The sequence below is a fragment of the Arthrobacter sp. SO3 genome (genome assembly GCF_020532825.1).
Lineage (GTDB): Bacteria > Actinomycetota > Actinomycetes > Actinomycetales > Micrococcaceae > Arthrobacter.
Window position 1 is genome coordinate 1 of the sequence record NZ_MQTS01000021.1, and the last position, 56156, is coordinate 56156.

A 56156-nucleotide genomic window follows, 5' to 3' on the forward strand; every position below is an offset into this window, starting at 1 on the left:
TGACCCACCTCCGCGTGGCCCACCCTGCCCTGACCACAAATCTGCCTTGTCAATTTCGCCAACTACATTGGCAAGCCACATTGCACTCCGGAGTCCTGCGGGTTTTTCCCTCGCCTCTACCCATGGGCTCGAGCCTGGCGGCCCAGCGCCCGGTTCACGGCCGGGATGTCCAGGAAGGCGGGGTCGAAAGGTTCATCCGAACCCGTTATCTCGGCCACGCACAGGGAGTATTCGGCGTGCTCCGGATGCGACGAGTCCGCCAACGCGTCCATGATCTCCTCGTAGCCGGGAAATCCTCCGGAGTCTTCCAGCGGGCCGCGCCGGGCACCGTCGACCAGCCACGCCGGCGGAGGATCTTCGTCCGCAGGACGCCGGGAAACCAGTTCGAGCCGGTGGAGCCAGCTGTCGCCAAAGTCGTATTCATAGAACGCTGCGCCTAAACCCAGCGCGAGCAGCTGCTCCAGCGAGCAATCCTCCTCAGGCCTGTCCGCGGGCTCTTCGCAGTCCCGCCGTGGAAGCCACTGCGGGACTTCCGGGATTTCGCCACAGATTGGCCGCAGCGGTACGAAGGGATCATCCGTTGTGAACCTGTGCAGGTGCGCGTCCTCCCAGCCGAAAGCCTCCTGCACGACCAGGTGCACCTGGTTCAGTGCCAGTGATCCAGGGATTTCGAACCGGCGCCAGATTTCAGGCTCGCTGTCGACCAAGCCCACGCGGACCTCCAGCATCGGCTCTGATTCGCCGCTCATCCCGGCCCCGAGCTTATCCATGCAAGCCATTCTTTCAGCCCCACCGCCTGCCAGCGGTCGTGACCTTCTCCCCGGACTACAACGCCTCTTGACGAAATCACAATTACCGGCGTTCAAGTAGGACGAGTAGAAGCAGCAGCCTACTCGGGCAGACAGCCGCAAAAGGAACTCAACCGTTAAAATCTTGACTTGACCACAACAGGAATTAGGAGCAGGGACAACTAAATGGGGGCTTACCGGCCGGCGGTTGCGCGCCGCAGCGTTCCATTCCGCGACAGCGGAAGCAGGCAGTTTTCTCCTAGGAAGGTCGTCGCGATCCATCGCGGCAGCTTCGAGGGCGCACCGTGCTCATGCCCGCCTGCGGAAACAGTTCTAGCGCGCTCGTTCCTTTTCTGACGTGGTGGGCTCAACTTTTCGCCTTGTCGACAGATCGCGCCTCGCTGTTCCGTTGGAAAGTATGCTCAGCAAAGCTTTGGAAGCTGTGCCAAGTCAGATTCATGCGACTCTCACCAATACTGCCTGGTCACACTGCTAAGCCGTGCAGTCGGAGATGGCAAAATAGTCAAAGTCCATTTCTGGCGCGCACTTTAAGCAGTCCTTTTGTCGTCGCGCGTATTCGGCTGCTGCGCGATCTCCCTGCGCGCTGACAACGGCACCCCCTGACCCATCCATGGTGGTCCCAGCAGCGCCCGGAGCGGGACCTGTTTTGCGAGCATTTCCCCAATGAGGCACGCACGCCATTTCGCGGGCACGATTCGTGAGTCGCATCGGCCTGTTGTGGAACCGGGCGCGAGCGTCCAAAATGACCTCATGCCTGCCGATTCCTCCTCCGCACCGGTTCGCGAAGAGTTGCCGTTGAGCCGTGCCGATGCGTATGCCCGCGGCCGCCAACTGCGCGGGGCCACGCCGCGTAGTGCACTGGCCGAGCGGAGCACGGCACAGCGTGACGCCGTCGCGCATATCCACGAACAGAACGAAGACCGTGACCAGGACCTGGTGCCCCTGCGCATGGAGCGCATGCTCGAGAACCCCTTCGCGTTCTACCGGGGGACGGCCGGACTGATGGCCATGGACCTCGCCCGCGACCCGCACTCGGGGATCGTGGTCGCGGCATGCGGCGACGCGCACATCAGCAACTTCGGCTTCTATGCCTCCCCGGAACGCAAACTCGTCTTCGACCTCAACGACTTCGACGAGGCCGGCGCAGCCCCGTGGGACTGGGACCTCAAACGGCTCGTCACGAGCGTGGTGGTCGGCGGCATTCACGCCGAGTACACCGAACGCGAGGTGCGCAAGGCAGCACGACGCGCCGTCAGGGCGTACCGCAGCGCACTGACCACGATGCTGGAACGAAACCCGTACGAGCGCTACTACATGCATAGCAACATCAAATTTGCCCGCAGCCTCCTGAGCGCGGACGCCCAGAAGGTGCTGCACCACGCGATCAGAGATGCCAGGAAGCGCACCGGCCAGCGGGCCGTGCGTCGCACCACGCAGATGGACCACGACGGTCGCCTGCGTTTCGTTGAACAGCCTCCGGCAATGACGACTGCGCCCGTGCAGAACACGGACGTGGTACCGCGCCTGTTCGCCGAATATCGCCGCACGGTCAGTCTCGACGTCCGCACCGTTCTGGCCCAGTACACCCCCACCGATCTGGCCCGCCGTGTGGTCGGCGTCGGGAGCGTCGGGACCCGTTGCTTCCTGCAGTTGCTGCAGTCCCCCGATGGGGATGCGCTGCTGCTCCAGGTGAAGGAGGCCGGGCAGTCAGTGCTGGAACGCTACGGCGGCATCACGCAGCCGAGGAGCAGCGCACAGGATGTGGCAGAGCATGGTCAGGGCACCCGCGTGGTCCAGCTCCAACGGGTGCTGCAGGCAGTATCGGATCCGTTCCTGGGCCATCTGCAGAACAACGATCGCGACTACTACGTACGCCAGTTCCATGACATGAAAGGATCGATCGACCTGGCGGGACTCGACTATGTCCCGTTCTTCGACTACGTCCGCACGTGCGCACTCCTGCTCGCACGCGCCCACGCGCAAAGCCCCGCGGCAGGCCAGATCCTCGGTTACCTGGGTAAATCGGAGGCCGGCACCGAAGCTGTTGTCGACTGGTCGTTCAGCTACGCCCGGCAATCGCTGCTCGACTATGAGGCCCTTCGCGCAGCGCCATGACCGTCAGGTGCGAACACTGACCTGCCGGCCGGTCTCGATTTTTCCCTCAGCAAAAGCAAACTCGGGTGGGCAGCGTCGTCGCTGCGGAAGTTAGTGGTCCAGCGGGGATTTCTCCCGGGAGAAATAGACGGCGGAGGATCCCTGCTTCAGGGTCAGCATGGAGAGCTCCCGTATGTCCTGGGCGTGGGTGACCCCGGCGGGTGCGGCGTCCTCGTCCGTGAGGATGAAGTCGTGGCTCATCGTGCTGCCCCCTGACGTGAACTGCTCCCCGGACGTCGGAACTGAATTTCCCAGTCCAACATCCGGGGAGCAGTTCACCGGTTCACACCGGCCGGGCCCCTTCTCCGTGGCTGGGACTAGGCCAGCGTGGAGGTGTCGACCACGAAGCGGTACCGCACGTCGGAGGCGAGCACGCGCTCGTAGGCGTCGTTGATCTTCTCGGCCGGGATGACCTCGATCTCGGCGCCGAGCTTGTGCTCGGCACAGAAATCCAGCATTTCCTGGGTCTCCCGGATGCCGCCGATCATGGATCCGGCGAAGGACCGGCGTCCCGCGATCAGGGCGAACGCGTTCACGGGCAGCGGTTCCGCCGGGGCGCCCACGTTCACCATGGCGCCGTCGAGGCTCAGCAACTGCAGGTAGGAGCTGATGTCGATCTTCGCGCTGACGGTGTTGATGATCAGGTCGAAAGAGCCTGCCAGATCCGTGAAGGTGTTTTCATCGCTGGTGGCGAAGTAGTGGTCCGCGCCCAGCTTCAGCCCGTCCTCCTGCTTCTTCAGCGACTGTGAAAGCACGGTCACCTCGGCGCCCATGGCGTGGGCAAGCTTGACGGCCATGTGTCCGAGGCCGCCGAGTCCCACGACCGCCACCTTTTTGCCGGGTCCGGCACCCCAGTGACGCAGCGGGGAGTAGGTAGTGACGCCGGCGCAGAGCAGCGGCGCGGCGACGTCGAGTTCGATGCCCTCCGGGATCCGCACGACGAAGTCCTCGGTCACCACCACATGGGTGGAGTAGCCGCCCTGGGTGATCGTGCCGTCGCGGTCCACGGCACCGTAGGTGCCCGTGTTCCCGGCGAGGCAGTACTGTTCCTCGCCGGCCCGGCAGTTGACGCACTCGCGGCAGGAGTTGACCATGCAGCCGACGCCGACCCGGTCGCCCACGTTGTGCTTGGTGACGGCCGAGCCGACCTCGGTGACGATGCCGGCAATTTCGTGGCCCGGTGCCAGCGGGAACTGCTGCGGGCCCCAGTCACCGCGGACGGTGTGGATGTCGGAGTGGCAGATGCCGGCGAACTTGATGTCGATCAGGACGTCGTGCGGTCCAACGTCCCGGCGCTCGATGGTGGTCGGCGCGAGGGGTTCGGTCGCCGAGGGGGCGGCGTAAGCGTTAACGGTAAGCATGGATCTCCTGCTTGTGGAAGGTTTTGGGGGGGTGCCCCGGCGTCCCGCACCGGATAGGCGCGGCATTTCGGCCCGGACGTCATCGGGGGCACTCTCTATCAAACACCACTGAGCTGCCGGTGAGGGAGGCCCTGCTGTGAGGGGTCCTGGCAGGGACTCCCTTACGGCGCCGCACCCTCTAACGTTGAAGGTATGGACAACCAGAGCGAGACCCGGGACTTCCTGGCCACCCGGCGGGCGAAAATCACCCCGGAACAGGCGGGTCTACCCGTCTCCGGCGGCAACCGCCGGGTCCCCGGACTGCGCCGCGGCGAGGTTGCCCTCCTGGCCGGGGTCAGTGTCGAGTATTACACCCGGCTGGAACGCGGAAACCTCTCCGGAGTCTCCGAGGGAGTCCTGGAAGCCTTGGCGCGGGCTCTGCAGCTGGATGAGGCCGAGCAGGCGCACCTGTTCGACCTGGCCCGGGCGGCGAGCACCAGCCGCAAACCGCAGCGCCGCCGACCCACCACCCAGCCGGTCCGTGCGAGCGTGCAACTCATGCTCGACGCGATCAGCAACGCCCCGGCGTTCGTGCGCAACGGGCGCCTGGACATCCTCGCTGCCAACCAGCTCGGCTACGCGCTGTATTCCGAGATGTACGCCAGCCCGGTCCGGCCGGCCAACCATGCCCGGTTCATTTTCCTGGACAACCGTTCCTACGGTTTCTACCCGGACTGGGACCGCGCCGCGAATGACACGGTGGCAATCCTGCGCACCGAGGCCGGCCGTAACCCCTACGACCGCGGCCTGACCGACCTGGTGGGGGAACTCTCCACGCGCAGTGAGGAGTTCCGCACCCGGTGGGCGGCCCACAATGTCCGCCTGCACCACTCCGGGATCAAGCACCTCCGCCACCCCGTAGTCGGCGACCTCCACCTCCTGTACGAGTCCCTGGATCTGTCCGCCGACGCCGGGCTGTCGCTGCTCGCCTACACGGCTGAGCCCCGTTCAACCACCGGGGACGCCTTGCGGCTGCTCGCCAGCTGGGCCGCGACGCAGAAGTCGGAGGCGCTGCAGGCCGAGACGCCGCCGGACCCGGCGCAGCAATCCGCCGCTACCCAATCAGGGCAAGCACCGCTCCAGCAGTAACGACGCCGCCGGCCTCCGCGCGGACGCCCGTGACGGTCCCGCCGCGGTGGGCGGCGACCTGGGTTTCCATCTTCATCGCTTCCAGCACCACCACGGGATCCCCTGCCGAGACTTCGGCGCCCGGTGCGACGAGCCACTTCACCACGGTGCCGGCCATGTCGGCGCGCAGCTCCCCGGGATCAGCGCCGACAGCTCCGGCGTCGGACGCTCCGTCCACGGAAACTCCCGCAGGAAGTGGGCCGCCCGAGCGGGCCCAGCCGTCCAGCAGGTCCGCCGGCAGCCCGACGGCCATCCGGCGGCCGTCCACCTCGACTGTGATGGTGCGGCGTTCGCCGTCGGGCGCTGTGGTGCTGAAGCCTGAATCGGCGGGAATGGAGCTACTGTCTGCGAAGTCGGTTTCGATCCAGCGGGTGTGGATGCCGAGGCCGGTCTCGGACGTGAAGTCCGGGGATTCGAGCACGGCGCGGTGGAACGGCAGCACGGTGGCCACCCCGGTGATGCTGATTTCGGCGAGGGCCCGGCGGGCGCGGCGCAGTGCCTGCTGCCGGTCGACGCCGGTGACGATCAGTTTCGCCAGCAGCGAGTCGAACTGCGGCGGCACGAACGAGCCGGAGCGGACGCCGGTGTCGAGCCGGATGCCGGGGCCGGTGGGGCCGTGGAACTCCTCGACGGTGCCGGGTGAGGGCAGGAAGCCGCGCCCGACGTCCTCGGCGTTGAGCCGGAATTCGAAGGAGTGCCCGCGCGGTGCCGGGTCCTCGGTGATGCGCAGCGGTTCCCCGGCGGCGATGCGGAACTGCTCCTGGACGAGGTCGATGCCGGTAGTTTCCTCGGTGATGGGGTGCTCCACCTGGAGCCTGGTGTTCACCTCAAGGAACGCAACGGTGCCGTCGGCTGCGACCAGGAATTCCACGGTGCCGGCGCCGGAGTAGCCGGCTTCGCGGCAGACGGCCTTGGCGGCGTCGTAGATCTGGCGGGTCTGCTCGTCGCTCAGGAATGGCGCGGGGGCCTCCTCGACGAGCTTCTGGTGCCGGCGCTGGAGCGAGCAGTCGCGGGTTCCGACGACGACGACGTTGCCGTGGGTGTCCGCGAGGACCTGCGCCTCGACGTGCCGCGGACGGTCGAGGTAGCGCTCCACGAAGCATTCGCCGCGGCCGAAGGCGGCGACGGCCTCGCGGACGGCGGAGTCGAAGGCTTCCTCGACCTCGTCGAGGGAGCGGACCACCTTCATGCCGCGGCCTCCGCCGCCGAAGGCCGCCTTGATAGCCATCGGCAGGCCGTGCTGTTCGGCGAAGGCGCGGGCCTCCGCGGCGGTTTCCACCGGGCCGTCGCTGCCGGCGACGAGCGGTGCGCCGGCGCGGACGGCGGCTTCGCGGGCGGTGATCTTGTTGCCGAGCAGGCGGATGGCGTCCGGGGTGGGGCCGATCCAGGTGAGGCCGGCGTCGAGGACGGCCTGGGCGAATTCGGCGTTCTCAGACAGGAAGCCATAGCCGGGGTGGAGGGCGTCGGCGCCGGATTCGGCCGCGGCTGCGAGCAGCTTGGGGATGTTGAGGTAGGTGTCCGCGGGCGAATTGCCACCCAGGGCGTAGGCCTCGTCCGCGGCCGAGACGTGCAGGGCGTCGGCGTCGATGTCCGCATAGACAGCAACGGAGGCCAGCTGGGCGTCGTCGCAGGCCCGGGCGATCCGGACGGCGATTTCACCGCGGTTGGCGATCAGGACCTTGCGCATCAGTTACTCGCTTCTTGTTCGGGGGTGGCGTTCTCGGTAATGGGGTTTTCGGCCCAGCGGAAGCGGATCTTGCCGCCGATCGGGACCTGGGCGGCGCGGTCCAGCTGGGAGTCGACCACCACGGCGATCACGGGGTAGCCGCCGGTCATCGGGTGGTCGGCCAGGAAGAGTACGGGCAGCCCTTCCGGCGGGACCTGCAGGGCTCCGGCGACGGTGCCCTCGCTGGCGAGTTCACCCTGCCGGGCGCGCTGCAGCGGAGTTCCCTGCAGGCGCATGCCCACCCGGTTGGACTGCGGTTTCACCTCCCAGTCCTGCCCGCAGAAGGACGCCAGCGCGGGGGCGTCGAACCAGTCGGCGCGGGGGCCGGGGACGACGTCAAGCACGGTGACACCGCTGCCCGGGAATTCCGGCTGCAGTTCGGGGTGCCCGACGACGCCGGATTCGGCCTCCCCGCCGGAGGCGAGGAGCTGGCCGGCGGCCAGCGGGGCCGGGCCGATCCCGGACATGGTGTCGGTCGAGCGGCTGCCGAGCACCGGGGCGGTGTCCGCGCCGCCGCGGACGGCGAGGTAGCTGCGGAAGCCGGTCTGCAGGGCGCCGATGGTCAGGGTTTCGCCGTCGAGAAGTGCGAAAGGGGTGGCCATCGGGACGGTCCGCCAGAAGGGCCCGGCGTCGTCAGAATCGATGTCGGACGGCGTCCCGACGGTCAGCTCCGCGGGCGCTCCGGTGACGGCGAGGACCTGGTCCCCGACGGCCTGCACCGACAGTCCGCTGGCGACGGTCTCGACCGCAGCGGCCGACGGCGCGTTCCCGACCAGGCGGTTGGCCCGGCGCAGGGAGGCCCGGTCCAGCGCGCCGGCCGCGGAGACGCCCAGGCCAGAGTGGCCGTAGCGGCCGAGGTCCTGGATCAGGCTCTGCAGGCCCGGTGAGACGATCCGCAGGCCGGACGTCACCTGCGGGGCGGTTGCCGTGGCCGGGTGTTCCGGCGCCAGCGTCACGACCTCCCGGACCGCGCGGAACTGGACGCGGTGGCCGGGGACGGCCAGGGCGGGCTGCTCCCGGTCCAGGTCCCACATCCTGGCGCCGGTCCGGCCGATCAGCTGCCAGCCGCCGGGCGAGCGGCGCGGATACACGGCCGAATAGTTCCCGGCCAGCGCCACCGAGCCGGCCGGGACGGCGGTGCGCGGGGAGCTGCGCCGCGGCACTTCGAGCACCTGGTTCTCCCCCACCATGTAGCCGAAGCCGGGGGCGAAGCCGGCGAAAGCCACGGTCCAGATCTGCCCGGTGTGGGCTGCGATCACGCCGTCGGCCCCGAGGCCGGTCAGTTCCCCGGCTTCGGCGAGGTCCTCGCCGTCGTACACGGTGTCGATGAGCACCAGTTCGCCGTCCCGCTGCACGGGCGCGGTGAGGTCAAGCTGGAGCAGCCGCGCGGCGATCCGCCGGGCCGCAACCGGTGAGTCGGCCGTGACCAGGACCGTCTCGGCCGCAGCCAGGACGTCCAGCTGGCCCGGCAGCGGCTTCTCGAGGAGCAGCGCCTGCAGGGCCAGCACGTCCTGGGTTCCGGAGAGCTCGGCAAGTACCGCGCGGGTTCCCACCGCCCGCACGGAGCGGACCTTTTGTACTGCCGCCTTTTGTACTGCCAGGGTTTCCATAGCTGCCTTCATCGTTGCCGGTGCCTTGATCTGGATCCGCGCCGCTTAGGCGTGCACGAATGCGGCCGTGCTGATACCGGCGGCGGTCAGGGCCGCACGGACTGCGGCGGCCATGGTGACGGCTCCCGGGGAGTCGCCGTGCACGCAGATGCTCTCCGCGCGGATCTTCAGGATGGAGCCGTCAATGGTGCGGACGGCGGAATCGGAGGCCATCCGGAGGACATGCTCAGTGACCTCCGCGTGGTCGTGCAGGACGGCTCCGGGCAGCGTGCGGGACACAAGGGTGCCGTCCGGGTTGTAGGCCCGGTCCGCGAAGGCTTCGGTCACGGCACGGAGGCCGGCGGCCTCGGCCAAGCGGAGCACTTCGGAGCCCGGAAGGCCCAGGATGGGCAGGTTCGGGTCGACGGATTTGACGGCGTCGACGACGGCTTTCGCCTGCGCGGTGTGTGCCACGATCGCGTTGTACAGGCCGCCGTGCGGCTTGACGTAGGTGACTCTGCCGCCTTCCGCGGCGGCCAGTGCCTGCAGCGCGCCGATCTGGTAGACGACGTCGTCCGCAAGTTCGATCGGGTCGATGTCCAGGAAACGCCGGCCGAAACCTGCGAGGTCGCGGTAGCCGACGTGGGCGCCGATCACGACGCCGGCGGCCACCGCCTCGCGGCAGGTCTTCCGGATCACGCTGGGGTCCCCGGCATGGAACCCGCAGGCCACGTTCGCGCTGGAAACCGAACGGAACATCGCCGTATCGTCACCCAGGCTCCAGCGTCCGTAGGATTCGCCGACGTCGCTGTTCAGGTCAATGGTTGCCATCTGTGATCCTCGTCTCATGGGGTTCCTTTATCTAGGATGCACTACATCCCCGAATTGTTCAACAATTCTTCGATTCTACGATGTGGCGATCGTGTAGATTCGCATCTATGACGAGCGCCGAATCAGGACTCCCGGGCAGTTCCGGCCCCACCGCCGCGGGAAGCAATCCGGCCTCCGGCCTGGCGGCCGCGGCGCCGGGGTCGGCGGCCCGCCTGCGGCTGGCCGTCCCCTCCGTGGCAGACCGGGTGGCGGCCGAGCTGCGGTTGCAGCTGGCGGAGGGGCTGCTGCTGCCGGGCCAGCGACTGACCGAGTCGACCATTTCGGCCGAGCTGGGCGTTTCCCGCAACACCATCCGAGAGGCCTTTGCCGAGCTCGCGGCCGAACGGCTGGTGGTCCGGCACCCGAACCGGGGCGTGTTCGTCGCGACCCTGGGGCCGGGCGAGATCCATGACGTCTACACCGTGCGCCGGTTCATCGAAGTGAGCGCGATCCGCGGCGGAGGAAGCCCGGAGAGGGTGGCCGCGGTCCGCGCGGCAGTGGAGGAAGGCAGAGCCGCGGCCGCGGCCGATGACGAGGAGGCCCTCGGCAGCGCGAACCAGCATTTCCACGGCGCCATCGTGGCGCTGGCCGGGAGCCGGCGCCTCAATACGATCATGGCCCAGATTCTGGCCGAAATGCGGCTGTTCTTTCACAAGGCCACCGTGGACGCGCACTTCTACCGCAGCTACCTCGACGACAACGAGAAAATCTGCCAGGCACTGGAGGCCGGCCGACTGGACCGTGCCGGTGACCTGCTGCTGGCCTACCTGAATATCTCGGAGGAGAAGCAGCGCGCGGTCCACGGCGACTGAGCGACTACTGACCCACCGGGGCCCCGGCGGTCCACCGGGATCGGACCATCGAGCTAAAAATTGTTGAACAATTCCTTGCGCGGATTGTTCAACAGTCTGTAGAGTTGCGGGAGACATTCGTTGTGACGCCAGTCACCTAACTGTTTGGGACCCCCATGGAAACCACCACCGTTAAGGCCGCCCTCAAGCCGGCCGCCCGGCGTTCCGCCCTGCTGGGCGCCATGTTCCTCATGGCCACCAGTGCCATCGGCCCGGGGTTCATCACCCAGACCACAGCCTTCACCGTCCAACTCGGCGCCGCCTTCGCCTTCGCGATCCTGGTCTCCATCCTGGTCGACATCGCCGTGCAGGCCAACGTCTGGCGGATCATCGGCGTCTCCGGCCTGCGGGCCCAGGAGCTCGGCAACAAGGTCCTCCCCGGCGTCGGCTGGTTCCTCGCTGCACTTGTCTTCCTGGGTGGCATAGTCTTCAACATCGGCAATATCGCCGGAACCGGACTCGGCACCAACGCCATGATGGGGCTGGACCCCAAAATCGGCGGGGCGGTGTCAGCCGTCCTGGCCATCCTGATCTTCCTCAGCAAGCGGGCCGGGGTGGCCCTCGACCGGATCGTGGTGATCCTCGGTGCCCTGATGATCCTGATGACCCTGTACGTGGCAGTGGTTTCCGCCCCGCCGCTGGGTGAGGCCCTCAAGAACACTGTGATGCCCGAGAAGATCGACTTCCTGGTCATCACCACCCTCATTGGCGGAACGATCGGCGGCTACATCACCTACGCGGGTGCCCACCGCATGCTGGACACCGGCGTCACCGGCGTTGAAAACGTCAAGCAGATCACGCAGAGCTCGATCGTAGGGATCCTGGTCACCTGCGTCATGCGCATCCTGCTCTTCCTGGCCATCTTTGGTGTAGTCGCCGGCGGCGTGGCCCTGACCGGCAGCAACCTGGCCGCCTCCGCTTTCCAGGCCGCAGCAGGAGATATCGGCATGCGCGTCTTCGGTGTCATCCTGTGGGCAGCCTCCGTCACCTCCGTAATCGGTGCGGCATACACCTCGGTCTCCTTCGTGACGAAGTCCAGCACCAAGGACCGCACCCGCAACCTGATCACGGTCGGCTTCATCGGTTTCTGCACCGTGGCCTACCTGCTGATTGGCCAGGCCCCGCAGCAGCTTCTGATCTTCGCCGGTGCCTTCAACGGCCTCATTCTCCCCGTCGGGTTCGGAGTCCTGCTCTGGGTGGCCTGGCGCCGCCGGGACCTCATGCAGGGCTACGTCTACCCCAAGGGCCTGCTCGTCATCGGCGTGGTCGCCTGGCTGCTGACCCTGTTCCTCGGCTACAGCTCACTTTACAGCCTGGCCAAACTGTGGGCCTAGAACCAATGTCTCTTCCGGAGGTGACCGTGCCGTCCCCCATCGCGCATCCCAAGAACCCGGCAGGGCTGCACCCGGCCGAGGCCAGGTCCCTGTTCCGCGCCGGTCTCGTGACGCCCACCTCCGGCTGGAGCAGCGGCTACGCGCAGGCCAACCTGATCATCGTGCCCAAGGCGCAGGCCTTCGACGTTCTGCTGTTCGCGCAGCGCAACCCCAAGCCTTGCCCTATCCTGGGCGTGCTGGACGCCGGCGCGACCTCCAGTGTGCTGCTGGCCGGAGGGGATATCCGCACCGACGTGCCCAAGTACGTGGTGTACCGGGACGGCCGGAAGGTCGACGAACCAGCCGACATCACAGAGCACTGGCGCGATGACCTCGTGACGTTCATTGTGGGCTGCAGCTTCACCTTCGAATCCGCCCTCCAGGACAACGGCATCCGGGTTGCCCATATCGACCAGGGAGTGAACGTGCCCATGTACCGCACGTCCGTCCGCTGCGAACCGGCCGGACAAATGGCCGGACCTATGGTGGTCTCCATGCGTCCTATTCCGGCCTCCCAGGTGGCCGACGCCGTCCGCATCACTTCCCGCTATCCGGCCGTGCACGGCGCCCCGGTCCATGTGGGAAACCCCGCCGAACTGGGCATCACGGATCTGGGCCGGCCGGACTTCGGTGATCCGGTCCGGATCCCGGACGGGCACATCCCGGTCTTCTGGGCGTGCGGGGTGACTCCGCAGGCGGCCGTCATGGAGTCAAGGCCGGCACTGGCCATCGGCCACGCCCCGGGGCACATGCTCATTACGGACGCTCGCGACACCTCCTACCAGGTCCCTTAGGCGAGGCGCCCGGAACGCCCTGTCCCGGTCACAGCAGCCCGCCGGACCTGACTGGTCCGGCGGGCTGCTGGTGTCCGCGGTCAACATTACGAATCACCCGCACCGGGGCTCAAATCCTGCGGAAGGGCTCCAATATGCGCCAGGAGCTCGTGCTCGGCCGCGTCCAAGTACCGGCGCAACTCGGCCGCGGCCTCTTGCCGGCGACCGGTCCGCAGCAGCGCCACCAGGGCGGCGTTGCGTTCCACGTAGTGGCTGTGGAAGTCTGCCGTGGTAGCCATGGCGTGGAAGACCAGCCGCATCTGGGCCAGGACCTTGTCCATGAGCTCAGCCACTGACGCACTCCCGGAGAGCGCTACCAAAGCTTTGTGCAGGTCCTGGTTGGCATCGGCCATATCCGTCACGGCCCCCGCCCGGAGGGCGTCGCGGGCCCGGTCGATGATGGCGTCCAGCGCATCCAGGGTCTCTGCCCGGTAGTCCCCCCACAGCACGGCCGCCGGCTCGATCAGCCGGCGGACCCGGTAGATTTCACGGACATCCTCTGCCTGGGGCGCGGACACGAACACGCCTCGATTGGGTATGCGCCGCACCACGGACTCACCGGCGAGGACAGTGAAAGCCTCCCGCAGCGTGTTCCGTGAGACGCCCAGGACCTCGGAAAGTTTCTGCTCGGACAGTTTCGTCCCAGGGGCGAGCTGGCCTGCCGAGATGCGCGAACGAAGCACAGCGGCCACCCACGATCCGGTGTGGGCGTGGGTGGCCTGGACCTCGTCGGAGATCCCTTCTAGCGCTGCAGTCATCGGCATAGACCCAATCTACCGAAGTTGCGGTGCACTCCCCGCGCCGCGTCCGCCGCGTCCCGGTGGCAAATAGGGGACTTGGTGGATGAGCTGGCAGCCACTCTCATCGGACGACGCGTGGGCGTCGGCAGAACCAAGAACGCGGCGAGCCCAGCTCGCACCTCCGACGCGCTTTCTGGACTGCGTGGCGGCGAATTCCTGGCGCTACCGAATTCCGGTGGCGGCAGCGTTTCCGTGCGTCGAGGAGAACTCTCCGCGTCGTGGTCGCGGACCGGCCAGCGTGAGTGCGGCCCGACCATTTCGGACCAGTAGGCATCCCAGCATTCCGTTCACCAGCAGTGCGGGCCAGCATTCAGTTCAGGCCAGTGCGGGACGGCCCGGATCAGGTCAGTCCTTGGACCGGCGTGTCGGCCGGAATTCCCCGGGCCAGTCGGCCGTCCGGATCCGCTTGAGCTCGCTGACCGGACCCGTGGCACCCCATTCATCGAGGCCCAGCCGCGAGAGTGGGTCCAGTTTGTTGATCGTGGGATGGGATCCCTGCAGAGCCTCTGAGGCGACCGCGGCGTGCGTCACCTCGCCGAAGACCAGGACGCAGTCGCCCATCTCCAGCGTGCTGTGGAGCTTGCACTCCAGCGCCACCGGCGATTCCGCGACCCGGGGGACCTGCACTGTGCGGCCTGCTTCACGGGTCAGGCCGGCGGCATCGAACTCGCTCACCTCGGGCGGGAAATTCGTGCCGGTGGCGTTGACCTCGGCGATGAGGTCCGCCGGAGCCAGGTTCACGATGAACTCCCCCGTTGCGACGATGTTGCGCAGGGAGTCCTTCTTACCGACCGAGGTGAACTGAATGATGGGCGGTGTCACCGAGGCCACCGTGAAGAACGAATGCGGGGCAAGGTTGTCCACCCCGTCGGCGGACGTACTCGAAACCCAAGCGATGGGCCGGGGAACGATCACCGCCGTCAGCAGGCGGTAGAAGTCCCCGGAGGGAAGTTCGTCAGGGCTGAAGTCCGTGCGCATGGCTCCACCTTACGACCATGCTCCCGGGCTCCGGGCCGGCTGGCCGCCCGGATGTGAGGCAAGCAGCCGCCCGCCGCAGGATGCGGCGCCCCAGACCGTCAGCAGGCCCGCGACCAGCAGCAGCCCCGCGTCGCCCAGATCGATCTCCCCCAGCCAGGTGGTCACCGGATCCTCCAGCCCGAATGCGGCGTGGAAGAACCCGCCCAGGGTGATGGCTGAAATGACCAGGGCCGATACGGCGGATATGCCAGTGATCAGCGCGTTGAAGCCGAGTTTCCGTTGCGGGCGGTGGATGGCGGAGCGGTACATGCGCATCATGGCCACCCCGTTGGTGGTGTCGCATAGCGTCATGGCCGCGGTGAAGGCCAGCGGAAGCGCCAGAAGCGCCAGCGGGGACGCTCCGGCCAGGGACGCCGCCGTCGCCATCACCAGCAGGCCGATCGTGGTGGCGGTGTCGAAACCCAGCCCGAAAAGGAAGCCGATGACGTAGATGCTCCGCGGCCGCTGGACCCCGGAGAGAGGTTTCGCCAGCAGCCGGGCCACCAAGCCCGTGGCCGCAAGATCCTCGTCCCGCACCGTCCTACATGAGCTCCCCCACCATCGCGGCACCGCCCACGACGAGCACCCCGGCCAAAATCACCACCGAGCTGTGGCCCAGGCTGAACGCGAACCCGACGCTCACCGGATCCTTCCGCTGGGCCACGAACCTGCGGGTTGAATTGTCGATGGCGGCAAGGTGGTCCCAGTCGAAGCTGTGTTTGATGCCTGCGTCGTAGGCGGTCAGCACCAGGCCAAGTGCCAGCGGCTCTCCAGCCGTCGCCGAACCTGCAAGGACAAGCCCGACGGCGGCGGCGTGCAGGGCCACCACGGCTCCGAAGGTGACACCAAGCCGGGTCCCGAATGGGAGCTGGTCGCGGTGTCGATACATGGCAACGAATTCGGTCAGCGTGGCCATCAATATTTCCTGAGGTTCAGCGGCGCCGTGCCATGCCACCGCTGACGCAGGAGGGCGCTGCAGGTGCCCAGCAGCCTGTTGAGTTCCCCGGTGCTGTTTGAGAGCGACCGGAGCACAAGTCCGCTGATGCCATCCACCGTGGCAGTCAACGAGACCCCTGTGTAGGCATCATGGCCACCAGCCAGAGCGTGCAGTTCGTCCGCGAGTTCCTGGTCAACGCGCCCATCGACCGCGATCAGGGACCCCACGTGACTGAAGCCGTCCATGAACCCCATCCCGGTGACGTAGTGCTGCGGCGGCCGGATCAGCAGGTTGTCGAGGGCCAGCAGTCCACTGTTGCCCCCGGATTCAACATGGATTTCGGTCCGGAGCCGCAGTTCCTCGTACCGGAACGAGGCGCCGTCCGGCGACCAGCCCGGCGTGATGACCTCGGACATGACCAGGCTCGACGTTGGGTGCACGGTGATGTGCGTGTTCTGCCGGTAACTGGCCTCCCGGTAGGCGATCACCTGGTCCGGGGCCAGCTCCAGCTGCGACCGCTCCCCCAGCCGCAGCCGCATCCGCTGCTCGGCAAACGACCCCGGCGTCCGGTAGATTTTCGTGGCCGACTGGGTGGTCAGCAGCAGCTTCGCTCCGTCCGCCACCTCCACGTCCATGACATAGAGATCAGCCCCCAAATAGGCCCCGCCAGGATTCACCACGACATAACAAACCTGCCCGGAGTCATCCAGGTAATGCGGCCGCAATATTCTCAAAGCGCCCTGATGAAACTGATGCACGGCCACGGACCGTCCACCCCTGTCGGCGACCAGAAGTTCAAGGCGGCCCCTCACGGGCCCCCCAGCGGACGCGGGTGAAGGGGGCCGCGGCGTGGCGGGCACCGCGGAGCGGGCACGGCCCCCTTCACCCGCGGGCGCCGGCCCGGGTAAGGCAACCACGGGAGGATCAAGAGCCGCCGGCGTGCTCATGGTGCGAGGTCGAGCATCAGGACATCGCGCCGCATCCATTCGATGACGCGCTCCAGTCCTTCGTCGGTCTTGAGGTTGGTGAAGCAGAACGGCTTCTCGCCGCGGAACTCCTTGGAGTCGCGTTCCATCACGGCCAGGTCGGCCCCGACGTGCGGTGCGAGGTCGGTCTTGTTGATGATGAAGAGGTCTGACTTGATCATGCCCTGGCCGGCTTTGCGGGGGATCTTCTCGCCTTGGGCCACGTCGATGATGTAGATGGAGAAGTCCACCAGCTCGGGGCTGAACGTCGCGGAGAGGTTGTCCCCGCCGGACTCCACAAAGATCACCTGCAGATCCGGGTGCCGCTTCTTGAGCTCCTCGATGGCGGCCGTGTTCATGGAGGTGTCTTCGCGGATGGCGGTGTGCGGGCAGCCGCCGGTCTCGACGCCAATGATCCTGTCGATCGGGAGGATGCCGTTGGCCGCCAGGATCTTGGCATCCTCGATCGTGTAGATGTCGTTGGTGATGGCAGCCATGGAGATGTCCCGGCTCATGTGGCGGGTGAGGCGCTCCACGAGCTGGGTCTTGCCGGCACCGACCGGGCCGCCGATGCCGATTTTGATGGGCTCAGACATATTCTTCTCCAGACATATTTCTCATGCGGTTCGGTTAGCTCATGAACATTCGGGCACGCTGTCGCTCGTGCCGCATCTGCGAAATTTCGAGTCCCGGACTGACGGCCCCAAAGTCGGACCGGTCCAGCTGGCCGGCGCGGCAGGCTGCGGCAGCGACGTCGTCGGCCGCTTTCCGGAGCAGCCGCTGGCCGGCGTTCTGCCCCAGCGGGATGGCCCGGACGGCGTTCTGCGTCAAGGATGTGACCGCCGCGAACAGGTAGGCGGCTAGAGTCTCGGCCAGGGGGACGCCCAGGGAGCGCGCAACGACGGCGAACGCCAGCGGCTGGTGGCCGGCGGCGCGGCCGGAACTCACCAGCTCCCGGTACGCCGCCAGGTCTGGGGACGGAAAGATCTCGGCAGCGATCTCAAGGAGCCGGCCGCCCATCTTGATGCTGGCCTCGCGCAGCTGCCGTGGCAGGAGCTGGGCGCTCAGCAGCGAGTCCAGCTCGGGCAGCGCGTCGCCCTCGTAGAGGAACCGGATGGCCAGGGCGTCCGAATACGTCAGCTGCTGCCCCACAAAGGCGGACAGCCACACGCCGAAGGACTGCTCGTCGCGCACCAGCCCGCGGTCGATGTAGCTCTCGAACCCCAGCGAGTGCGCGAAGGCACCGGTGGGCAGCGCGGAATCGCACAGCTGCTGCAGGGCGAGCTGGTAGGGCGCGGGGCTAGTGGGAGTGTTCGGCATGGCGGAAGGGAACGGGCATCACGCGCTCCTGGCGGACGTAGGGCGCTCCGACGTGTTTGAGGTAATCCTCCACCGTGTGGTCGTACTGGCAGACCATGACCTCGGACCGGTACTCCGAGGAGGCATCGAAGAACTGTGCCTGCAGGTGCCGGTTGCCGAGGGAATGCGCCACCACCCCCATCTCGTGGATGGAGCGCGGCGCAATGACGAGGACATCGGTGGGCAGCACCGACACCACGATCATGTTGGTCTCTGCAACGTGCAAGATGTCGCCGTCGCGCAGGTCCCCGGAACCGGTGGGGAGGCGGATGCCGAGTTCCTTGCCGTGGTCGGTGGTGACGCGCTGGACGCGTTTGACCAGCTGGGCGCTGGGGAGCACCACCTTTTCCCGGTGCAGCCCGGCATAGGGGTCCGGTCCGGGAGGAAGGTCGTGCGTGTTGCCGAGGACCTTTTCGATGATCATGCCTGTCTCCTCCGGAAGCCTAGAAAAGGAAGTAGCGCTGCGCCATCGGCAGCACGTCGGACGGTTCGCACGTGACGTCCTCCCCGTCGACCGTCACCTGGTACGTTTCCGGGTCCACTTCGATGTCCGGAGTGGCGCCGTTGTACTTGAGGTCCGCCTTCGTGAGGCTGCGGATGCCGGACACGGCCCGGATGACCTTCTCCAGCCCCAGCTCCGCCGGCACCCCGGCATCGATGGCGGCCTGGGACAGGAAGGTGATGGACGACTGCTGCAGGGCCCTGCCGTAGGTGGCGAACATCGGCCGCATGGTGCGCGGCTGCGGCGTGGGGATGGAGGCGTTGGCGTCCCCCATGAGGGCGTAGGCGATCTGGCCGCCTTTGATCACGAGCTCCGGTTTGACTCCGAAGAACGCCGGGTCCCAGAGCACCAGGTCCGCGAACTTTCCGACCTCCACGGAGCCGATGGAGTCCGCCATGCCCTGCGCGATGGCCGGGTTGATGGTGTATTTCGCCACGTAGCGTTTCAGCCGGAAGTTGTCGCTCTCCGCGCCCCGGCCGATGGCAGCACCGTGTGTGCCGCCGTCAGGGTCCTTCAGCACGCCGCGCTGTTTCTTCATCTTGTCGGCGACCTGCCAGGTGCGGATGACCACCTCACCCACCCGGCCCATGGCTTGGGAGTCCGAGGAGGTGATCGCGAAGATGCCCATGTCCTGCAGCACGTCCTCGGCGGCGATGGTCTCGGCGCGGATGCGGGAGTCCGCGAACGCCACGTCCTCCGGAATGTCCGGGTTGAGGTGGTGGCAGACCATAAGCATATCGAGGTGTTCTTCGATGGTGTTGCGGGTGTACGGCAGCGTGGGGTTGGTGGACGCCGGCAGCACATTGGGCAGTCCGGCGATCTTGATGATGTCCGGAGCGTGCCCGCCGCCGGCGCCCTCGGTGTGGAACGTGTGGATCACGCGCCCGTCGATGGCCCGGATGGTGTCCTCCACAAAACCGCACTCATTCAGGGTGTCGGTGTGGATGGCCACCTGGACGTCGAAGCAGTCCGCGACCTTCAGCGAGGTGTCGATCGAGGACGTCGTGGAGCCCCAGTCCTCATGGACTTTCAGGCCGATGGCGCCGGCACGGATCTGCTCTGCCAGGGGTTCGACGGCGGACGCGTGGCCCTTGCCGAAAAGACCGATATTGATCGGGAGCCCCTCGGCCGCCTGCAGCATCCGCTGGATGTGCCATTTGCCGGGGGTGACGGTGGTGGCCTTAGTGCCTTCGGCCGGGCCGGTGCCGCCGCCGATCATCGTGGTCACCCCGCTGCACAGGGCGGCGGGGACCTGGTCCGGGGAGATGAAATGGATGTGGGAGTCCACGCCGCCGGCGGTCAGGATCTTCCGCTCGCCCGCGATGATCTCGGTACTCGCGCCGATCACAATGTCCACGCCGTCGGTGATCTGGGGGTTGCCGGCTTTGCCGATCCGGAAGATGTGGCCGTCCCGGAGCGCAACGTCGGCTTTGTAAATCCCGGTGTAGTCCAGAACCACGACGTTGGTGATCACGGTGTCGGGGACGGCTCCCCCGTGGACGTCCCCGTCCCGCGTCACCTGGCCGTTCTGGCCCATGCCGTCGCGGATCACCTTGCCGCCGCCGAACACCACTTCCTCGCCGTAGACGGTGAGGTCCTTCTCGATCTCGAGGAAGAGATCGGTGTCGGCGAGGCGGATGGAGTCGCCCGTCGTCGGGCCGTACAGGTCCGCATATTGCCTGCGGGGCAACTCGAAGCTCATTTCCGTCCCTCCAGACTGCCGTTGACTGCGTTGCTGAGGCCGTAGACCTCACGCCGGCCGGCGAGTTCGATCAGCCGGACGGTCTTGCTGTCCCCCGGTTCGAAGCGTGCCGCCGTGCCCGCCGGAATGTCCAGGCGCCGTCCGTATGCGGCCCGCCGGTTGAACGCCAGGGCGGCGTTTGCTTCGGCAAAGTGGAAGTGCGAGCCCACCTGCACGGGACGGTCGCCGGTGTTGGTCACCACGACGTCGATCGCCTCGCGGCCGGCGTTGACCAGCACAGGATCGGGGCTGAGAACGTATTCTCCGGGAATCATCGCAGCTCCCTAACGGATCGGATCGTGGACGGTGACGAGCTTGGTGCCGTCGGGGAAGGTCGCTTCGACCTGGACGTCGTGGATCATTTCCGGCACGCCCTCCATGACGTCCTCGCGGCGGAGCAGGGTGGTGCCGTAGCTCATCAGGTCCGCCACGCTCCTGCCGTCCCGGGCGCCCTCGATCAGCTCGTAGCTGATGATGGCGACGGCCTCCGGAAAGTTCAGCTTCAGTCCGCGCGCCTGGCGGCGCCGGGCGAGGTCGGCCGCGACCACGATCATGAGCTTTTCCTGCTCACGGGGCAGAAGATGCATGACGGAATCCCTTCGTCACCGGCGGTCACGGGCCTGGCGGCGCCACGGTGTTGCCAGCGTAGACGGAAAACGTTTCGTTTAGGTTTCCGGCGACACAAAACGGGAGGCAGCGGACACCGACGGGTCGCCGGACCTCCTGGCCGCCGGACGGCCGGGAAGCCTGCGGCGGCCCTACCGCGGCCAGCCTCCGGTCAGCCCGCTTGTTAGGGTGGATGAATGAAACTTCGCCTCGCCGCCCTTGCCGCTGCAACCCTCACGATCGCGCTGACGGGGTGCGGCCAGGTGCAGGACGCCGCGAACAAGGCCGTCAGCGACGGCGCATCCCAGGTCGCGACGGCGGCCGGCAGTGAAGTGAAGAAGCAGGCCTGCACGCTCGTGAAGGACGGCCTGGTCAGTGTCAAGGACAAGGAAGCGCTCGGCGGCCTGGTCGCCGGAGCCGAAACCGCAGGGGTTCCCGCCGAGATCACCACCCCGCTGCGCCAGATCGCCGACTCCGGCGACCAGGCTCCGGCCGAATCCGTCAAGGCCCTGCAGGACGCCTGCGCCAAGTAGCGCCCGGTCAGTTCCGGCAGCGCCTAGCGCTTCCCTTTCTTCCGTGACCCCTTGCCCCGTCCCTTGTCAGGGTTCGGCGCGTAGCGCTGCGCCACCTTGGGCTTCTTGACGGCCGGTCCCCGCCGGTCCGGCTTCGGTTCCTTCTTGGGCCTTTCCTGCTGGGCGGAGGGCTGGCGGGAGCTCGCGGCAGTGCGGCCGCGGACGATCCCGATGAACTCCTCGATGACCTCGTCCGTGGTGCCGCTGGGCCATGCCAGGGCGATCTCGGTGGTGGGCGCCCCGGTGAGTTTCCGCGCCACGGTGTCCTTGACGTTGAAGTGGCGGGCCACGGACATCGGCAGGATGACCAGGCCGGCCCCGGTGGCCACGACCTGCAGTGCCATCTCCGGTCCGCCAAGTCCGGCCACGTCCAGGAACGTCTCCCGGGCGAGGTCGGCCAGGGCCACCTCCTCGAACAGCGAGATCTCGTGTCCCTTGGGCGCCACCACCACGGGCTGTTCCTCGTACAGCGGGATGACGTTCAGGCCCTCGCGCTCCACGGGCAGCCGGACGAAGCTCAGCTCCGCGGACCCGTCGCGCAGAACCGTGAGCTGCGCGCCGTCGTCGGACATAAAGGAGTGCAGCGGAACATCAGGCATCCGCTCTTCCCAGCGCCTGGTCCACTTTCCCGGCGTCACGCCGGCGACGTAGGCAAAACGCAACTCCCGCACAACTGGCACAGGGGTTTCGTCGGGGGACTGGGATGCTTCTTCTGCTGCGGACACATGTTCACAGTACCGCCCGGGCTGGCGTAGGCTTCCGCCCGGCCGGCCGTTTGGTGCTGGTTTGGTGCCCCGCCGGATACCCTTGAAGCATGACCTCTGCAAACTCCCAGTCCATGAAGCCGGCCACCGTAGCCAAGAAGCTTGGCATCTACCTGCCCGCAACACCCCAGGAGTTCCAGGATTCGGTCATCAGCCGCGCCGATTTCGCCGAGCTCCAGGCCAACCCGCCGGAGTGGCTCGCGGAACTGCGGCGCAACGGCCCGCACCCCCGCCCGGTGGTCGCGCAGAAGCTGAACGTCTCCATCAGCGGGCTGGCCCGCGGCGGGGTTGAGGAAGCGCTGACGACGGCGGAAATCACCGCGCTGCTGCAGGCTCCCCCGGCATGGCTGGTCGCCGAGCGCTCCACCCACGCTGCCGTGCGCGCCGAGGCCCAGCGGGTCAAGGACGAGGCTGCGAAGAAGGACGCCAGGAAGGAACGCACCGCCGCCGAGTAGCTGCTCTGGCCGGCGGGCCCGCCGGTCCCGGCTCAGTCCTGATGGAGCTGCACGAAGTTCCCGCACCCGTCGTCGAACACCGCCGTCGTCCCCCCGGGACCGACGGAGGGCTCACCCTGGAACATCACGTCCTTGGCGGTGAGCCGCTTGAACTCGGCCCGGACATCGGTCACCCCGAAGACGATCGCGGGCAGCCCCGCGTCGTGGCATCCGTTCATGTAGGCCGCCCCGATCGGGTTATCGCTGGGCTCCAGCAGGAGCCCGACCGATCCGCCGCCGGACCCGGCCGGATCCTTCACGATGTACAGGTTGTGCTCCGGGATGGCCATGAGGCTCTCGAAGCCCAGGATTCCGGTGTAGAACTCGAATGCCGCGGCGGGGTCCTTGACGTGGATACTGCACATTTTCAGTCGCATGCGGCCTAGGCTACGCCGGGACGGGCCCGGGTGGGAACCGGACCCCCGGCAACGGCCGAAGGACCATTGACGGCCCGCCCTCGATGGATTCCAATGGAATCAGGGAACCGCGCCCGCCCCGGACCGGATCCCTGGAGGTATTGGAATGCCGTCTCTGTTCGAGCCCGCCCCCTTTGCGCTCTGGCAACTACTCGCCCTGGCCTGCCTTGTCGTGTGCGCTGCGGGAGCCTCGGTCTATTTGCTCCGGAAGCATCTGGCCGACGACGACGGCCTGCCGGATGCCGTCTTCTGGGACGGTTTCGCCGGACTCGCCATCGTTGCGCCGGCCGTGATCCTCCCCGCCCTGGTGGCGCCGTGGTCCGGCCTGCTGCTCGGAGTCATCGCCGCGGCCGCGGCAGCCGCCGCCTACCTCTGGACTCCCAGGATCTTCAGCCGGCAGGCGGAGCGGCGCTCCGCCCGGGACACGGCAGCCAGCAACGAGGCGGCCGCGGCCCGGCACCGCAGCGCCCTGGCCAGATGGCAGCGCTACGAACTGGACCCCGCGCACAGCATCGACTACCCCGCCATGTGTGACCCGCGGCAGCCGGAGACGGCCGCCCTGATCCGTGCGATGAAGGCCGCGGATCAGCTCCGCAGCGGGACGGACGCCGGCTATGCCCGGGCGGTCGAGCGGCTGGAGGAAGCCCTCGCCGAGGCCGAAAGGGCCGCAGGCGTCGGACGCGACGCACCGACCCGCCACGCCGGATCCCCGGCAGCGGATCCGGCGCTCGGCTGACATGTCTTACAGCTCACCTGCCTAGCTTTGTCCCTGCGTTCCAGCGTCATCCTTGGAAGGAAGCACCATGACAGACATCACCATCATCGGCAGCGGCAACATGGCACGGGCGATCGGCACCCGCGCCGTGGCAGCCGGACGCTCACTCCAAATCCTGGACCGCGCCCCGGAGCACGCGGCCAAACTGGCTGCCGAGCTGGGCGGCGGTACGACGTCCGGTGGACTGGGCGATATCCCGGAAGGCGACATCGTGGTGCTGGCCCTGTACTTCGGACCGGCCAAGGAAGTGGCAACGCACTACGGTGACACCCTCAGCGGAAAGACCGTGGTGGAGATCAGCAACCCGATCAACGTGGACACCTTCGATTCCCTGACGGTGGACCCGGGGTCCTCAGCCGCCGAGGAAATCGCCGCCCTGCTGCCGGGGGCAGCAGTCGTCAAGGCGTTCAACACCACGTTCGCCGGCCCGCTGACGGCCGGCGCGACGGGCGGGATGCCCCTGGATGTCTTCATCGCCACAGACTCGGAGGAAGCCGGCAACCAAGTCGCCTCGTTCGCCGCAGCAGCCGGTCTCCGGCCACTGCGGGTCGGCGGGCTGCGGCATGCCCGGGAACTGGAAGCATTCCAGCTGCTCGTGATGGCGCTGCAGGCTAACCCCGCCTACGCGGCCTTCAACTGGGGCACAGGGCTGAAGATCATCGACTAGGCAGTCGCCGGCGCGCGCGGCGGGTCCGTTGACCCGCCGCGGCGCAGGACAGCGCTGGTCGACGCAGGACGGCGCTGGTCTTAGAGTTCCACCGTGCCGCTGTCGCCCACACTCATCCGGCTGTGCATGACCTTGGATTTGACCCACTGGAGCACCGACGCGGCGGTGCCGCCCGGGCTGGTCCAGTACTCGGCGGAGTCGGAGTCGACGTGCAGCAGCACCACTTCCGGGGTGTCCGGGCCGTCCGGGAACCAGGCTTCGACCATCTGGTTCCAGAGCTCGTGGATCTTCTGGCGGTCGGTGACAACTTCTGCCGTCCCGGCCACCGATACCCATTCCGTTCCTTTGCCGAAGGAGACGTTGACGCCCGGGTGCGCCCGGACGTGGGCTACCTGGGAGGTGGTGGCGGACGTGAAAAACCACATGTCGCCGTCGTCCAACACGTCCTGGACGGCCAGCGGGCGGCTGACCAGCGCGCCCTCTTCATTGACGGTGGTGAACATCCCGATCCGCGAATCGTTGATGATGTCCGTAACTTTGCTGATGTTTGCTGCGTCCGACATGCTGTCACCTCGTTCTGGTTCCACACAGGGGAAGGTCCCCCTCCCGCCAGCCTATTGGTAAGTGTGCTTACTTTCCAATGGCTGCCGGAAGAAGGACCTTCCCGGAACTCCCGCGGGCCGGCGACTCAGTTTCCGCGGGCCAGCACCTCGCCCTTGAAGAACTCGGGCCGGAGCTTCGCCATGATCAGCATGAGCACCACCCCCAGCAGGATGACTCCCGTGCCGAGGATGAAGACCAGGCCCAGACCACCGATCGAGGAGCCCGAACCGTACGCCGGATCCATGGAGTCATAGGCGGTCTTGAAGAACATGACCAGCAGGATGACCCCGCCCAGGAGGGGTGAGAGGAACTTGAAGAAGAACGCCTGCGCTCCGCTGAACGCCTCGGCCCGGAAAAACCAGACACAGGCCAGCGCCGTGATGCCGTAATAGAAGCAGATCATCATGCCCAGAGCAGTGATGGTGTCCCACAGCGCATTCTCCGACGTGGTGCGGGTGATGACGTAGAACGCAGCGGCAGCCACCGCCGAGGCGATCGTGGCGTAGCTCGGTGACTTGTGTGTGGGGCTGATCCTGCTGAACTTCTTCGGCAGGGCTTTGTAGTGGCCCATCGACAGCAGCGTCCGCGCCGGCGAGACGAACGTGGACTGCAGCGACGCCGCCGAGCTGCTCAGGATGGCCAGGGACATCAGGATAGCGAAGGGTCCCATCACCGGACCGGCGAGCACGGCGAAGATGCTGGCCTGGTTCTCCGGGTTTCCGGCACCCAGACCTTCCGTACCGATTCCGGCGAAGGACAACGTGGCCAGGGCAACGGTCATGTAGATGATCACGATGACCAGTACGGTGACGGTGGCGGCACGGCCCGGGGTCTTTTCCGGGTTCTTGGTCTCCTCATTCATGGTCAGCGTGACGTCCCACCCCCAGTAAATGAAGATGGACAGCGAAACACCGGCGGCAAAGGCGGTGAAAGATTCCACCGCGAAGGGATTGAACCAGTCCGGTGAAATGGCTGTGGCGTCAAAGGCGGTGCCGTTGGCGACGTGGCTGAACGCGGCCACCGCGAACCAGCCGAGCACCAGTAGCTGGAATCCCACGAGCACATACTGGACCGTCTTGGTGGTTTCCATGCCGCGGTAGGAGATCCAGCACGCGAGGGCGATGAACACCAATGTGGTGGCAATGTTCAGCGGCAGGTTTTTGGTGAGATCAGCGAGGTCGGGGTTACCGAAAATTTGCGACAGCATCAGGTAGAAGAAATCCACCGCGACAGCGGCCAGATTCGAGAGCACGATGATTGTCGCCGCAATGAGCCCCCAGCCTCCCATCCACCCGAGCCACGGGCCAAAGGCTTTCGAGGCCCAGGTGAAGGACGTGCCGGCGTCGGGCATGGCGTTGTTCAGCTCGCGGTAGCCGAACGCCACCAGCAACATCGGGACAAAGCCGACCAGGAAAATCGCAGGCAGGTGTACGCCGACTTCAGCCACGGTGGGGCCCAGTGCCGCAGTCAAAGTGTAGGCCGGGGCGATACAGGAAACGCCGATGACGACAGCGCCAATCAGCCCCACAGACCCTGCCTTCAGGCCCTTCTCGCTCAGTCCGTGCTGGTCTTCGGTGTACTGTCCGGTGTGCGAGGCCTTGGCCATCGCGTGTTCCGCGCTCATTTTTGTGCCTCTCGGGTGAAGTCATGCGACGCTGGCTGGTTGGGGTTTTTGAGCTCATAGTCACTCGGGACCACAATCATCGGCACCGGCAGGGCACGCAGAATGCGGTTGGCCGTGCTGCCCAGGAAGATGGACCGGCTCGTGGCAAGCCTGCTCGATCCGATCAGCAGGACCTCGCCGTCTTCCCAATCCAGACGGTCCACCGCTTCCTCGACGGTGCGGCCCTGTGCGATGACAACTTCCGCCTTCGCCTCCTCCCGTACCCCCTGCCCGCCGCCCGGCAGGGCTGCGGCAAGATGCTTCGCCGCGTACGCCCGAGCCGCTTCGGCGGCTTCCGCGGCAGCGGCCGCGTCGCCGCCGTCGATCGCCAGAAGCGACACCACGCGCAGCGGCACTTCGCGGCTGGCCGCCATCCCAAGGGCGAAATCGAGCAGCTTCTCAGCGCCCGTCCGGTTTCCGAGCCCGCAACTGATCCGGGTCACGGCCTCCTGGCGATGGTAGCCATGCGGTGCCAATGCCACGGGAACGGTCGAAGCGTGGAGCAGTGCGCTGGCCACCGACCCGATAGTGAACCGCTTGAAGATCCCGTTGCTTGTTGCGCCGATGATGAGCATGTCCGCCCCGAACTCCTCAGCGGCCTGGATCAGTGCGTGGGCGTCGGAATCACCGCTGCGGACGTGGGCCCGGGCCGGGACACCGGGCGGAATCAACGCCAGCGCCTGGTCAAGCCACTCCTGTGCCTGCTCATTGAGCAGGTGCTCGAAGCCGGCCCTGGGTGCGTGGGCGGCCCCGAACTGCTGCACTTCGGGGACCACCAGCACAAGGTCCAGGCTGGCTCCGCGCCCGAGCGCCAGTGATACGGCCAGGTTTACGGCATCGTGCCCTCTGGCATTGGCTGAATACCCCACTACGTAACGCATCTGGCCGATCCTTTCTGAACTGTTGGGCGGGTTACGTGGCAGGGACGGATTAGTTGGTGGCGACGGAGGCACGGTCTGCCGCTGCGACGATCCGGGCTGCCGTGTGGCGTCCCATTCGAACGGCGCCGTCGACGTGCTGGTAGCCCTCGGCAGCGAGATCGGAGGAGGACCAGTAGATCGGGCCGACCGGCGCGTGCTGGTCCTTGCCATAGCGGTGCAGTCCGCCGAGGTCGTAGCTGGAGGCATAGGCGCCGCGGGTCCACTCCTCAGAGCCCCAGTCCGACTCGTAATAGACCTCCGGCTCGAGGGCCTTGTCACCGAGGAATCCGGCGATCGATTCGAGGATGGCGCGGCGGCGTTCCTCGGCGCTGAGCTCGAACATGGCATCGGCCTTCTCGTCCGAAACGAAGCCGACCAGGGTGCCGCGGGGGTCCTCGTGGTTTGTGTTGTCGTAGACCTCCTGGACCAGTGCGCCGGCACCGAAGCAGGTCCCGGAGAGGCCGTCCTCGCGCCAGAACGGGGTGCTGTAGACGGCGTGCACCTTGATGACCAGGCCCAGGGACTGGTGCTGGTGCATCTGGTGCTGGCGTCGCGGCAGCGGCGGGTTGAAGGAGACCCGGGAGTAGAGGTTCGGCGGCACGGCCATGATCACGAAGCGCGCGTTCACGGTGGCGCGTTCCGAAACAGCGGTCACGCGGTGGTTCCCGCCGGCGTCCACACCCCAGCTGATGGTGCGCACCGGGCTGTCAAGGACGACGTCGTCACCCAGTTCGGCGGCGAGCAGCAGGGAGACCCGCTGCATTCCGCCGACGACGCGCTTGTCGAGGATGAAGTCCTCGTCGGTGAGGTGGCTGAAGGATCCGGCGGAGGCAGCCATCAGCACTGCCTGCAGGGCGGAGAAGGCGTGGGCGGGCTTGGTCAGCATTCCGCCGGCAATAAAGAGGCCGATGTTGTTGCAGGCTTCCTCGTCCGTGGAGTTCTCCCGCAGCCAGTGGTGGAAGGAGATGGTGTCCAGCTCGCGGGCCTTGGGGTGCGCCCATGGTTCGGTGGGGCCGATCTCGGCGGCGAGGGTATCCAGCAGAGCGGTGAGTTTGTCCATCTCGGCGGCGGTGGTTTCGCTGACCGGGAAGGTGTCGCCTGTATAAAGGGTGCGCTTGCCGTCGGAACCGATGTAGACGGAGTCGCCCTCGCGATAGCGGGAGTAGGTTTCCAGGGCGAGCTCGTCGAGGAGCGCCAGCAGTTCGGTCTGGTCCGGGGAGACCCACTGGCCGCCGATTTCCAGCATGGCGCCGTCAATCGTGTCGGTCCAGGTGCGGCCGCCAACCCGGTCGCGCGCCTCCAGGACGGCCACGCTCAGGCCGGCTTTCTTCAGTTCCCTGGCTGCGGTCAGCCCGGCGGGGCCTGCTCCGACGATAACGACGTCGCGGTCAAGTTCCAGCATGATGTCCTCTCTCTGGCCGCTGAAGTGATGCGGCCCACTAAATGAATGTCATTCATTTAGGATCGACTATAGACCCTTCCGGTGTGCCAGGGAAGACCTCCTGCCGAAGAAATTCCGCCGGTAAAGTGGGGGCACAATGGGAGCACCCAGGGACACCGACAGCAGAAAGGCCAGGAATGCCGGCACCAACCAGAGCCCCAGCAGATCCACTCCACGACGCGAAACCGCGCCGCCGGGTGGGCAGGCCTGCTGCCGCCGTCCTCGACCAGGACGGCATCACCGCTGCGGCGCTGCAGCTCATCGGGAAGAGCGGGTACGACGGCTTCACCATGGCGGCCCTGGCCCGGACGCTGAACGTGGCGCCGTCGGCCTTGTACAACCACGTCTCATCCAAACGCGACGTGCTGGTCCTGGTTCAGGACCACCTGACGTCTTTTGTTGATGTGTCCGCCTTCGGGTCCGGACCGTGGGACCAGGCCGTGCGCAGCTGGGCCTGGAGCTACCGCGACGTGTTCTCCAAGCACACGCCGCTGATCCCGGTGATCGCCGTGCTCCCGGTGACTGACGCGCCCAAGACCCTGGCCATGTATGAGGCCGTCAGCGCCGGTTTCAGCCATGCTGGATTCCCGCAGGAGCGGATCATTTCGGCGATCGTGGCCCTGGAATCCTTCATCTTTGGCTCAGCGTATGACGTCACGGCCCCGGCGGATATTTTTGACTCCGGAAGCATGGCTCACTCGACGCCGAACTTCACCGCAGCAGTCAAGCAGCAGGACCTGGAAGGCTACGAAAAGCCCGCCGACGTCGCATTTAACCTGGGCCTTGAGGCGATGATCGCTCGCTTCGGGGCGCTCCGCGGTTGACCGCGGAGCATGCCCTCGGATCAAACCAACGCGGGGTCACTTAGCGCCCAAGCCGCGCCTCGGGATGGGCGCGAAGTGACCCCGCGTTGTTGGGTTCGGGGCGCCCGCCGGAGGCCTGGCGCAGAACGCGCCGGGAAGGGGGGCCGCCTGAGCAGGCACCGCCCGGTTTAACAAAAAAGAACCCCGGTCCGAAGACCAGGGTTCTTTTACATTTGCGTGCGCGAGGGGGGATTTGAACCCCCACGCCCTTTCGGACACTGGCACCTGAAGCCAGCGCGTCTGCCGTTCCGCCACTCGCGCGCAACTTCTTCCACACAATTTTTGGCCCGGAATCCGGACCGCCAACCTCGTAAAAGCAGCGAGATCAAGCATAACGGACAACTGCGGGAAAACACCAATCGCCTCCCGCGGCGGCCGTTCAGGGCACTCCGGAGGTGAGGGCACAGGTGTCCCGCAGCGGCCCGCATCGGGGCCCTCCCCGCTACATGAAGTCCCTCCCCGCGGGTCGCTTGGGGCAACGTCGGAGCAATGTCAGGGCAGGTCAGGGCCGGTCCGCCGCCATTTCCCGGCACGGAGTGGCGACGCGCATTAAGGCCATTCCCAGACTCGCCCAGTAGTATCTGGTGTAGGAGTGCCCGTTACCTGCGGGCTCCCGCAAGTTTGGGAAACCGAGTTCCGGAACGAACGCTGTCCTGCAGCCGTCACGAAAGGAGAAGGACCATGGGATTGCTGGACAAAGTCGAGCGCGGCATCGAAAAGGCCGTCCGCGGAGTCTTCTCCACCGGTTCCCGCGCCCAGGTCGAGCCGGTCGAGATCGCCAGCCACCTCCGCCGCGAGGTGGACAACAAGGCCATCACCATCGCCGCAGGACGGACCCTCGCCCCCAACGTCTTCGACGTCCTCCTCAGCGACGACGATTTCCAGCGGGCCCAGGAATGGGGCACCCCGCTCGCGGAAGAACTGTGCGACGTCGTCATCAACCACGTGCGCAGCCAGGGCTACACCCTCCAGGGCCCGGTGCGGATCAGTTTCCGCCGGGACGAGGGCCGCCGCGCCGGGGACTTTGAAATCAAGTCCCGGACCGAAAAGTCGTCTTCCCCCTCCGCGCCCGCCCAGCCTGCGCCGCACGCCGGCATGCCTGCCGCACCGACACGACAGCCGGCCCGGATGCAGCCCGTCCTCGATATCGACGGCCAGCGGTACTCCCTGAACGCGGCCTCAATCATCCTGGGGCGCTCATCCGAAGCGGACATCCTGATTGACGACACCGGCGTTTCCCGCCGCCATCTCGAAATCCGCACGGGGCCGGGCACCGCCCAGGCCGTGGATCTGGGCTCCACGAACGGCAGCTACGTCAACGGCCACAAGATCGCCGGCTCCTCAGACCTCACCGACGGCGCCACGATCACTATGGGACGGACCAAGATTATCTTCCGCCTTTTGCCCGCCAACCCTGGCGGCCGCCAGTGAGCGAACTGACCATCACCGCCCTGCGGTTCGGCTTCCTGCTGCTCCTGTGGGTCCTGATCTTCAGCATCGTTGCCGCCATGCGCCGCGACCTTATGATCGGCCGCAAGGCAGCGGCGGGAGCCCCGACGGCACGGCAGGTGCGTAAGAACCCTGCGCTGGCCGAACCGGCCGCCCCGGTCAAGCAACAGCCGCGCCACCTGGTGGTGACCGAAGGTCCCCTCAAGGGCACCACGATTCCGCTGGCAGCGAGCCCCATCCTGCTTGGCCGCGCCCAGGAAGCCACCCTGGTGCTGGAAGATGACTATGCCTCCGGCCGCCATGCCCGCCTGTTTCCGCAGGGCAGCCGGTGGTTCATCGAGGATCTTGGCTCGACCAACGGCACCTACCTGGCCGACCAGCAGCTCACCCGGGCCCTGCCCGTTGAGCTGGGTGTCCCCGTGAGAATCGGCAAGACGGTCATCGAATTGAGGCCGTAGCCGTGGCTGTCCCGGATCGCCCCGCTGAAAGGGCCGAAGGCAAAACACCTGCACCGTCGCGGCCGCTCATCATGCGCTACGCCGCACGGTCCGACGTGGGCCGTGTGCGGGCGAAGAACGACGACTCCGCGTATGTTGGCCGCCACCTCGCCGTCGTCGCCGATGGCATGGGCGGACACGCCGGCGGCGATGTTGCCTCTGCCGCCACCGTGCTGGACATGATCCATCTCGACAAGGACGACTACGACGGTGACGCCGGCACCGTCCTGGCAGACGAGATCCAGACGGCCAACTCACTGCTCTCCGAGCTCGTCCACATGAATCCCAAGCTGGCCGGTATGGGCACCACCGTCACGGCCCTCCTGCTGGCCGAAGGCAAACTGCACTTCGCCCACATTGGCGACTCCCGCGCCTACCGGCTCCGGAACGGCGAATTCGAACAGGTCAGCGTGGACCACACCTTCGTGCAGCGCCTCATCGACGAAGGCCGGCTCCGACCCGAAGAGGCGGAAACCCATCCGCACAAGAATGTCCTCATGCGCGTCCTCGGTGACGTCGATGCCAGCCCGGAACTGGACCTGGATACGCTTGACGTCGAACCGGGCGAACGCTGGCTGCTCTGTTCCGACGGTCTGAATTATGTGGCCGGCCATGTTGTGGAACGCACCGTCCGGGAGACCCCGAACCTGCGCGAATGCGCGGAATTACTGGTCGACCTCACCCTCGAGGCAGGGGCTCCGGACAACGTCACCGTGGTGATGCTGGAAATCGCCGAACAGACGAGCGACGACGTGCGGACCGCCGCCGTCGAAATTGTTCCGGCCGCGTCACCTTCCACAGTGACCGCCACTGCGTCCGAAAGCCCTGTCCTGCTGCCCGGAAGCACCGTTGGTGCCGCACAGACTGCCGAAACGACGCCGAACACCAATGACGTCGGCGCGGCGGACGTCACGCCGGACGACAGTGCGGCCGAAAAGGCAGAGCCTGAGACCTCGACCGATCCGCACCTTGGCGAGCACCTTTCCGCCGAGGTGCTCCGCGAGGACCTGGCCGGCCGCCCCCACGAACTCGTGGGTGCAGCCGCCACTGCCGCGGAGACCGGTTCCATCCCGACCATCGCGGGGCGCACCCTGGCCCGCCGCGCGGCGACCGTGCTGACCCACAAGTCTGAACAGTCGAGGGAAGAGGCCGACGACGACAAGGCCGCCCGCCCGCCGCGCCGCTGGCTGACTGTCGCCATCGCTGCGGCCATCGTCGCACTTCTCGCCCTGGGCCTGTGGCTGGGCTATGCCTGGACCCAGACCCGGTACTACATCGGGGAACAGGACCAGCACGTCGCCATCTTCAACGGGGTCTCACAGCGCCTGGGACCCATCCAGCTTTCCACCCTCGAAACGGTGACCGATATCCGGATGTCAGATCTCCCCGATTTCTCCCAGCAGCGGGTGCGCCAGACCGTGCCGGCCCGGGACCTCTATGACGCCCAGCGGATCGTCAAAAACCTGGAACGCACCGGTACCACGGCCCCCGCGGACGAATGCATCACACCGTCACCGACCCCGGCAACCCCGGGCGCGACCGAAACCCCGGGCACGTCAGCGAGTCCGGGGGCTACAGCAGTCCCCGGCGAAACCGCGGGTCCCGGCGCAGCCGTGACCGGAGCACCGACGCCGGCGGCCACGGCTCCCGTCTGCGAGGTCGGCAAATGACACCCATCGATCCCACGCCCAAACCGCGGCGGAATGTTGAGCTTGTGCTGCTGGTGCTGGCCCTCGCCGTCGGCATCGGCGCCCAGGCCCTCGTCGGAGTGGACCAACAGAAGGCTTTCGACACCGATTTCTGGTTCCAGTCGAGCCTGCTTGCCGCGGCTGCCCTCGCGTTCCACATTGTGCTCCGCATTCGGGCTAAATATGCCGATCCCGTAATGCTTCCACTGGTGGTGGCCCTCAACGGACTCGGCCTCGCCATGATCCACCGGCTGGACCGGGTCGGAGAAGACACGGGCAACAACCAGCTTCGCTGGACCGTCGTCGCCATGGCCGTGTCCATCGCCGTGATCTGGTTCCTCAAGGACCACCGCATCCTCCGCCGCTTCACCTACATCTCCCTGGCAGTCAGTGCCATGCTGCTGATTCTGCCGCTGGTTCCCGGCATCTCCGCGGGTGAAATCCTGGGCGCGAAGGTCTGGATCAAGGTCGGGCCGATGACCTTCCAGCCCGGCGAAATCGCCAAGATCACGCTCGCTATATTCTTTGCCGGGTATCTTTCATCCAACCGGGACCTCATCCTGCTGGCCGGCCGGAAAGTCGGGCCCATCCAGTTCCCGCGCTTCAAGGACATGGGCCCCATGATCGCCGCCTGGCTTGTCAGCATCGGCGTGCTGATCTTCCAGCGGGATCTGGGCTCCTCAATCCTGTTCTTCGGTCTCTTCCTCGTCATGATTTACGTGGCCACGAGCCGCATCAGCTGGGTGATCATCGGCGTAGGCCTCATGGCCGCCGGCGGCTTCGTAGCGTCCCGCGCCTTCTCCCACGTAGCGCTGCGGATCGACGGCTGGGTCAACGCCTTCACCCCCGAGGTCTACGGACGGGAATTCGGCGGCAGCCTGCAGATCGTCGAAGGTCTCTTCGGCATGGCCAACGGTGGCCTGGTGGGCACCGGCTTCGGCCAGGGACGCCCCAATCTGGTCCCCTTCGCCAACAGCGACATGATCATCGCCTCCTTCGGTGAGGAACTGGGGCTGATAGGCCTCTTCGCGATCGTCCTGATGTACCTGCTGCTGTTCACCCGGGGCTTCCGGGCGGCGCTCGGCACCCGGGACGCGTTCGGAAAACTGCTCGCCACCGGGCTTTCCTTCGCCATTGCGCTGCAGTGCTTCGTCGTCATCGGCGGCGTCACCAGGCTCATTCCGCTCACCGGTCTCACCACCCCGTTCCTGGCGGCGGGCGGCTCCTCGCTGCTGGCCAACTGGATCATCGTTGGGCTCCTGCTCATGATCTCGCACACGGCACGCGGCCCGGTGGACACAACACCGCTGGCCCCCGGCGACGAACCCGACCCACAGAAGGTAACTCCTGCCATGCCCTCGAAGCCGGCCGCCGTGCCCGGCACCGGACGGAACAGTCCGGACGCCCCCACCGAGGCGGTGAAGCTGTGAACCAAGCCATTCGCAACGCCTGGATCGCCGCTATCGCCATGTTCGTGCTGATCTTCGGGGCCCTCAGCTACGTTCAGGTGATCGGCGCGGACGAGCTGGAGGCAAATGCGTGGAACAAACGCACCCTTTTACAGAACTACTGCAACGACCGCGGCGCGATCATCGTCGGCGGCACCCCCGTGGCCGAGTCCGTGGCTGCGGATGAAAGCTGCGCGTTTCAGCGCACCTACACCCAGCCGGAGCCGTACGCCGGGATCACCGGCTATTTCTCCAGGAGCTACGGGGTGACCGGGCTGGAGAAGACCATGAACAAAGAGCTCGCGGGCAGCTCGGACCAGCAGTTCCTGGACCGTGTCGGCCAGCTCTTCCTGGGCAACCAGCCCAAGGGCGCGTCGGTGGAGCTCACGCTCGATCCGAAAATCCAGAAACTCGCGTACGACCTCATCCCGGATGGCCGGCGCGGATCGATTGTGGTGACCAATCCGAAAACCGGCGCGATCATTGCCATGGTGTCCAAACCCTCCTACGACCCCAATCTGATCGCCACTCAGGATCCGGCGGCCGAAGCCGCCAACTTCGCCGAGCTGAACAAGGTCCCGGGGATCAACCTGAACCAGAACGTCAGCGGACCCACCGGCGCGCTGCTGGCACCCGGCTCGGTCTTCAAGCTCATTGACACGGCCGCTGCCCTCAACTCGGGCAAATACAACAAGGACAGCACTCTGCCCAACCCCGCGGAAATGTCCTTCCCCGGCATCCAGTACAAACTGCCCAACTACGCCGGCGGCAACTGCTACACCCGCGACACCGCGACTTTTGCCTTTGCCCTGCAGCAGTCCTGCAACACGCCGTTCGCCAGTATCGCCTTGGATCTGGGACAGAAGGCCATCGCAGACCAGGCCGGGAAATTCGGTTTCGGGCAGGACTTTGGCGACCAGCTGAAGCTGGACTCCGCCGCGAGTTTCTTCCCGAGCGAGCCGCTGGATGACGCCAGCCTGGCGCAGTCCTCAATTGGCCAGCGGGACGTCCGGGCCACCCCGCTCCAGATCAACCAGATGACCGCCGCGATCGCCAACGGCGGAGTGCAGATGCAGCCGAACCTGATCAAGGCCGTACGCTCCCCGGACCTGCGGCCGATCAGTGAGCCGAAGCCCCAGGTGCTGCAGACCTCCACCACGCCGGAGATCGCCCGGCAGATCAACGAGTGGATGGTCAGTGTGGTCAGCGACGGCATCGCCCGCGGGGCGGCCGTACCCGGTGTCAAAGTGGCCGGCAAGACCGGTACCGCGGAACTCGGCAACGGCCTGAACAACTCATGGTTTACCGGGTTTGCCCCGGCGAATGACCCGCAGGTGGCTGTCACTATCGTCATGGAAAGCGTAGACATCACCACCGGCGCACAGCTAACCAGTCCGAACGCGAAGAAGATTTTTGAGGCGGTGTTGAATAAGTGAGGCCTTCATCAGGAATCACCCTCGGCGGCAGGTTCCAGCTGACCACACGTATAGCGATCGGCGGCATGGGGGAAGTCTGGAAAGCCAAAGACCTGATCCTTGGCCGCATCGTCGCCATCAAGGTGCTCAAGGAGGAGTACACGGGCGATCCCGGGTTCCTCCAGCGGTTCCGCGCCGAGGCCCGCCATACCGCCCTGCTGAACCACGTGGGCATCGCCAACGTCTTTGACTACGGCGAGGAAGAAGGCTCCGCCTACCTCGTCATGGAGTTGGTCCCCGGCCAGCCATTGAGCAGCATCATCGAACACGAACAGGTGCTCTCCCCGGACCGCACGCTGTCCATGATCGCCCAGACGGCCCGGGCCCTCTCGGTCGCCCATGCCCAGGGCCTGGTCCACCGGGACATCAAGCCGGGCAACCTGCTGATCACCCCGGATGGCCGCGTCAAGGTGACCGACTTCGGCATCGCCCGGCTGGCGGACCAGGTACCGCTCACCCAGACCGGACAGGTGATGGGAACCGCCCAGTACCTGGCTCCGGAACAGGCCACGGGCCAGTTGGCTACCGGCGCTTCGGACATCTATGCCCTCGGCGTGATCGGCTATGAGTGCCTCACCGGGCACCGCCCGTTTTCGGGCGAATCGCAGATTGCCATCGCGCTGGCCCAGGTCAATGATGCCCCGCCGCCGCTGCCAGAAACCCTGCCGAAGCCGGTCCGGGCCCTGCTGATGTCCATGCTGGCCAAGGACCCCAAGAACCGCCCGGCCGACGCCCTCAAACTCTCCGTGGCCGCCGAAGCCATCCGCAACGGCGATATCGCCGCAGCGCACGCCGCCGTTCCGGGCATGCTCCTCTTCGAGGCAGCCACCGGACCCATCACGGCACCGGTGGACATCCCCACCGCCGCAACCGGTGTCATCGGTGCGGCTGACCGTTCGACGTCGGCCACCTCGGCGTTGCCTGTCGTCGGCGCCGCCGGCGCGGGTGCCGCTGCAGGGCTGGCCGCCGGGGCCGCGGCCGCCAGCGCGTACGGCGCCCGCAACACACTCTCGCGCGCCGACGCCCTCGCGGCGGAACGCAATTGGGTCCAGGAGGACGACGACTACGACGACGAGCCCGTCAACCAGCCCGAACGCCGCGGCCGCAGTCCCTGGACCTGGCCGCTGATTGCCCTGATCCTGCTGGTGCTGTTCGCCCTGGTGGGGATCATGCTGACCCAAGCCGGCATTCTGTTCCCGCAAACGCCCGCGAGCAGCAGCGCCGTCAACACCACCAGCGCTGCGCCGACCACCACCAGCGCCTCCCCGACCACCACGAGCCCCAGCCCCACCAGCAGCTCCGCGACACCTACCCAGTCCACGCCGGCTGCCATCAATCTGATTCCGGAGAGCTACCTGGGCCGCCCCTTCAACGAGGTCCGCAGCGAACTGATCGGTCTGGGGCTTGTCGTCACCGGAGTCGAGGTGTTTGACGACTCCACCCCCGGAACGGTGGTCCAAATCGACCCCGCCGGGCGGGTCCAGCCCGGCACAACAATCAAGGTGTCGTACTCCAAGGGCCCGGAAGCCGTAACGGTGCCCACCCTGCAGTCCGGTGCCAGCGAAGCGGCTGTCCAGCAGGCCATCGAGAACGCCGGCCTCCGCTGGGCCAAAGGCGATCCCGTCAGCCCCACCGGGAAGAAGGAACAGCCCGGCACCTTCGTCAGCTCCGAGCCTGCCTCCGGCAGCAAGGTGCCCGCCGGTTCGCTCGTGACCTACCACCTGGCCAAGGCCGCGGCCACGCAGTCAACCCCGAGCCCAACGGGAACGTAGGCCACTATGCCCAATTCACCCCGCACCCCATCGCACCGGGAGGACCGCGGCCCCGTGAACACGCAGCGCGTCCTCAGCGGGCGCTATGAGCTGGGTGAGCTGATCGGCCGCGGCGGCATGGCCGACGTCTTCCGCGGCGTCGACACCCGGCTGGGACGCACCGTCGCCGTCAAACTCCTGCGCCCGGACCTGGCCCGGGACCCCCAGTTCCAGGCCAGGTTCAAGCGCGAGGCGCAGGCGGTGGCCGCCCTGAACCACCCCACGATCGTTGCCATCTACGACACCGGTGACCACGCGGTCCCCGGCGACCACGAGGACACCGTCCGGGTGCCGTACATCGTGATGGAGTTCGTCTCCGGCAGGACGATCCGCGATCTGATCCGGGCCAAGGAAGTCAGCATCGACCAGGCGATCGATTTCACGCTCGGGGTGCTCGCTGCCCTGGACTACAGTCATAAGGCCGGGATCGTGCACCGCGACATCAAACCGGCCAATGTGATGTTCTGCCCGGAGAACAACAGCGTGAAAGTCATGGACTTCGGGATTGCCCGCGCCATGGCCGACTCCGCAGCGACCATGACCCAGACCCAGGCCGTGGTGGGCACCGCCCAGTACCTTTCACCGGAGCAGGCCCGCGGCGAGACGGTGGACGCCCGCAGCGACCTCTACTCCGCCGGCTGTCTCCTGTATGAGATGCTGACCGGCCGCCCGCCTTTCATCGGCGACAGCCCCGTTTCCGTCGCCTACCAGCATGTGCGTGAGATCCCCGGACTGGCCAGCAGCTTGAACCCTGACGTCTCCGAGGCGCTGGACAGCGTGCTGATGAAGGCACTCCAGAAGAACCGAGCGGACCGCTTCCAGGATGCTGCAGCCTTCCGCCGCGCCCTTCGGGCAGCCCGCAGTGGCGTGGGCGTCGCCGCGCCGGCCGCCAGCGAAGCTCCCACCGATCCCCATGACACGATCCCCACGCCGGACAGCGCAGCGACCGCCGCCTTCTCGGTGACCGGCGCGAAGTTCCTCGACGAGACCCCCACAGGCAGGCTCAGGCCGGTGCCGGAGGCCTCGGCCGATGATGAAAACGCTCTGCTGGCACAAGGGGTTGCCTATGGCGCCGAAGACACCGACAGCCTGCCGCTGGTGCTGCCGCTCGAACGCGAGCACACCGCGCGGCAGCGGTCGCGACGCCGGACATGGATCTCCGCCCTGGTGATCGTCACCGTCCTGGTATTGGCGGGAGGCGGCCTGTGGCTTTACAACATGATGAACCAGGCGCCGCCGCCCGTAGCCAAGGTCCTGGTCCCGTCGGTGACGTCGCTGACCGAGACGGAGGCCCTCCAGAAGCTCTACAACGCCGGGCTTAAGCCCCAGCTCAGCCGGATGCAGCACGAGACGATCGCCAAGGGCATCGCCGTCGGCACCGTTCCCACGACGGGGACCTCGCTGGAGCCCGACTCGGCCATCACGCTAAACATCTCCGAAGGCCCCAGCGTCATCACCATCCCCGCGGACCTGCCCGGGCGGACGGAGGCCGCCGCCCGGGATGTCCTGCGCCAGAAGGGCCTCGCCGGAGCACCGGGCACCACCATGGCCAACAGTCCGACGGTCCCGGCCGGCATTGTGATCACGACCAACCCTGCCCCGGGCCAGAACGTGGCCGCAGGCAGCACGGTGGAAATCATTGTCTCGACCGGCAAGGTGGCGGTTCCCCAGCTCATTGGGCTTCCGCAGGCCGAGGCTGAGGCCGCCCTGAAGGCTGTTGGCCTCGGCATCAACGCTACGGAAGTCGAAAACTCCCAGGTGGAGCCGGGAAAGGTGACCGGGCAGGCCGACGCCGCCGAGGCCCTGGTGGAACAGGGCAAGACGGTCACCGTCACTGTGGCCAAGGCTCCGCCGCCACCGCCGGCCCCGAGCCCCAGCGCCACGCCGACCCCGACGCCCACCAAGAGCTCGAAGTAAGTCGAAGCTGACCGGGCGGGCTTTCGGCTAGTGCTTGATGAGCGGGCTGAGCCCGGCCGCGCGCTGGCCCGCTCCGGCCATGCCGAGCGATTCCAGCCAGTTCCCGAGCATCTGGTAGCCGCCTTCGGTCAGGACGGACTCCGGGTGGAACTGCACCCCGCAGAGGGGCGCGGTTCGATGCTGCAGCCCCATCACCACACCGGTACCCGTCTCCGCGGTGATCTCCAGGACGTCCGGGATACTCTCCCGGACGGCAGCGAGGGAATGGTAGCGGGTCGCCGTGAAGGGCGACGGCAGCCCGTCGAACACACTGCCGCCGTGGTGCTCCACAAGGGACGTCTTGCCGTGCATCAACTCGGGCGCGTGGGTGACGGTTCCCCCGTAGGCCTCGGCCAGTGCCTGGTGGCCCAGGCAGACCCCCAGCATCGGTTTGTTATGGCTGCCGCACCACTTGATCAACTCAATGCAGACCCCTGCGCCCGCGGGGTTTCCGGGGCCGGGCGAGATGAGGACGCCGTCGCGCGCTTCCGCCAGGTCAATGGCCTCGGCCAGGCTAACGTCGTCGTTGCGGACGACGGTGGTCTCTGCGCCCAGTTCCTGGAGATACCCCACCAGGGTGTACACAAAGCTGTCGTAGTTGTCGACGACGAGGATCTTGGTTGTGCTCATGGGTGCCTTGCTGAACCAATCGTTGAATCAGTGAACTGGGTGGATTGTGCCATCCAGGAAAGCCGGACGTTCGCGGCGGACGCCCCGGCGGCCTGAACAACAGCTAGAATTGGCTCCGAACAAGAACTCAAACGTGACCAGGAGCGCGTTGACCGCCGGTGTATTCCTTCTTGCAGGATATCAAGCCAGGTCCCGCTCCTGTTCCCAGCCGCCCAGGAGGACCCGTGCCCGAGTCAAAGCGCCGCAAAAGGACCATTCCCGCCACGACGCAGACTTCCACCGCGCACGCGCACAAGCCGAACCCGGTCTGGTTCAAGCCGGTGATGTTCGGCCTGATGATCATCGGCCTCCTCTGGATCATCACCTTCTACATCAGCCAAGGCGCCTTCCCCGTCGCCGCCTGGGGATCCGCGAACATCATCGCCGGCTTCGGCATCGCCATCATCGGCTTCCTGATGACCACCCGCTGGCGTTCCTGAGCCCCGCTGCAAGTGACGGAAGACCGGTACACCGTGTGTGCCGGTCTTTCGCGTTAACGCCGGGGCCCCGAATCGGCCGATAATGCTGTCAAGAAGAATCGGGCAAGCGAAGGAATCACAATGGCCCCGGCAGTATCCGGCTCGGTCCTCGGCGACGACGGCCTTGCCCGGCCCCCGTGGGCGGCCGTGGACCCGTTGCTGCGCGCATACTACGACACAGAGTGGGGGCTCCCGGTACGGGACGAGCAGGGCCTCTTCGAGCGCATCAGCCTCGAGGCGTTCCAGGCCGGGCTGTCCTGGGCCACGATCCTCCGGAAGAGGCCGGCATTCCGGACCGCCTTCCACGACTTCCATCCCGAGACGGTCGCCGCTTTCACTGAAACGGATGTCGAGCGTCTGCTCCTCGATACCGGAATCGTCCGCAACCGGCTCAAGATCCGGGCCGCCATCACCAACGCCCAGTCCACCATTGCTTTGAGGGACGACGGCGGACTGGTGGACTTCGTGTGGTCCTTCCAGCCGGAGTCCACGCCGGAACCGGTCTCCCCTGCGGACATCCCAACCACCTCGGCCGAGTCGGTTGCCCTGTCCAAGGCGTTGCGGAAGCGGGGTTTCGCTTTCGTCGGACCCACCACGATGTACGCCCTGATGGAAGCGATCGGCATGATCGACACCCATCTCCTGGACAGCCACCGCCGGGGCAGCTCAGGCGTCTGGCCCCGCTGACGCAGCAGCGCTGTGCACAACTCCGGCCAAAGTTATCCACAATGTTGATAACTTTCCAGCGGCTCTGGCCGGTCCGGATGGCGTCCCCGCCGGTGCTGGCCCCAGGAAGCCCTTCCGTCGAACGAGAACCGGAGCCTATCGGGTCCGTGAGTTATTAACAGTGTGGATTCCCTGTGGATAAGTTCACAGGGCTCAGGGCCGCGCCCGGCTTGGCAGCCGTGGCACGCGATGTCCGCACCATCTCAGGCCAGCGTGCGGCCCGGGGAAAGTTATCCACTTAACAACAACTCAGTACCCACAACTTATCCACAGCTGGGGATAACCCGGCCAGACGAGGGGATTCCGCCGGTTTCTGGCGCCATACGGCGCCAATTCCATCCGGGATACTTGGAGCGACAAGTTATTAACATTGTGAATAACCCTGTTGAAATCTGATTTGTGCCGGGAGTGGCCCGGTGGGGACAGCGCAGCGTCGCCGCCCTCCCGCGCCTGATACCCACCGGAAGCCGGCTTGCGGAGCTTTTCCCCGGCGGCGTTGTCCACTTAACCACAGGCCCGCCCACAGGAGTTATCCACAATTGTGGAGATCGGGAAGTGCCGCGGAACAAAATCGCCCGGTGTGGCCCTCAGATCCGCACCGCCCGCACGAACTACAGCCGTGTAAGTTACCAACAGTGTGGATAACCCCTGTGGACAACCCCCGAGAGGACGGTGGATCCTGGCCTGCACCGGCCGCGGTGAGGGCCGCGGTGGGGGCCTCGGCCAGGCGGCAGCACCCGCCAAAAAAAGCGCGTCCGTCAGGACGCGCTGTGGAAAATCAAGACACGCTGTGGGAAACCCTCAGGCAGGGCGGGCAGGGCGGAGTGGGGCAGAGTGGGGAACGGGCGGCGCGGTCTAGGCGCCGGCGACTCGGAGGGCGGAGACGGCGACGAGCAGGGCCAGTACCGCCACCAGGCCGCAGGCCTGCAACAGCCCCTGTCGCGGACCGCGGGGCGTGTACACAATAACGGCCGCACACAGGGCACCTGTGACTGCACCACCAAGGTGCGCCTGCCAGGCAATCGAGGGGACCACAAACCCGATGACGCCGTTGATGATGATCAACACCCAGAGTTGCCGGGTGTCGCCGCCGCGGCGGCGCTGGACCACCAGCATGGCGCCGAAGAGGCCGAAAATGGCGCCGGAAGCGCCCACGACTCCGGTGAGGGGCTGGCCCGGAACATACCCCGGCGTCAGCAGGAGGAAGCCCGCCGATCCGCCGAAGGCGGACAACAAATAGACCGCCAGGAACCGGATGCGGCCCAGGAGCGGCTCGAGTGCCTGGCCAAACACCCACAGCATGTACATGTTGAGCACAATGTGGAGGATGAAGCCCTGGGAATGGAGAAAGGCCGACGTCACCATCCGCCACGGTTCGAACACCCCGTATTCCGGGGAGGCATAGACGGTGGCGAATGCCAGGTTCTGATAGATCAGGTCGCCGGGGACCAGCCACTGGAGCGCAAAGACCGCGGCGCAGAGCCCGATGATGAAGTAGGTGACCAGCGGTTTGCCGGTGGCCACGGCGCCGCCGTAGACGGTCCTGACGTCCGGCGTCGTGCGTTTTGTTTCGTTGACACAGTCAACGCACTGGAATCCGACGGCGGCCGCCCGCTGGCAGTCGGGGCACGCAGGGCGCCCGCAGCGCTGGCAGCGCACATAGGCGGGCCGGTCCGGGTGCCGGGGGCACACCGGAATCTGCGCGGACGGCTCTGCCGCCGGAATTCCGTAGCTCATGCGCTGGGCTTAGAGTTTTTCGACGTCAATGCTGTTGATGGTGACGTCCTCGACCGGGCGGTCGCCCATCCCGGTGCGGACGCCCTCGATGGCGTCAACGACCTTCTTGGAGTCCTCGTCGGCCACCTCGCCGAAGATGCTGTGCTTGCCCTGCAGCCAGCCGGTGGGGATGGTGGTGATAAAGAACTGGGAGCCGTTGGTGCCGCGGCCCATCTGGATCCCGGCGTTCGCCATGGCCAGCTTGTAGGGCTCGTTGAAGGTCAGCTCCGGGTGGATTTCATCATCGAACTTGTATCCCGGGCCGCCGACACCGCGGCCCAGGGGGTCGCCCGCCTGGATCATGAAGTCCTTGATGATGCGGTGGAAGATGGTGCCGTCATACAGCGGCGTCCCCGTCTTGTCCTCGCCGGACTCCGGGTGGGTCCAGGCCTTCTCGCCGGTGGCCAGTCCGACGAAATTCTCGACGGTCTTGGGGGCGTGGTTGCCGAAGAGGCTGACGACAATGTCGCCCATGCTCGTGTGGATGGTTGCTTTTGCAGTTGCGATGGCAGTCATAGGCCCTATTCTTCCATGAGAGGCCACTACACGCCGGGCCGGTCCGACAGTTCCGCGCTGGGTGAAATCCGGCCCAAATCGGCCTGAAGAATAGCCGGTGAGGTCTGGGACACGTAGGCTAACTGCAGAACCGTCACATTAATCGGGAGGTAGTTGTGAAGAAAACGGATCGTATTGCCCGGGAGCTGGAGCAGTCCGTCAGCACCGGAGTAGAGAACGCCAGGGAATGGGCTACCCCGCGGGTTGAAGCAGCAGTCAGCTGGGCAGTGCCGCGCCTGCAGCAGGGCCTGGATACCGCTTCTCCCAAGATCCAGGAAGGTCTCAAGTCGGCGGCCTACAACCTCGCCGACGGTGTTGCAACGGTAACCCCGCGCATCCAGGACAGCCTGGCCCATTTGGCACCGAGGATCCACGACGCCGTTGAGGGCGCGACCCCGCGCCTGCATGAGGCCCTGGACAAGGCGACGCCGGTCATCGCCAACGCGCGCGACCGGGTTGTCGTCGACTATCTGCCGAAGCTCTCGGACCAGATCGGCCAGGCCTCCGAAGCTGTGCACCGGACCCTCGAAAGCGCCCCGGCCCATGTGGATGCGGTCGCCCAGAAGCTCGGCGACGTGGGGATCATCCACACCGTCCAGGAGCAGGCAAAGACGGCCGGAAGCCGCGCCAAGGCCGCTGCGAGCCACGCCAGCAAGGCCGTCAGCGGCAAGCCGCAGAAGCCCAGGCACCGCGGATGGCTGGTCTTCGGCATCATTGCCGCGGCCGTGGCCGCCGGTGTTGCCGCCTGGAAGGCTTCCCAGCCGGTCGAAGATCCGTGGACGACACCGGCCCCGGTGACGCCCGCCCCCGTGCCGGCCACTACCGTCAACGAGGTCAAGGATTCCGTCAAGGACGCCGCTGACAAGGCCGGCGAAGCAACGGTCGCAGCCGCGGATACCGCAGCGGACGCTTCGGCTGATGTTGCCGAATCCGCCGACGACGCCGCAGACAAGGCCAAGCACGCCGCAGAGGACGCTGTCGAGGACATCAAGGACGCTTCCGCCAAGGTTGCCACCGATGCCAAGACTGCGGTCCGGAACATCGCCGCCAGCCGCAACAACGGCGCGGACAAGAACACCGGCCTCTAAAACGGCTGGCGGGCTGCCCGATTGCAGCCACTGAGGGAGGGATTCCGCCATCGGCGGGATTCCTCCCTTTTTCGCGCGATGTTTACCAGTTCGTAGCCGGGGCAATGCCCGGCTGCGGGCCGGAAAAATGTCACGGGTGCTAAATTTAGGGGAATGTCACCCGAAAAATCCTCTGAGGATGCCTTACACGATGCTGTGCACACACCAGATGTGTCCATTGTCATCCCGGCCTTCAACGAGGAAAGCGTCATCCGGCAGTGCCTCATTGCTGCCGTGTACCAGTCCGTCCCGGCCCACGAGATCATCGTGGTCGACAACATGTCGAAGGACCGCACAGCCGATATCGTCCGGCAGATGCAGTCGGAATATCCGGAGAGCCCCATCATCCTGCTCAGCCAGGACCGGCACCAGGGTCTGATCCCCACCCGCAACTTCGGCCTGGACCATGCCTCCGGGGACATCCTCGGGCGGATCGACGCCGATTCCGTGCTGGAGCCCGACTGGGTCGAAGAAGTGCAGAAGGCCTTCCTGGACCAGTCCGTGCACGCCGCGACCGGACCGGTGGTCTACTACGATATGCCGATGCGGCGCTTTGGCCTGAAGGCCGACGACAAGATGCGCCAGCTGATGCTTAAGCTCGCCAAGCACCAGTACCACTTCCTCTTCGGGTCCAATATGGCCCTCCGCCGCTCAGCGTGGGAAATCATCCGGACCGAGACCTGCCGGGATGAAAAGGACGAGATGCACGAGGACATCGACCTGTCCCTGCACCTGGCGGACCACGAGCTCCGGATCCAGTACTGGCCGCAGATGGTCTCCGGAATGTCCGCGCGCCGCCTCGAAGACTCTCCCCGCGACTACCGCTACTACGTGACGCGCTTCGACCGCACGTACAAGGCGCACAACGTCAAGAAGATGGCGCTCAAGGCCCCTATGGTCGTCTTCTTCTCCGTCTACTTCCCGGCCAAGCTGCTCCGGGCGATCCACACGGTCAATACGGCCCAGCCCGCCCGCCGCGGCGGCCAGTAGCGCTGGCGGCAGCCGGCCGCCGTCAGTCTGTCCCCAGCTCCGCCAGCGGGGCTGCACTGCGCCGCCCAGGACGGGAACCCCGCTGGCCCACGACGACGACGGCGAGCCCCACCAGGATCAGCACGAGACCGGCGTAGGTTCCGGCCGGCAGGGTCTCGGACAGGAACGCGGCAGCGAGCAGCGCGGCACCGGGAATCTCCAGCAGGATGATCATGGACACCAGCAGCGGACTCATCGTGGCGAGCAGGTGGTTGAAGGCCGTGTGGCCGATCAGCTGCGCGCATACCGTAATCGCCAGGATGCCGAACCAGCCGGCGGCTTCGAATCCTGCCAGCGGCTGCTGTGAGAACAGTGCCAGAAGCGCGACGACGGCAGCGCACATGCCGTAGCAGAGGGTAGTGTAGACACCCGTCCCCATGGTCTGGCGCGCCTTGCCGCCGGCAAGGGTATAGACGCCTGCGAGGGCACCGCCCGCTACTGCCAGAAGGTCGCCAAGCAGCGCCTTCGGCGAGCCCCCCATGTCGAAGCCGGTAATCACAACAACGCCGCTGAAGGCGATACCCAGCCCCGCCAGGACCGGCCAGCGGTGCCTCACGCCCCGGAACAGCTGGAAGATTGCGATCCAGCCGGACTGGAGGCAGACGAGAGCGGTGGCCGCCGCGACGGAGGTCAGCTGCAACGAGGTGATGAAGCAGGCAAAGTGCAGCGCCAGCGCGACGGCAGCCGCCAGCGACCAGCCAAACTCCCTGCCGGTAACCCGGCCGAACTGGCGGGGGTTGCGGACCAGCACGGGCCCGGCCATGACGACCGACCCGATCGCGTTGCGCCAAAAGGCGATCGCCAGGGCACTGACCGAGGTGGCCCCCAGGGTAGCGGCAATGAGAGGCCCGGAGGAGGCCACTCCGAGGACGCCCAGGGCGGCAAGGAAGAAGTTCACGGTCCCACAGTAGTGGGGGCGGGGAGAGGGCCGCTGACGCCCGCATATCCTTGACCGCGGCAGGCGGCGGTGACAGTCTTAAATCCGGTCTCACCATCATCCACAAAGGAGACCATCATGGCTGCGACCATCCGCAAGAGCCTGGACAATCCGGAGGAAACCCGCCCCGTCACAGACGGGATGGGCCACGTGGAACTCGTCAATCTCGACGCCGGCGCCGTGGCACGTGCGACGTTCCTGCCCGGCTGGAAGTGGTCCCAGCACGTCAAGCCGATCGCCCAGACGGACAGCTGCATGATTGCCCACAAGGGTTACACCGTTTCGGGCCGCCTCAAGGTCGTAATGGACGACGGCGAGGAGAACGAGTTCGGCCCAGGTGACTTCGGCATCATCCCGCCGGGCCACGATGCCTGGGTCGTCGGCGACGAGCCCTACGTCTATATCGACTGGCAGGGCATGGACGACTACGCCAAGCCCAAGGAATGACGCCCGCAGCTCCCTGCCTGGCGCCGGAACGGAGTCGGAACCGGGCCGGAAAGTTCCCGGGCATGCAAAAGGCCCCGGACCGCGTTTCCACGGTCCGGGGCCTTTCCTATGGTGGAGGCACGGGGACTCGAACCCCGAACCCCCTGCTTGCAAAGCAGGTGCGCTACCAATTGCGCCATGCCCCCATAAGAAGCAACCCGACAATCATACCCTAGTTCGGCGAGCCGTTTTCCAGCTCCCGAACCCGGGAATCCGGGCTAGTCAACTGTATCGGTTGATTCGCTCCAGACCGTCTTCCGGGCCTCGGATTCCTGCACTTTCCTGTAGAGCAGGACGCCTGCGATCGTAGCTGCAATAACGAGCAACTTCTTCACATGCACCCCGTTCCGGTTCGGCGATAAATAAATATTTACCGAACCTCCACTTGAATCTGTACAGATTCCGTGGGCGTACCAGGACTTGAACCTGGGACCTCTTCGTTATCAGCGAAGCGCTCTAACCGCCTGAGCTATACGCCCCGATGCCTCATCGGGCCGAGATATGACTGTACAGCACATCCCGGCCCGATCTCAAATCGAGGCATTTCCCCGGGAAAAGTCCGGGAGAACCGCGGGTTTTAGTCGTCCGTAAGGGTGACGCCGATGCCGCCCACGAGGGTGGCGGAGATGTTGTACAGCACCGCCGAGAGCATCGACAGCGCCGTCAGCAGGACCACGTTGATGACGGCGATGATGGTGGCGAAGGATGCCACCTGTCCCAGCGAAGCGACCTTCTTCAATTCGAAGCCGCCACCTTCCGAGCCGGCCAGGGTTCCGAGCAGGCCATCGACCTGGTCGAAAATTCCGGTCAGGTCCAGGACCGTCCAGAGCACGATCGCTGCCACTACGGTCACGATGCCCAGGGCTACGGAGAGCAGGAACGCCATCTTCAGCACGGACCAGGGGTCAACCTTGCTCACCAGCAGGCGGGCACGGCGCACCTTGGCCTTGGGTGCCGGCTTGATCAGCCCGGTAGCGTTCTGCCCAGAAGGGCCCTGGCCCGTCCGCTGACCCGGTGTCACCGGACGCTGTCCCGGTGCCGCCGGGCGGCCCTGTACGGGGCGCTGGCCCGGTGCCGGTGGCCGCTGGACCGATCCGTTGACGCTGCCGGGTACGCCGGGGCGCTGCTCGGGACGGGCCGGTGCGCTTACCCGCGGCGCGGAGGCAGGCTGCCGCACTCCGCCGGGAACGCCGCTGTTGGGCTTGGGATATGAGTCGGAATTACTCACTCGTTACCTCCGGTGTTGTCTTCGTCCAGCTCGGCATTGCCTGATGACTCATCTGACTCCGGGGCCGGTGCTGATTCTTCCGCTGCGGACCCCTCATGTGATCCGGTATCTTCAGCCAACGTTACGTCATCCGGCGCGGATGCCTGACCTTCGGCAGCAACATCTGCATCTTCGACTGCCTCTTCGCCTGTATCTTGTCCGTCGGACGTCTCGTCGGTTTCGAGGCCGCGTTCGCTGTTGCGCGCCACCTCGATGATGCGGTCGTTCTTGTCCGGCTTGGCGAAGATGACGCCCATGGTGTCGCGGCCCTTGGCCGGCACTCCGGCTACGGAGGAACGGACCACCTTGCCGCCCTCCATGACCACCAGGACCTCGTCCTCCTCCTGAACGATCAGGGCGCCCACGAGGTGGCCACGCTCCTCCTGGTACTTGCCGACCTTGATGCCGAGACCGCCACGGCCCTGGAGCCGGTATTCCTCCACGGCGGTGCGCTTGGCGTAGCCACCCTCAGTGACGATGAACACGAAGGAGCCGTCGGTGACGACGTCAGCCGCCAGCAGCTCGTCGTCCTCACGGAACTTCATGCCGGTGACACCGGAGGTTGCCCGGCCCATCGGACGCAGGGCGTCGTCGGTGGCGGTGAAGCGGATGGACTGCCCCATGCGGGAGACGAGCATCAAGTCATCCGTCTCCGAGACCAACTGGGCGGAGACCAGCTCGTCGCCGTCGCGCAGGTTGATCGCGATGACTCCCGCGGAGCGGTTGGTGTCATAGTCCTCAAGGCGGGTCTTCTTCACCAGGCCTCGCTTGGTGGCCAGAACCAGATACGGCGACTGCTGGTAATCCCGCAGGTCCAGCACCTGGGCAATATGCTCGTCCGGCTGGAAGGCCAGCAGGTTCGCGACGTGCTGTCCCTTGGCGTCGCGTCCGGCTTCCACGAGTTCGTACGCCTTCGCCCGGTAGACCCGGCCCAAGTTTGTGAAGAACAACAGCCAGTGGTGGGTCGTGGTGACGAAGAAGTGCTCGACGACGTCGTCGCCGCGCAGCTGCGCGCCCTTGATGCCCTTGCCGCCGCGCTGCTGCGAGCGGTAGTTGTCACTGCGGGTGCGCTTGACGTAGCCGCCGCGGGTGATCGTGACGACCATTTCCTCCTCGGGGATCAGGTCCTCCATCGACATGTCGCCGTCGAAGCCCAGCAGAACTTTGGTGCGGCGGTCATCGCCGTGTTTGGCCACGATTTCGGCCAGCTCGGTGCTGATGATCCCTCGCTGGCGTTCTTCCGACGCAAGGATCGAGTTGTACTCGGTGATCATGGCTTCGAGTTCGGAGTGGCGGTCCTGGATCTTCTGGCGTTCCAGGGCCGCGAGGCGGCGCAGCTGCATGTCCAGGATGGCGCGTGCCTGGAGTTCGTCGATATCCAGGAGCTGCATCAGCCCGTCGCGGGCAGCTTCGGTAGTGTTCGACGCCCGGATCAGCGCGATGACCTCGTCGAGCGCGTCGAGCGCTTTGAGGAGGGCACGCAGGATGTGCGCTTCCTCCTCGGCCTTGCGCAGGCGGTAGCGGGTCCGGCGGGCGATTACGTCCATCTGGTGCGTGACCCAGTGGCGGATGAACGCATCCAGGCTCAAGGTGCGGGGCACGCCGTCGACGATCGCGAGCATGTTGGCCGCGAAGTTGTCCTGCAGTTGGGTGTGCTTGTAGAGGTTGTTCAGCACCACCTTGGCGACCGCGTCGCGCTTGAGCACGATCACGAGGCGCTGGCCGGTGCGTCCCGAGGTTTCATCGCGCAGGTCGGCGATTCCCGAGATCTTGCCGTCCTTGACGAGCTCGGCAATCTTGATCGCCAGGTTGTCCGGGTTGGCCTGGTACGGCAGCTCAGTGACCACGAGGCAGGTGCGGCCCTGGAGTTCCTCCACATTGACCACCGCGCGCATGGTGATCGAGCCGCGGCCCGTGCGGTAGGCGTCCTCGATCCCCTTGTGGCCCAGGATGGTGGCACCGGTCGGGAAGTCGGGTCCCTTGATGCGGACGATCAGCTCTTCGAGCAGTTCCTCGCGGCTGGCGGTCGGGTTGGCCAGGTACCACTGGACGCCGTCGGCGACCTCCCGGAGGTTGTGCGGCGGGATGTTGGTGGCCATGCCGACGGCGATGCCCGAGGAGCCATTGACCAGGAGGTTCGGGAAGCGCGCCGGCAGGATGGTCGGTTCCTGGTTCTTGCCGTCGTAGTTGTCCTGGAAATCGACGGTTTCCTCGTCGATGTCGCGGACCATTTCCATGGCCAGCGGGGCCATTTTCGTTTCCGTGTACCGCGGTGCTGCAGCGCCGTCATTGCCCGGGGAGCCGAAGTTGCCCTGCCCCAGCGCCAGCGGGTAGCGCATGGTCCAGTCCTGGATCAGGCGGACCAGCGCATCGTAGATGGCGGTGTCGCCGTGCGGGTGGTACTGGCCCATGACTTCACCCACCACGCGGGCGCACTTGTTGAAGGACCGCTCCGGGCGGTAGCCGCCGTCGAACATCGCATAGAGCACCCGGCGGTGAACAGGCTTGAGCCCGTCGCGGACGTCCGGAAGGGCGCGTCCCACAATGACAGCCATTGCGTAGTCGAGGTAGGAGCGCTGCATTTCCGTCTGCAGGTCCACCTGCTCAACACGGTCGGTCAGGACATCGGTGTCAAGGACAGTGCCCTCAATAACAGGCTCGGCATCGGCCGGTCCGGCCGGAACTTCTGGTGTTTCGTCGCTCATAGTCTATATTTTCCGTTTCAGGTATATATCAGTCCGGGAATATTCAGGGCGCCTGGCGACCGCTAGATATCGAGGAACCGAACGTCCTTGGCGTTCTGCTGAATGAAGTTTCGGCGGGATTCGACATCTTCGCCCATGAGGGTGGAAAACGTCTGGTCCGCGGCCAAGGCGTCGTCCATGGTCACTTGCAGCAGGGTGCGGTGGTCGGGGTCCATGGTGGTGTCCCACAGTTCGGTGTAGTCCATTTCGCCGAGGCCCTTGTAGCGCTGGATGCCGTTGTCCTTGGGAATGCGGCGGCCGGCCGCCTGGCCGGAAAGCAGCCGGGCATCCCGTTCCCGGTCGCTGTAGACGTAGTCGTGCGGGGCGTTGGACCATTTGATCCGGTAGAGCGGCGGCTGCGCGAGGTAGACATAGCCGTTCTCGATCAGCGGGCGCATATAGCGGAACAGCAGGGTCATCAGCAGCGTGGTGATGTGCTGTCCGTCGACGTCGGCATCGGCCATCAGGACGATCTTGTGATAGCGCAGTTTGCTCAGATCGAAGTCCTCGCCGATCCCGGTGCCGAAGGCCGTGATCATGGACTGGACCTCAGCGTTGCCCAGGGCCTTGTCCAGCCGGGCACGCTCCACGTTCAGGATCTTGCCGCGCAGCGGAAGGATGGCCTGGGTCTCCGGGTTGCGGCCGCGCTTGGCGGAGCCGCCGGCGGAGTCGCCCTCCACAATGTAGACCTCACACTTCTCCGGGTTCTTCGAAGAGCAATCGGAAAGTTTACCGGGCATGCCGAACGATTCCAGCGGGCTCTTGCGGCGCGCGTTGTCGCGGGCCTTGCGCGCTGCCATCCGGGCCTGCGCCGCAGAGATGGCCTTGCGGATCACGTCGCGGGCCGGGCCGGGGTTGCGTTCCAGCCAGTCGCCGAGTCCGTCGGTGACGACGCGCTGGACGAAGCCCTTAACCTCGGAGTTGCCGAGCTTGGTCTTGGTCTGGCCCTCGAACTGCGGTTCGGCGAGCTTGACCGAAATGACGGCCGTCAGGCCTTCGCGGATGTCGTCACCGGTGAGGTTGTCATCCTTCTCCTTGATGATGCTCTTCTCCCGCGCATAGCGGTTGATGAGCGAGGTCATCGCGGCGCGGAATCCCTCTTCGTGGGTGCCGCCCTCGTGGGTGTTGATGGTGTTGGCGTAGGTGTGGACGCTCTCGGAATACGCATTGGTCCACTGCATCGCCATTTCCAGGGCGATGTGTCGTTCGGTGTCCTCGGTTTCGAAGGCGATGACGTCCTCGTGGACCACATCGACCTTCTTGCCGGAGTTCAGATGCTTCACGTAGTCCAGCAGGCCGTCGTCGTACTGGTACACCACGGTGTGGAACTCGGCCGGGACTTCCCCGTCGGTGGGGACAGCGTCGAGGTCAAGGTCCCCATCCTCGGACGGTTCCGCCGCGGCGCGCCTCTCATCGGTCAGCGTGATGCGCAGCCCCTTGTTCAGGAACGCCATCTGCTGGAAGCGGGCGCGGAGCGTTTCAAAATCGAATTCCGTGGACTCGAAGATGCTGGCGTCCGGGTAGAACGTCTGGGTGGTGCCGGTTTCGGTGGTTTCTTCGCCCTGGACCAGGCCGCCCTGTGGCTTGCCGCCGTCGGCGAAGGACATCCGCCAGACATGGCCCTGCCGGCGGACCTCGGTGTCGACGCGGCTTGAAAGCGCATTCACTACGGAGATGCCCACGCCGTGCAGTCCGCCGGACACGGCGTAGCCGCCGCCGCCGAACTTGCCGCCGGCGTGCAGGATGGTCATCACGACCTCCACGGTCGGTTTGTGCTCCGTCGGGTGCATGTCGACCGGGATGCCGCGACCGTTGTCGACCACTTTGACCCCGCCATCGGCCTGCAGCACAATTTCAATGTGGGTGCAGTACCCGGCCAGGGCCTCGTCGACCGAGTTGTCCACGACTTCATAGACCAGGTGGTGCAAACCACGGGGTCCCGTGGAGCCGATGTACATGCCGGGACGTTTCCGGACAGCTTCCAGGCCTTCGAGCACCGTGATGTCGCTGGCGCCGTAGCCGTGGGCAGTTGCGGTTCCCGACGGGGTGTCCGCCGCCACCGCCATTACTGGTTCTACTGCCGGGATCTCTGCATTGTCGTTAGCCACAGGCGCTTTCGACTCCTCTTTTTCGCTAAAGGCCGGCCGTTGCACTTTCCCGGAGGAAACAGCTACTGCCGACGGGCACGTCACTGATGACACCGGATGTGCTGCTGGCTTGAGGATCCGTCCACCGCACGCGGATATTGCGTCGGAAACGGACTCAGTCAACGTTTCACCGGCGCCCAGTTATCTACCACAATTCTAGCGTGCTATAGGGGCCAAACCCGCATCCCGTGGGCCCAAACGGGGAGTAAAGTGCCGCTGTGAGACCGCAGACTCCACCTGCAAGGCTCCAGGAGTACCGGGTTGGGGTGCCTATACGGCTCCCGGGCGGCTGAGCGCCCTACACGCCGTTTGCGGATTTTTCAAGAGTTTTGCAAGGAGTGCTTCAGATCTTGTGTTCCGGCAGGTGCGGGAACTACCCGTAGGTGTCCCGCGGGCCGCGGCCGTTGACGGTCCGGCCACCCTTCCGCCAGCTCGGGGCCGCGGGTCCCAGAACCTGGATTTTGGTCACGACGCCGTCACCGAGTTCGGTGCGGAATTTCTCCAGCAGGCTGATGCTCAACAACCGCAGTTGCGTCGCCCAGGCGGTGGAATCACATCGGACGTGGAGGGTGGTATCGGTAAAGCTCTCCGGGGTGCAGTGGGCGGAAATTTCCGGTCCCACGAGCGTCGCCCACTCGGCCATTACCGAGCCGACGGCCACGGGGGAGCTCCAGCCGCGCTCCGCCACGAGGCGGCCCACTACCTTGCCGAGGCCCATCGGATCCCGGCCGGTGCCGTGGAATTGTCCGAAGCCGCGGGTGGCCCCGGAACTGCGGCCTGTTCTTGACGGGGTGCTGCCGGGCCGCGGCGGGGCTTTGCGCCGGATTTCGCCGCGGGACGCAGCAGCCTCGCGCATCCTGTTCAGTGCCGACTGGGCAGCGTCGATGTCGTCCGGATCGCGGCCTGGTTGCAGTCCGCCGTCGGTATCCTTATTCATCGATTTTCCTGCTCATCGATTCCTCCCGGGATTACCTTCACCCGCCGCCCGGACAGTTCCGCCGGGATATCGTCCTCGACGGCGGCGGTCACGAGCACCTGCTCGGCGCTGGATACTATTGCGGCCAGTTTACGCCGCCGCTGGACGTCAAGTTCAGCAAAGACATCATCCAGGATCAGGATGGGGGCGGACCCGCCGGTGCGGGCGTCATCGAGCATGACATAGTACGAGGCCAGGCGCAGGGACAAGCACATGGACCAGGTTTCTCCGTGCGAGGCGTAGCCTTTCGCCGGGGCCGTGCCCAGGACGAGTTCGAGTTCGTCGCGGTGCGGACCGACGAGGGAGATCCCGCGGTCCAGCTCTTTGCGCCGCGACGCTGCGAAGGCCTGGACGTAGCGTTCGGTGAGTTCGTCGACGGACAGAAGACGCAAGTCCTCGGCCGGCCCGGTACTTTCCGCGCCGCGGGCGGAGATTGGGCCCGCAGCCGGGCTGGCGCCGTCGTCCTCCAAGGCGCCCTGCAGCGTGGAGCGGTAGATGGCGCCCGCATCTTTGGACCCGTCGGTGAGTTGCGCGTAGGCGTTTTTGAGGTGGGGCCGGAGCCGTTCCACCAGTTCAAGCCGCGCATGCAGGAGCTCGGCTCCGGCCCGGGCCATGTGCTGGTCCCAGACATCCAGGGTGGCCTCGTGGCCGCTGGAGAATTTGCCGGCGCGGGCGGATTTCAGCAGGGCGTTGCGTTGCTTCAACACCCTGTCGTAGTCACTGCGGGTGGCAGCGTGCCGGGGGATGAGGCTGACCAGGAGCTCATCCAGGAAGCGACGCCGACTGGACGGATCGCCCTTGACCAGGGCCAGATCCTCCGGGGCGAACAGGACGGTCTGGCAGATGCCCAGGATGTCCCTGGCCCGGACCGGATTGCTGCGGTTGATCCGGGCGCGGTTGGCGCGGGAGCTGTTGATCTCGAGTTCGAGCACGGTGGACTGCTCACCGCGGACCAGTCTGGCGCGGATCATGGCCCGTTCGGTCCCGAAACGCAGCAGCGGGGCGTCCGAACTGACCCGGTGGGAGCTGAGCGTGGCCAGGTAGCCGATGGCTTCCATCAGGTTGGTTTTGCCGAT

General features: G+C 66.2%; 53 protein-coding genes, 3 tRNA genes and 1 pseudogene (1 of these 57 running past the window's edge). 22 read left to right on the forward strand and 35 right to left on the reverse strand.

What is annotated here, in order from left to right:
- Positions 1 to 116: 116 nt before the first annotated feature.
- Positions 117 to 770 (reverse strand): plasmid pRiA4b ORF-3 family protein, encoded by a 654-nt coding sequence (locus BJQ90_RS02210; protein WP_226758682.1) that lies wholly within the window; start codon positions 768 to 770, stop codon positions 117 to 119.
- A gap of 789 nt (positions 771 to 1559) precedes the next feature.
- On the opposite strand from BJQ90_RS02210, the gene BJQ90_RS02215 reads away from it, so the two are divergent.
- On the forward strand, positions 1560 to 2924 hold the full coding sequence (locus tag BJQ90_RS02215; protein ID WP_226758683.1) for a DUF2252 domain-containing protein: 1365 nt from the start codon (positions 1560 to 1562) through the stop codon (positions 2922 to 2924).
- 90 nt (positions 2925 to 3014) lie between these two features.
- Here the strand turns inward: BJQ90_RS02215 and BJQ90_RS02220 are convergent, their stop codons facing one another.
- Together BJQ90_RS02220 and BJQ90_RS02225 are read right to left on the reverse strand one after the other, a co-directional pair.
- On the reverse strand, positions 3015 to 3164 hold the full coding sequence (locus tag BJQ90_RS02220) for a hypothetical protein (protein WP_226758684.1): 150 nt from the start codon (positions 3162 to 3164) through the stop codon (positions 3015 to 3017).
- A gap of 116 nt (positions 3165 to 3280) precedes the next feature.
- Complete coding sequence (locus BJQ90_RS02225) at positions 3281 to 4324, reverse strand: NAD(P)-dependent alcohol dehydrogenase (RefSeq protein WP_226758685.1); 1044 nt, start codon at positions 4322 to 4324, stop codon at positions 3281 to 3283.
- 192 nt (positions 4325 to 4516) lie between these two features.
- Between BJQ90_RS02225 and BJQ90_RS02230 the strand changes: the two genes are divergently transcribed.
- A complete protein-coding gene (locus tag BJQ90_RS02230) occupies positions 4517 to 5452 on the forward strand; it encodes a helix-turn-helix transcriptional regulator (protein ID WP_226758686.1) in 936 nt (311 codons plus the stop codon).
- Here the strand turns inward: BJQ90_RS02230 and BJQ90_RS02235 are convergent.
- The 3 genes from BJQ90_RS02235 to BJQ90_RS02245 are packed head-to-tail and all read right to left on the reverse strand — an operon-like array spanning position 5418 to position 9637.
- On the reverse strand, positions 5418 to 7178 hold the full coding sequence (locus tag BJQ90_RS02235) for an acetyl/propionyl/methylcrotonyl-CoA carboxylase subunit alpha (RefSeq protein ID WP_226758687.1): 1761 nt from the start codon (positions 7176 to 7178) through the stop codon (positions 5418 to 5420). The genes BJQ90_RS02230 and BJQ90_RS02235 overlap by 35 nt on opposite strands.
- Positions 7178 to 8827 carry a 5-oxoprolinase/urea amidolyase family protein gene (locus BJQ90_RS02240; protein WP_226758741.1) on the reverse strand — a complete coding sequence of 550 codons (1650 nt, stop codon included), beginning with the start codon at positions 8825 to 8827 and terminating at the stop codon, positions 7178 to 7180. Before BJQ90_RS02240 ends, BJQ90_RS02235 begins: the two co-directional genes overlap by 1 nt.
- A gap of 45 nt (positions 8828 to 8872) precedes the next feature.
- Complete coding sequence (locus BJQ90_RS02245) at positions 8873 to 9637, reverse strand: LamB/YcsF family protein (protein WP_226758688.1); 765 nt, start codon at positions 9635 to 9637, stop codon at positions 8873 to 8875.
- Between the two features lie 107 nt (positions 9638 to 9744).
- On the opposite strand from BJQ90_RS02245, the gene BJQ90_RS02250 reads away from it, so the two are divergent.
- The 3 genes from BJQ90_RS02250 (at position 9745) to BJQ90_RS02260 (ending at position 12694) form a co-directional block, all read left to right on the forward strand.
- Positions 9745 to 10488, forward strand: coding sequence for a GntR family transcriptional regulator (locus BJQ90_RS02250; protein WP_226758689.1), 744 nt, complete (start codon positions 9745 to 9747; stop codon positions 10486 to 10488).
- 155 nt (positions 10489 to 10643) lie between these two features.
- The gene (locus BJQ90_RS02255) at positions 10644 to 11861 is read left to right on the forward strand and encodes an NRAMP family divalent metal transporter (protein WP_226758690.1); all 1218 of its coding nucleotides are present in this window, start codon (positions 10644 to 10646) and stop codon (positions 11859 to 11861) included.
- A gap of 5 nt (positions 11862 to 11866) precedes the next feature.
- The gene (locus BJQ90_RS02260; RefSeq protein ID WP_226758691.1) at positions 11867 to 12694 is read left to right on the forward strand and encodes a putative hydro-lyase; all 828 of its coding nucleotides are present in this window, start codon (positions 11867 to 11869) and stop codon (positions 12692 to 12694) included.
- A gap of 86 nt (positions 12695 to 12780) precedes the next feature.
- On the opposite strand, the gene BJQ90_RS02265 is transcribed toward BJQ90_RS02260, so the two are convergent.
- The 10 genes and pseudogenes from BJQ90_RS02265 to BJQ90_RS02310 all read right to left on the reverse strand — a co-directional run bounded on the left by BJQ90_RS02265 (position 12781) and on the right by BJQ90_RS02310 (position 20641).
- Complete coding sequence (locus tag BJQ90_RS02265; protein WP_413463625.1) at positions 12781 to 13497, reverse strand: GntR family transcriptional regulator; 717 nt, start codon at positions 13495 to 13497, stop codon at positions 12781 to 12783.
- A gap of 381 nt (positions 13498 to 13878) precedes the next feature.
- Positions 13879 to 14511, reverse strand: a complete 633-nt coding sequence (locus BJQ90_RS02270) for a flavin reductase family protein (protein ID WP_226758692.1) — start codon at positions 14509 to 14511, stop codon at positions 13879 to 13881.
- Positions 14512 to 14520: 9 nt separating this feature from the next.
- Positions 14521 to 15466, reverse strand: a pseudogene (locus BJQ90_RS02275) (HoxN/HupN/NixA family nickel/cobalt transporter).
- Positions 15466 to 16251, reverse strand: a complete 786-nt coding sequence (locus BJQ90_RS02280; RefSeq protein WP_226758693.1) for an urease accessory protein UreD — start codon at positions 16249 to 16251, stop codon at positions 15466 to 15468. The pseudogene BJQ90_RS02275 and the gene BJQ90_RS02280 overlap by 1 nt, the downstream one beginning before the upstream one ends.
- A 179-nt stretch (positions 16252 to 16430) precedes the next feature.
- Entirely contained in the window at positions 16431 to 17048 is a 618-nt protein-coding gene (ureG, locus tag BJQ90_RS02285) for an urease accessory protein UreG (RefSeq protein ID WP_226758694.1), read from the reverse strand.
- Between the two features lie 34 nt (positions 17049 to 17082).
- Positions 17083 to 17772, reverse strand: a complete 690-nt coding sequence (locus BJQ90_RS02290; RefSeq protein WP_226758695.1) for an urease accessory protein UreF — start codon at positions 17770 to 17772, stop codon at positions 17083 to 17085.
- Positions 17753 to 18235, reverse strand: coding sequence for an urease accessory protein UreE (ureE, locus tag BJQ90_RS02295; RefSeq protein ID WP_226758696.1), 483 nt, complete (start codon positions 18233 to 18235; stop codon positions 17753 to 17755). The genes BJQ90_RS02290 and ureE overlap by 20 nt, the downstream gene beginning before the upstream one ends.
- A 19-nt stretch (positions 18236 to 18254) precedes the next feature.
- Positions 18255 to 20015, reverse strand: a complete 1761-nt coding sequence (ureC, locus tag BJQ90_RS02300) for an urease subunit alpha (protein WP_226758697.1) — start codon at positions 20013 to 20015, stop codon at positions 18255 to 18257.
- Positions 20012 to 20329 (reverse strand): urease subunit beta, encoded by a 318-nt coding sequence (locus BJQ90_RS02305; RefSeq protein WP_226758698.1) that lies wholly within the window; start codon positions 20327 to 20329, stop codon positions 20012 to 20014. The genes ureC and BJQ90_RS02305 overlap by 4 nt, the downstream gene beginning before the upstream one ends.
- Positions 20330 to 20338: 9 nt before the next feature.
- Positions 20339 to 20641 carry an urease subunit gamma gene (locus tag BJQ90_RS02310; RefSeq protein ID WP_226758699.1) on the reverse strand — a complete coding sequence of 101 codons (303 nt, stop codon included), beginning with the start codon at positions 20639 to 20641 and terminating at the stop codon, positions 20339 to 20341.
- A gap of 216 nt (positions 20642 to 20857) precedes the next feature.
- On the opposite strand from BJQ90_RS02310, the gene BJQ90_RS02315 reads away from it, so the two are divergent.
- On the forward strand, positions 20858 to 21193 hold the full coding sequence (locus tag BJQ90_RS02315; protein WP_226758700.1) for a hypothetical protein: 336 nt from the start codon (positions 20858 to 20860) through the stop codon (positions 21191 to 21193).
- 23 nt (positions 21194 to 21216) lie between these two features.
- On the opposite strand, the gene BJQ90_RS02320 is transcribed toward BJQ90_RS02315, so the two are convergent.
- Positions 21217 to 21957, reverse strand: coding sequence for a LysR substrate-binding domain-containing protein (locus tag BJQ90_RS02320; RefSeq protein ID WP_226758701.1), 741 nt, complete (start codon positions 21955 to 21957; stop codon positions 21217 to 21219).
- An 89-nt stretch (positions 21958 to 22046) separates the two neighbouring features.
- Here BJQ90_RS02320 and BJQ90_RS02325 point away from each other — a divergent pair, with 89 nt between their 5' ends.
- Positions 22047 to 22451, forward strand: a complete 405-nt coding sequence (locus tag BJQ90_RS02325) for a DUF5997 family protein (protein ID WP_226758702.1) — start codon at positions 22047 to 22049, stop codon at positions 22449 to 22451.
- 32 nt (positions 22452 to 22483) lie between these two features.
- On the opposite strand, the gene BJQ90_RS02330 is transcribed toward BJQ90_RS02325, so the two are convergent.
- Complete coding sequence (locus BJQ90_RS02330) at positions 22484 to 22867, reverse strand: VOC family protein (protein ID WP_226758703.1); 384 nt, start codon at positions 22865 to 22867, stop codon at positions 22484 to 22486.
- A 145-nt stretch (positions 22868 to 23012) separates the two neighbouring features.
- On the opposite strand from BJQ90_RS02330, the gene BJQ90_RS02335 reads away from it, so the two are divergent.
- Together BJQ90_RS02335 and BJQ90_RS02340 are read left to right on the forward strand one after the other, a co-directional pair.
- Entirely contained in the window at positions 23013 to 23642 is a 630-nt protein-coding gene (locus tag BJQ90_RS02335; protein ID WP_226758704.1) for a hypothetical protein, read from the forward strand.
- 67 nt (positions 23643 to 23709) lie between these two features.
- The gene (locus tag BJQ90_RS02340) at positions 23710 to 24348 is read left to right on the forward strand and encodes an NADPH-dependent F420 reductase (RefSeq protein WP_226758705.1); all 639 of its coding nucleotides are present in this window, start codon (positions 23710 to 23712) and stop codon (positions 24346 to 24348) included.
- 80 nt (positions 24349 to 24428) lie between these two features.
- On the opposite strand, the gene BJQ90_RS02345 is transcribed toward BJQ90_RS02340, so the two are convergent.
- From BJQ90_RS02345 to BJQ90_RS02360, 4 genes are all read right to left on the reverse strand, one after another.
- A complete protein-coding gene (locus BJQ90_RS02345) occupies positions 24429 to 24911 on the reverse strand; it encodes a pyridoxamine 5'-phosphate oxidase family protein (RefSeq protein WP_226758706.1) in 483 nt (160 codons plus the stop codon).
- 125 nt (positions 24912 to 25036) lie between these two features.
- A complete protein-coding gene (locus BJQ90_RS02350; protein ID WP_226758743.1) occupies positions 25037 to 26557 on the reverse strand; it encodes an APC family permease in 1521 nt (506 codons plus the stop codon).
- 14 nt (positions 26558 to 26571) lie between these two features.
- Positions 26572 to 27495 (reverse strand): universal stress protein, encoded by a 924-nt coding sequence (locus BJQ90_RS02355; RefSeq protein ID WP_226758707.1) that lies wholly within the window; start codon positions 27493 to 27495, stop codon positions 26572 to 26574.
- A gap of 49 nt (positions 27496 to 27544) precedes the next feature.
- Positions 27545 to 28936: a flavin monoamine oxidase family protein gene (locus BJQ90_RS02360; protein ID WP_226758708.1), complete on the reverse strand. Its 1392-nt coding sequence runs from the start codon at positions 28934 to 28936 to the stop codon at positions 27545 to 27547.
- Between the two features lie 176 nt (positions 28937 to 29112).
- Here BJQ90_RS02360 and BJQ90_RS02365 point away from each other — a divergent pair, with 176 nt between their 5' ends.
- Positions 29113 to 29799: a TetR/AcrR family transcriptional regulator gene (locus BJQ90_RS02365; RefSeq protein WP_226758709.1), complete on the forward strand. Its 687-nt coding sequence runs from the start codon at positions 29113 to 29115 to the stop codon at positions 29797 to 29799.
- A gap of 217 nt (positions 29800 to 30016) precedes the next feature.
- Here BJQ90_RS02365 and BJQ90_RS02370 read toward each other — a convergent pair.
- Positions 30017 to 30099, reverse strand: a tRNA-Leu gene (locus tag BJQ90_RS02370).
- A 420-nt stretch (positions 30100 to 30519) separates the two neighbouring features.
- Here BJQ90_RS02370 and BJQ90_RS02375 point away from each other — a divergent pair.
- From BJQ90_RS02375 to pknB, 7 genes are read left to right on the forward strand one after another with little or no spacing between them, the layout of a single operon-like run.
- The gene (locus tag BJQ90_RS02375; protein ID WP_226758710.1) at positions 30520 to 31269 is read left to right on the forward strand and encodes an FhaA domain-containing protein; all 750 of its coding nucleotides are present in this window, start codon (positions 30520 to 30522) and stop codon (positions 31267 to 31269) included.
- Complete coding sequence (locus tag BJQ90_RS02380) at positions 31266 to 31745, forward strand: FHA domain-containing protein (RefSeq protein WP_226758711.1); 480 nt, start codon at positions 31266 to 31268, stop codon at positions 31743 to 31745. Before BJQ90_RS02375 ends, BJQ90_RS02380 begins: the two co-directional genes overlap by 4 nt.
- 2 nt (positions 31746 to 31747) lie before the next feature.
- The gene (locus BJQ90_RS02385) at positions 31748 to 33454 is read left to right on the forward strand and encodes a PP2C family protein-serine/threonine phosphatase (protein ID WP_226758712.1); all 1707 of its coding nucleotides are present in this window, start codon (positions 31748 to 31750) and stop codon (positions 33452 to 33454) included.
- Complete coding sequence (locus tag BJQ90_RS02390; RefSeq protein ID WP_226758713.1) at positions 33451 to 34902, forward strand: FtsW/RodA/SpoVE family cell cycle protein; 1452 nt, start codon at positions 33451 to 33453, stop codon at positions 34900 to 34902. The genes BJQ90_RS02385 and BJQ90_RS02390 overlap by 4 nt, the downstream gene beginning before the upstream one ends.
- Complete coding sequence (locus BJQ90_RS02395) at positions 34899 to 36356, forward strand: peptidoglycan D,D-transpeptidase FtsI family protein (RefSeq protein ID WP_226758714.1); 1458 nt, start codon at positions 34899 to 34901, stop codon at positions 36354 to 36356. Before BJQ90_RS02390 ends, BJQ90_RS02395 begins: the two co-directional genes overlap by 4 nt.
- Positions 36353 to 38167, forward strand: a complete 1815-nt coding sequence (locus BJQ90_RS02400) for a protein kinase domain-containing protein (protein ID WP_226758715.1) — start codon at positions 36353 to 36355, stop codon at positions 38165 to 38167. Before BJQ90_RS02395 ends, BJQ90_RS02400 begins: the two co-directional genes overlap by 4 nt.
- Before the next feature lie 6 nt (positions 38168 to 38173).
- Positions 38174 to 40123 carry a Stk1 family PASTA domain-containing Ser/Thr kinase gene (gene pknB / locus BJQ90_RS02405; RefSeq protein ID WP_226758716.1) on the forward strand — a complete coding sequence of 650 codons (1950 nt, stop codon included), beginning with the start codon at positions 38174 to 38176 and terminating at the stop codon, positions 40121 to 40123.
- Positions 40124 to 40150: 27 nt separating this feature from the next.
- Here pknB and BJQ90_RS02410 read toward each other — a convergent pair whose 3' ends face one another.
- Positions 40151 to 40792 carry an anthranilate synthase component II gene (locus BJQ90_RS02410; RefSeq protein ID WP_226758717.1) on the reverse strand — a complete coding sequence of 214 codons (642 nt, stop codon included), beginning with the start codon at positions 40790 to 40792 and terminating at the stop codon, positions 40151 to 40153.
- A 224-nt stretch (positions 40793 to 41016) separates the two neighbouring features.
- Between BJQ90_RS02410 and BJQ90_RS02415 the strand changes: the two genes are divergently transcribed.
- The gene (locus BJQ90_RS02415; protein WP_226758718.1) at positions 41017 to 41271 is read left to right on the forward strand and encodes a cell division protein CrgA; all 255 of its coding nucleotides are present in this window, start codon (positions 41017 to 41019) and stop codon (positions 41269 to 41271) included.
- A gap of 120 nt (positions 41272 to 41391) precedes the next feature.
- Positions 41392 to 41997 (forward strand): DNA-3-methyladenine glycosylase I, encoded by a 606-nt coding sequence (locus tag BJQ90_RS02420; protein WP_226758719.1) that lies wholly within the window; start codon positions 41392 to 41394, stop codon positions 41995 to 41997.
- Positions 41998 to 42891: 894 nt separating this feature from the next.
- On the opposite strand, the gene BJQ90_RS02425 is transcribed toward BJQ90_RS02420, so the two are convergent.
- Together BJQ90_RS02425 and BJQ90_RS02430 are read right to left on the reverse strand one after the other, a co-directional pair.
- Positions 42892 to 43773 (reverse strand): rhomboid family intramembrane serine protease, encoded by an 882-nt coding sequence (locus BJQ90_RS02425; protein WP_226758720.1) that lies wholly within the window; start codon positions 43771 to 43773, stop codon positions 42892 to 42894.
- A 9-nt stretch (positions 43774 to 43782) separates the two neighbouring features.
- Positions 43783 to 44328 (reverse strand): peptidylprolyl isomerase, encoded by a 546-nt coding sequence (locus BJQ90_RS02430; RefSeq protein WP_226758721.1) that lies wholly within the window; start codon positions 44326 to 44328, stop codon positions 43783 to 43785.
- Positions 44329 to 44483: 155 nt separating this feature from the next.
- Here BJQ90_RS02430 and BJQ90_RS02435 point away from each other — a divergent pair, with 155 nt between their 5' ends.
- Positions 44484 to 45455: a hypothetical protein gene (locus BJQ90_RS02435; RefSeq protein ID WP_226758722.1), complete on the forward strand. Its 972-nt coding sequence runs from the start codon at positions 44484 to 44486 to the stop codon at positions 45453 to 45455.
- Positions 45456 to 45608: 153 nt separating this feature from the next.
- Positions 45609 to 46484 (forward strand): glycosyltransferase, encoded by an 876-nt coding sequence (locus BJQ90_RS02440; protein WP_226758723.1) that lies wholly within the window; start codon positions 45609 to 45611, stop codon positions 46482 to 46484.
- Positions 46485 to 46506: 22 nt separating this feature from the next.
- Here BJQ90_RS02440 and BJQ90_RS02445 read toward each other — a convergent pair whose 3' ends face one another.
- A complete protein-coding gene (locus BJQ90_RS02445) occupies positions 46507 to 47421 on the reverse strand; it encodes a DMT family transporter (protein ID WP_226758724.1) in 915 nt (304 codons plus the stop codon).
- A 117-nt stretch (positions 47422 to 47538) separates the two neighbouring features.
- Here BJQ90_RS02445 and BJQ90_RS02450 point away from each other — a divergent pair, with 117 nt between their 5' ends.
- Positions 47539 to 47907 carry a cupin domain-containing protein gene (locus tag BJQ90_RS02450; RefSeq protein WP_226758725.1) on the forward strand — a complete coding sequence of 123 codons (369 nt, stop codon included), beginning with the start codon at positions 47539 to 47541 and terminating at the stop codon, positions 47905 to 47907.
- 109 nt (positions 47908 to 48016) lie between these two features.
- Here the strand turns inward: BJQ90_RS02450 and BJQ90_RS02455 are convergent.
- The 8 genes from BJQ90_RS02455 to recF all read right to left on the reverse strand — a co-directional run.
- Positions 48017 to 48092: transfer RNA gene (locus BJQ90_RS02455), tRNA-Ala, on the reverse strand.
- A 72-nt stretch (positions 48093 to 48164) separates the two neighbouring features.
- Positions 48165 to 48287, reverse strand: a complete 123-nt coding sequence (locus BJQ90_RS02460; RefSeq protein WP_413463626.1) for a DLW-39 family protein — start codon at positions 48285 to 48287, stop codon at positions 48165 to 48167.
- A 64-nt stretch (positions 48288 to 48351) separates the two neighbouring features.
- Positions 48352 to 48425, reverse strand: a tRNA-Ile gene (locus BJQ90_RS02465).
- Positions 48426 to 48523: 98 nt separating this feature from the next.
- A complete protein-coding gene (locus BJQ90_RS02470) occupies positions 48524 to 49174 on the reverse strand; it encodes a DUF3566 domain-containing protein (protein ID WP_226758727.1) in 651 nt (216 codons plus the stop codon).
- Entirely contained in the window at positions 49171 to 51918 is a 2748-nt protein-coding gene (gene gyrA, locus BJQ90_RS02475; RefSeq protein WP_226758728.1) for a DNA gyrase subunit A, read from the reverse strand. The genes BJQ90_RS02470 and gyrA overlap by 4 nt, the downstream gene beginning before the upstream one ends.
- Positions 51919 to 51980: 62 nt before the next feature.
- Positions 51981 to 54065, reverse strand: a complete 2085-nt coding sequence (gene gyrB, locus BJQ90_RS02480) for a DNA topoisomerase (ATP-hydrolyzing) subunit B (protein WP_413463627.1) — start codon at positions 54063 to 54065, stop codon at positions 51981 to 51983.
- Positions 54066 to 54477: 412 nt separating this feature from the next.
- Positions 54478 to 55041, reverse strand: coding sequence for a DUF721 domain-containing protein (locus BJQ90_RS02485; protein ID WP_226758729.1), 564 nt, complete (start codon positions 55039 to 55041; stop codon positions 54478 to 54480).
- On the reverse strand, positions 55038 to 56156 hold the 3' portion of the coding sequence (recF, locus tag BJQ90_RS02490) for a DNA replication/repair protein RecF (protein ID WP_226758730.1). The gene runs 99 nt beyond the window's last position; the window shows 1119 of its 1218 coding nt (coding positions 100–1218); its start codon lies off the right edge, out of view — the gene reads right to left on this strand; its stop codon occupies positions 55038 to 55040. The genes BJQ90_RS02485 and recF overlap by 4 nt, the downstream gene beginning before the upstream one ends.

Coding starts and splice junctions, on each gene's coding strand:
- BJQ90_RS02210 (WP_226758682.1), bottom strand. CDS start 770: ATGGATAAGCTCGGGGCCGGGATGAGCGGCGAATCAGAGCCGATGCTG.
- BJQ90_RS02215 (WP_226758683.1), top strand. CDS start 1,560: ATGCCTGCCGATTCCTCCTCCGCACCGGTTCGCGAAGAGTTGCCGTTG.
- BJQ90_RS02220 (WP_226758684.1), bottom strand. CDS start 3,164: ATGAGCCACGACTTCATCCTCACGGACGAGGACGCCGCACCCGCCGGG.
- BJQ90_RS02225 (WP_226758685.1), bottom strand. CDS start 4,324: ATGCTTACCGTTAACGCTTACGCCGCCCCCTCGGCGACCGAACCCCTC.
- BJQ90_RS02230 (WP_226758686.1), top strand. CDS start 4,517: ATGGACAACCAGAGCGAGACCCGGGACTTCCTGGCCACCCGGCGGGCG.
- BJQ90_RS02235 (WP_226758687.1), bottom strand. CDS start 7,178: ATGCGCAAGGTCCTGATCGCCAACCGCGGTGAAATCGCCGTCCGGATC.
- BJQ90_RS02240 (WP_226758741.1), bottom strand. CDS start 8,827: ATGGAAACCCTGGCAGTACAAAAGGCGGCAGTACAAAAGGTCCGCTCC.
- BJQ90_RS02245 (WP_226758688.1), bottom strand. CDS start 9,637: ATGGCAACCATTGACCTGAACAGCGACGTCGGCGAATCCTACGGACGC.
- BJQ90_RS02250 (WP_226758689.1), top strand. CDS start 9,745: ATGACGAGCGCCGAATCAGGACTCCCGGGCAGTTCCGGCCCCACCGCC.
- BJQ90_RS02255 (WP_226758690.1), top strand. CDS start 10,644: ATGGAAACCACCACCGTTAAGGCCGCCCTCAAGCCGGCCGCCCGGCGT.
- BJQ90_RS02260 (WP_226758691.1), top strand. CDS start 11,867: ATGTCTCTTCCGGAGGTGACCGTGCCGTCCCCCATCGCGCATCCCAAG.
- BJQ90_RS02265 (WP_413463625.1), bottom strand. CDS start 13,497: ATGCCGATGACTGCAGCGCTAGAAGGGATCTCCGACGAGGTCCAGGCC.
- BJQ90_RS02270 (WP_226758692.1), bottom strand. CDS start 14,511: ATGCGCACGGACTTCAGCCCTGACGAACTTCCCTCCGGGGACTTCTAC.
- ureG (WP_226758694.1), bottom strand. CDS start 17,048: ATGTCTGAGCCCATCAAAATCGGCATCGGCGGCCCGGTCGGTGCCGGC.
- BJQ90_RS02290 (WP_226758695.1), bottom strand. CDS start 17,772: ATGCCGAACACTCCCACTAGCCCCGCGCCCTACCAGCTCGCCCTGCAG.
- ureE (WP_226758696.1), bottom strand. CDS start 18,235: ATGATCATCGAAAAGGTCCTCGGCAACACGCACGACCTTCCTCCCGGA.
- ureC (WP_226758697.1), bottom strand. CDS start 20,015: ATGAGCTTCGAGTTGCCCCGCAGGCAATATGCGGACCTGTACGGCCCG.
- BJQ90_RS02305 (WP_226758698.1), bottom strand. CDS start 20,329: ATGATTCCCGGAGAATACGTTCTCAGCCCCGATCCTGTGCTGGTCAAC.
- BJQ90_RS02310 (WP_226758699.1), bottom strand. CDS start 20,641: ATGCATCTTCTGCCCCGTGAGCAGGAAAAGCTCATGATCGTGGTCGCG.
- BJQ90_RS02315 (WP_226758700.1), top strand. CDS start 20,858: ATGAAACTTCGCCTCGCCGCCCTTGCCGCTGCAACCCTCACGATCGCG.
- BJQ90_RS02325 (WP_226758702.1), top strand. CDS start 22,047: ATGACCTCTGCAAACTCCCAGTCCATGAAGCCGGCCACCGTAGCCAAG.
- BJQ90_RS02330 (WP_226758703.1), bottom strand. CDS start 22,867: ATGCGACTGAAAATGTGCAGTATCCACGTCAAGGACCCCGCCGCGGCA.
- BJQ90_RS02335 (WP_226758704.1), top strand. CDS start 23,013: ATGCCGTCTCTGTTCGAGCCCGCCCCCTTTGCGCTCTGGCAACTACTC.
- BJQ90_RS02340 (WP_226758705.1), top strand. CDS start 23,710: ATGACAGACATCACCATCATCGGCAGCGGCAACATGGCACGGGCGATC.
- BJQ90_RS02345 (WP_226758706.1), bottom strand. CDS start 24,911: ATGTCGGACGCAGCAAACATCAGCAAAGTTACGGACATCATCAACGAT.
- BJQ90_RS02350 (WP_226758743.1), bottom strand. CDS start 26,557: ATGGCCAAGGCCTCGCACACCGGACAGTACACCGAAGACCAGCACGGA.
- BJQ90_RS02355 (WP_226758707.1), bottom strand. CDS start 27,495: ATGCGTTACGTAGTGGGGTATTCAGCCAATGCCAGAGGGCACGATGCC.
- BJQ90_RS02360 (WP_226758708.1), bottom strand. CDS start 28,936: ATGCTGGAACTTGACCGCGACGTCGTTATCGTCGGAGCAGGCCCCGCC.
- BJQ90_RS02365 (WP_226758709.1), top strand. CDS start 29,113: ATGCCGGCACCAACCAGAGCCCCAGCAGATCCACTCCACGACGCGAAA.
- BJQ90_RS02375 (WP_226758710.1), top strand. CDS start 30,520: ATGGGATTGCTGGACAAAGTCGAGCGCGGCATCGAAAAGGCCGTCCGC.
- BJQ90_RS02390 (WP_226758713.1), top strand. CDS start 33,451: ATGACACCCATCGATCCCACGCCCAAACCGCGGCGGAATGTTGAGCTT.
- pknB (WP_226758716.1), top strand. CDS start 38,174: ATGCCCAATTCACCCCGCACCCCATCGCACCGGGAGGACCGCGGCCCC.
- BJQ90_RS02410 (WP_226758717.1), bottom strand. CDS start 40,792: ATGAGCACAACCAAGATCCTCGTCGTCGACAACTACGACAGCTTTGTG.
- BJQ90_RS02420 (WP_226758719.1), top strand. CDS start 41,392: ATGGCCCCGGCAGTATCCGGCTCGGTCCTCGGCGACGACGGCCTTGCC.
- BJQ90_RS02425 (WP_226758720.1), bottom strand. CDS start 43,773: ATGAGCTACGGAATTCCGGCGGCAGAGCCGTCCGCGCAGATTCCGGTG.
- BJQ90_RS02430 (WP_226758721.1), bottom strand. CDS start 44,328: ATGACTGCCATCGCAACTGCAAAAGCAACCATCCACACGAGCATGGGC.
- BJQ90_RS02440 (WP_226758723.1), top strand. CDS start 45,609: ATGTCACCCGAAAAATCCTCTGAGGATGCCTTACACGATGCTGTGCAC.
- BJQ90_RS02450 (WP_226758725.1), top strand. CDS start 47,539: ATGGCTGCGACCATCCGCAAGAGCCTGGACAATCCGGAGGAAACCCGC.
- gyrA (WP_226758728.1), bottom strand. CDS start 51,918: ATGAGCGACGAAACACCAGAAGTTCCGGCCGGACCGGCCGATGCCGAG.
- BJQ90_RS02485 (WP_226758729.1), bottom strand. CDS start 55,041: ATGAATAAGGATACCGACGGCGGACTGCAACCAGGCCGCGATCCGGAC.